The sequence below is a fragment of the Vogesella oryzagri genome (genome assembly GCF_040148885.1).
GTDB classification, from domain to species: domain Bacteria; phylum Pseudomonadota; class Gammaproteobacteria; order Burkholderiales; family Chromobacteriaceae; genus Vogesella; species Vogesella oryzagri.
In genome coordinates, this window is the sequence record NZ_JBEFLD010000004.1 from 52,001 (window position 1) to 109,671 (window position 57,671).

The 57,671-nt window shown below is 61.6% G+C and carries 48 protein-coding genes (2 of these 48 running past the window's edge); 39 read left to right on the forward strand and 9 right to left on the reverse strand.

Annotated elements, in window-relative coordinates:
- Nucleotides 1–1,493, forward strand: the 3' portion of a protein-coding gene (locus ABNW52_RS08040; protein ID WP_349586171.1) for an aminoacyl-histidine dipeptidase. It extends 4 nt beyond the left edge of the window; only the last 1,493 of its 1,497 coding nucleotides appear in the window; the start codon falls outside the window, past its left edge; it ends in the stop codon at nucleotides 1,491–1,493.
- Nucleotides 1,494–1,647: 154 nt separating this feature from the next.
- On the opposite strand, the gene ABNW52_RS08045 is transcribed toward ABNW52_RS08040, so the two are convergent.
- Nucleotides 1,648–2,421: a DUF5602 domain-containing protein gene (locus tag ABNW52_RS08045; RefSeq protein WP_349586173.1), complete on the reverse strand. Its 774-nt coding sequence runs from the start codon at nucleotides 2,419–2,421 to the stop codon at nucleotides 1,648–1,650.
- A 264-nt stretch (nucleotides 2,422–2,685) separates the two neighbouring features.
- Between ABNW52_RS08045 and sbcD the strand changes: the two genes are divergently transcribed.
- Nucleotides 2,686–3,906, forward strand: coding sequence for an exonuclease subunit SbcD (gene sbcD, locus ABNW52_RS08050; protein ID WP_349586175.1), 1,221 nt, complete (start codon nucleotides 2,686–2,688; stop codon nucleotides 3,904–3,906).
- On the forward strand, nucleotides 3,903–7,340 hold the full coding sequence (locus ABNW52_RS08055; RefSeq protein ID WP_349586177.1) for an AAA family ATPase: 3,438 nt from the start codon (nucleotides 3,903–3,905) through the stop codon (nucleotides 7,338–7,340). The genes sbcD and ABNW52_RS08055 overlap by 4 nt, the downstream gene beginning before the upstream one ends.
- Nucleotides 7,341–7,425: 85 nt before the next feature.
- Here ABNW52_RS08055 and ABNW52_RS08060 read toward each other — a convergent pair whose 3' ends face one another.
- From ABNW52_RS08060 to ABNW52_RS08075, 4 genes are all read right to left on the reverse strand, one after another.
- Nucleotides 7,426–8,301 (reverse strand): hypothetical protein, encoded by an 876-nt coding sequence (locus tag ABNW52_RS08060; protein WP_349586179.1) that lies wholly within the window; start codon nucleotides 8,299–8,301, stop codon nucleotides 7,426–7,428.
- A 70-nt stretch (nucleotides 8,302–8,371) separates the two neighbouring features.
- Complete coding sequence (locus ABNW52_RS08065) at nucleotides 8,372–9,430, reverse strand: RNA methyltransferase (RefSeq protein ID WP_349586181.1); 1,059 nt, start codon at nucleotides 9,428–9,430, stop codon at nucleotides 8,372–8,374.
- 18 nt (nucleotides 9,431–9,448) lie between these two features.
- Nucleotides 9,449–9,793: a hypothetical protein gene (locus tag ABNW52_RS08070; protein WP_349586183.1), complete on the reverse strand. Its 345-nt coding sequence runs from the start codon at nucleotides 9,791–9,793 to the stop codon at nucleotides 9,449–9,451.
- A 138-nt stretch (nucleotides 9,794–9,931) separates the two neighbouring features.
- Nucleotides 9,932–10,717 carry a DNA-binding protein gene (locus tag ABNW52_RS08075; protein WP_349586185.1) on the reverse strand — a complete coding sequence of 262 codons (786 nt, stop codon included), beginning with the start codon at nucleotides 10,715–10,717 and terminating at the stop codon, nucleotides 9,932–9,934.
- 432 nt (nucleotides 10,718–11,149) lie between these two features.
- Between ABNW52_RS08075 and ABNW52_RS08080 the strand changes: the two genes are divergently transcribed.
- Complete coding sequence (locus ABNW52_RS08080; protein ID WP_349586187.1) at nucleotides 11,150–11,785, forward strand: carbonic anhydrase; 636 nt, start codon at nucleotides 11,150–11,152, stop codon at nucleotides 11,783–11,785.
- A 232-nt stretch (nucleotides 11,786–12,017) separates the two neighbouring features.
- Here ABNW52_RS08080 and ABNW52_RS08085 read toward each other — a convergent pair whose 3' ends face one another.
- Entirely contained in the window at nucleotides 12,018–12,383 is a 366-nt protein-coding gene (locus tag ABNW52_RS08085; protein ID WP_349586188.1) for a hypothetical protein, read from the reverse strand.
- 645 nt (nucleotides 12,384–13,028) lie between these two features.
- Complete coding sequence (locus ABNW52_RS08090; RefSeq protein ID WP_349586190.1) at nucleotides 13,029–13,937, reverse strand: LysR family transcriptional regulator; 909 nt, start codon at nucleotides 13,935–13,937, stop codon at nucleotides 13,029–13,031.
- Nucleotides 13,938–14,267: 330 nt separating this feature from the next.
- Here ABNW52_RS08090 and ABNW52_RS08095 point away from each other — a divergent pair, with 330 nt between their 5' ends.
- The 27 genes from ABNW52_RS08095 to ABNW52_RS08225 all read left to right on the forward strand — a co-directional run bounded on the left by ABNW52_RS08095 (nucleotide 14,268) and on the right by ABNW52_RS08225 (nucleotide 42,467).
- Nucleotides 14,268–15,449 (forward strand): amidohydrolase family protein, encoded by a 1,182-nt coding sequence (locus ABNW52_RS08095; protein WP_349586192.1) that lies wholly within the window; start codon nucleotides 14,268–14,270, stop codon nucleotides 15,447–15,449.
- A complete protein-coding gene (locus ABNW52_RS08100) occupies nucleotides 15,442–16,458 on the forward strand; it encodes an SMP-30/gluconolactonase/LRE family protein (protein WP_349586194.1) in 1,017 nt (338 codons plus the stop codon). Before ABNW52_RS08095 ends, ABNW52_RS08100 begins: the two co-directional genes overlap by 8 nt.
- A 65-nt stretch (nucleotides 16,459–16,523) precedes the next feature.
- Nucleotides 16,524–18,164: a DUF1302 domain-containing protein gene (locus ABNW52_RS08105; RefSeq protein WP_349586196.1), complete on the forward strand. Its 1,641-nt coding sequence runs from the start codon at nucleotides 16,524–16,526 to the stop codon at nucleotides 18,162–18,164.
- Nucleotides 18,165–18,180: 16 nt separating this feature from the next.
- Nucleotides 18,181–19,548 (forward strand): DUF1329 domain-containing protein, encoded by a 1,368-nt coding sequence (locus tag ABNW52_RS08110; RefSeq protein ID WP_349586198.1) that lies wholly within the window; start codon nucleotides 18,181–18,183, stop codon nucleotides 19,546–19,548.
- 76 nt (nucleotides 19,549–19,624) lie between these two features.
- Entirely contained in the window at nucleotides 19,625–20,878 is a 1,254-nt protein-coding gene (locus tag ABNW52_RS08115; protein WP_349586200.1) for an MFS transporter, read from the forward strand.
- Between the two features lie 22 nt (nucleotides 20,879–20,900).
- Entirely contained in the window at nucleotides 20,901–22,766 is a 1,866-nt protein-coding gene (locus ABNW52_RS08120) for a phytoene desaturase family protein (protein WP_349586202.1), read from the forward strand.
- A gap of 3 nt (nucleotides 22,767–22,769) precedes the next feature.
- On the forward strand, nucleotides 22,770–23,195 hold the full coding sequence (locus ABNW52_RS08125; RefSeq protein WP_349586204.1) for a nuclear transport factor 2 family protein: 426 nt from the start codon (nucleotides 22,770–22,772) through the stop codon (nucleotides 23,193–23,195).
- A gap of 23 nt (nucleotides 23,196–23,218) precedes the next feature.
- Nucleotides 23,219–24,001, forward strand: coding sequence for an SDR family NAD(P)-dependent oxidoreductase (locus tag ABNW52_RS08130; RefSeq protein ID WP_349586206.1), 783 nt, complete (start codon nucleotides 23,219–23,221; stop codon nucleotides 23,999–24,001).
- Nucleotides 24,002–24,030: 29 nt separating this feature from the next.
- A complete protein-coding gene (locus tag ABNW52_RS08135) occupies nucleotides 24,031–25,188 on the forward strand; it encodes an alpha/beta hydrolase family protein (RefSeq protein WP_349586208.1) in 1,158 nt (385 codons plus the stop codon).
- Nucleotides 25,189–25,241: 53 nt separating this feature from the next.
- Nucleotides 25,242–26,192: a VOC family protein gene (locus ABNW52_RS08140; protein WP_349586210.1), complete on the forward strand. Its 951-nt coding sequence runs from the start codon at nucleotides 25,242–25,244 to the stop codon at nucleotides 26,190–26,192.
- The gene (locus ABNW52_RS08145; RefSeq protein WP_349586211.1) at nucleotides 26,185–26,547 is read left to right on the forward strand and encodes a Rieske (2Fe-2S) protein; all 363 of its coding nucleotides are present in this window, start codon (nucleotides 26,185–26,187) and stop codon (nucleotides 26,545–26,547) included. Before ABNW52_RS08140 ends, ABNW52_RS08145 begins: the two co-directional genes overlap by 8 nt.
- Nucleotides 26,548–26,558: 11 nt before the next feature.
- Nucleotides 26,559–27,692 carry an FAD-dependent oxidoreductase gene (locus ABNW52_RS08150; protein WP_349586213.1) on the forward strand — a complete coding sequence of 378 codons (1,134 nt, stop codon included), beginning with the start codon at nucleotides 26,559–26,561 and terminating at the stop codon, nucleotides 27,690–27,692.
- Nucleotides 27,693–27,851: 159 nt separating this feature from the next.
- A complete protein-coding gene (locus ABNW52_RS08155) occupies nucleotides 27,852–28,430 on the forward strand; it encodes a cupin domain-containing protein (protein ID WP_349586214.1) in 579 nt (192 codons plus the stop codon).
- A gap of 165 nt (nucleotides 28,431–28,595) precedes the next feature.
- Complete coding sequence (locus tag ABNW52_RS08160; RefSeq protein WP_349586216.1) at nucleotides 28,596–30,266, forward strand: methyl-accepting chemotaxis protein; 1,671 nt, start codon at nucleotides 28,596–28,598, stop codon at nucleotides 30,264–30,266.
- Between the two features lie 292 nt (nucleotides 30,267–30,558).
- A complete protein-coding gene (locus ABNW52_RS08165; protein WP_349586218.1) occupies nucleotides 30,559–31,305 on the forward strand; it encodes an SDR family NAD(P)-dependent oxidoreductase in 747 nt (248 codons plus the stop codon).
- A gap of 21 nt (nucleotides 31,306–31,326) precedes the next feature.
- Nucleotides 31,327–31,497, forward strand: a complete 171-nt coding sequence (locus ABNW52_RS08170) for an NAD(P)-dependent oxidoreductase (protein ID WP_349586220.1) — start codon at nucleotides 31,327–31,329, stop codon at nucleotides 31,495–31,497.
- Nucleotides 31,498–31,499: 2 nt separating this feature from the next.
- Nucleotides 31,500–32,585, forward strand: a complete 1,086-nt coding sequence (locus ABNW52_RS08175; protein ID WP_349586222.1) for a WD40/YVTN/BNR-like repeat-containing protein — start codon at nucleotides 31,500–31,502, stop codon at nucleotides 32,583–32,585.
- Between the two features lie 65 nt (nucleotides 32,586–32,650).
- Nucleotides 32,651–35,089, forward strand: coding sequence for an efflux RND transporter permease subunit (locus ABNW52_RS08180; RefSeq protein WP_349586224.1), 2,439 nt, complete (start codon nucleotides 32,651–32,653; stop codon nucleotides 35,087–35,089).
- A gap of 1 nt (nucleotide 35,090) precedes the next feature.
- Nucleotides 35,091–35,870 (forward strand): SDR family NAD(P)-dependent oxidoreductase, encoded by a 780-nt coding sequence (locus ABNW52_RS08185; RefSeq protein WP_349586226.1) that lies wholly within the window; start codon nucleotides 35,091–35,093, stop codon nucleotides 35,868–35,870.
- Between the two features lie 9 nt (nucleotides 35,871–35,879).
- Entirely contained in the window at nucleotides 35,880–36,410 is a 531-nt protein-coding gene (locus ABNW52_RS08190; RefSeq protein WP_349586228.1) for a carboxymuconolactone decarboxylase family protein, read from the forward strand.
- 60 nt (nucleotides 36,411–36,470) lie between these two features.
- Complete coding sequence (gene hisD, locus ABNW52_RS08195) at nucleotides 36,471–37,754, forward strand: histidinol dehydrogenase (protein WP_349586230.1); 1,284 nt, start codon at nucleotides 36,471–36,473, stop codon at nucleotides 37,752–37,754.
- Nucleotides 37,755–37,949: 195 nt separating this feature from the next.
- Nucleotides 37,950–38,705, forward strand: coding sequence for an SDR family NAD(P)-dependent oxidoreductase (locus ABNW52_RS08200; RefSeq protein WP_349586231.1), 756 nt, complete (start codon nucleotides 37,950–37,952; stop codon nucleotides 38,703–38,705).
- Nucleotides 38,706–38,713: 8 nt separating this feature from the next.
- Complete coding sequence (locus ABNW52_RS08205) at nucleotides 38,714–39,166, forward strand: VOC family protein (RefSeq protein ID WP_349586233.1); 453 nt, start codon at nucleotides 38,714–38,716, stop codon at nucleotides 39,164–39,166.
- Nucleotides 39,163–40,149 carry a fumarylacetoacetate hydrolase family protein gene (locus ABNW52_RS08210; RefSeq protein ID WP_349586235.1) on the forward strand — a complete coding sequence of 329 codons (987 nt, stop codon included), beginning with the start codon at nucleotides 39,163–39,165 and terminating at the stop codon, nucleotides 40,147–40,149. The genes ABNW52_RS08205 and ABNW52_RS08210 overlap by 4 nt, the downstream gene beginning before the upstream one ends.
- Nucleotides 40,146–41,108 (forward strand): NAD-dependent epimerase/dehydratase family protein, encoded by a 963-nt coding sequence (locus tag ABNW52_RS08215; RefSeq protein ID WP_349586237.1) that lies wholly within the window; start codon nucleotides 40,146–40,148, stop codon nucleotides 41,106–41,108. Before ABNW52_RS08210 ends, ABNW52_RS08215 begins: the two co-directional genes overlap by 4 nt.
- A complete protein-coding gene (locus ABNW52_RS08220) occupies nucleotides 41,105–41,428 on the forward strand; it encodes a DUF3861 domain-containing protein (protein ID WP_349586239.1) in 324 nt (107 codons plus the stop codon). The genes ABNW52_RS08215 and ABNW52_RS08220 overlap by 4 nt, the downstream gene beginning before the upstream one ends.
- Before the next feature lie 13 nt (nucleotides 41,429–41,441).
- Entirely contained in the window at nucleotides 41,442–42,467 is a 1,026-nt protein-coding gene (locus ABNW52_RS08225; protein ID WP_349586241.1) for a fumarylacetoacetate hydrolase family protein, read from the forward strand.
- Between the two features lie 299 nt (nucleotides 42,468–42,766).
- Here the strand turns inward: ABNW52_RS08225 and ABNW52_RS08230 are convergent, their stop codons facing one another.
- Nucleotides 42,767–43,711, reverse strand: a complete 945-nt coding sequence (locus tag ABNW52_RS08230; protein ID WP_349586243.1) for a LysR family transcriptional regulator — start codon at nucleotides 43,709–43,711, stop codon at nucleotides 42,767–42,769.
- A 174-nt stretch (nucleotides 43,712–43,885) separates the two neighbouring features.
- On the opposite strand from ABNW52_RS08230, the gene ABNW52_RS08235 reads away from it, so the two are divergent.
- The 6 genes from ABNW52_RS08235 (at nucleotide 43,886) to ABNW52_RS08260 (ending at nucleotide 49,926) form a co-directional block, all read left to right on the forward strand.
- Complete coding sequence (locus ABNW52_RS08235; RefSeq protein WP_349586245.1) at nucleotides 43,886–44,593, forward strand: pirin family protein; 708 nt, start codon at nucleotides 43,886–43,888, stop codon at nucleotides 44,591–44,593.
- A gap of 150 nt (nucleotides 44,594–44,743) precedes the next feature.
- The gene (locus ABNW52_RS08240) at nucleotides 44,744–45,433 is read left to right on the forward strand and encodes an isochorismatase family protein (protein ID WP_349586246.1); all 690 of its coding nucleotides are present in this window, start codon (nucleotides 44,744–44,746) and stop codon (nucleotides 45,431–45,433) included.
- Between the two features lie 68 nt (nucleotides 45,434–45,501).
- On the forward strand, nucleotides 45,502–45,762 hold the full coding sequence (locus ABNW52_RS08245; RefSeq protein ID WP_349586247.1) for a XapX domain-containing protein: 261 nt from the start codon (nucleotides 45,502–45,504) through the stop codon (nucleotides 45,760–45,762).
- A 188-nt stretch (nucleotides 45,763–45,950) separates the two neighbouring features.
- Nucleotides 45,951–47,846, forward strand: coding sequence for an amidohydrolase (locus ABNW52_RS08250; RefSeq protein WP_349586249.1), 1,896 nt, complete (start codon nucleotides 45,951–45,953; stop codon nucleotides 47,844–47,846).
- A gap of 23 nt (nucleotides 47,847–47,869) precedes the next feature.
- On the forward strand, nucleotides 47,870–48,313 hold the full coding sequence (locus tag ABNW52_RS08255) for a DoxX family protein (protein ID WP_349586250.1): 444 nt from the start codon (nucleotides 47,870–47,872) through the stop codon (nucleotides 48,311–48,313).
- The gene (locus ABNW52_RS08260) at nucleotides 48,310–49,926 is read left to right on the forward strand and encodes an MFS transporter (protein WP_349586252.1); all 1,617 of its coding nucleotides are present in this window, start codon (nucleotides 48,310–48,312) and stop codon (nucleotides 49,924–49,926) included. The genes ABNW52_RS08255 and ABNW52_RS08260 overlap by 4 nt, the downstream gene beginning before the upstream one ends.
- Nucleotides 49,927–50,072: 146 nt before the next feature.
- Here ABNW52_RS08260 and ABNW52_RS08265 read toward each other — a convergent pair whose 3' ends face one another.
- Nucleotides 50,073–51,740, reverse strand: a complete 1,668-nt coding sequence (locus ABNW52_RS08265; RefSeq protein WP_349586253.1) for an ABC-F family ATP-binding cassette domain-containing protein — start codon at nucleotides 51,738–51,740, stop codon at nucleotides 50,073–50,075.
- Nucleotides 51,741–52,346: 606 nt separating this feature from the next.
- On the opposite strand from ABNW52_RS08265, the gene ABNW52_RS08270 reads away from it, so the two are divergent.
- Nucleotides 52,347–53,429 (forward strand): helix-turn-helix transcriptional regulator, encoded by a 1,083-nt coding sequence (locus tag ABNW52_RS08270; protein WP_349586255.1) that lies wholly within the window; start codon nucleotides 52,347–52,349, stop codon nucleotides 53,427–53,429.
- A 474-nt stretch (nucleotides 53,430–53,903) separates the two neighbouring features.
- On the forward strand, nucleotides 53,904–57,671 hold part of the coding region annotated (locus tag ABNW52_RS08275) for a cadherin-like domain-containing protein (RefSeq protein WP_349586256.1) (this coding region is incomplete at its 3' end). The annotated region continues 2,806 nt past the right edge of the window; 3,768 of 6,574 annotated nt are visible.

A 57,671-nucleotide genomic window follows, 5' to 3' on the forward strand; every position in this document is an offset into this window, starting at 1 on the left:
AATACCCCATTGTCTGCAAACAGGAGCATTTTCTCGTGGTCAACATCGCCGCATTCGAGCCCAAGGTGGTTTGGGAACACTTCCAGACGCTGTGTGACATTCCGCATCCGTCCAAGCATGAGCAGGCGCTGCGAGATTACCTCAAGGGTTGGGCAGAACTGCGCGGGCTGGAAACCGTGGTCGATGCCGTGGGCAACCTAGTGATCCGCAAGCCGGCCACGCCGGGCATGGAGAACCGCGTGGGCGTGGTGCTGCAGGGCCATCTGGACATGGTGTGCCAAGCCAATACCGGCACTGTGCATGACTTCTTCAATGACCCGATCCGCCCGGTACTGCAGGACGGCTGGCTGGTGGCGGAAAACACCACGCTGGGCGCCGACAACGGCATCGGCGTGGCGCTGGGCCTGGCCGCATTGAGCGCCGACGACATCGCGCACGGCCCGCTGGAAGTGCTGCTGACGCTGGACGAAGAGGCCGGCATGGGCGGGGCACTGGGGCTGGAAGCCGGCCTGCTGCACGGCAAGATGCTGATCAATATCGATACCGAGGAGTGGGGCGAGTTCTACATGGGCTGCGCCGGCGGTATCGACGTCAATGCGCGCCTCGACTACGCGCAGGATGCGCTGCCGGCCGGCTATGAAGTGCGCCAGCTGGCGGTGTCCGGCCTGTGCGGCGGCCACTCCGGTGCCGATATCCACCTGGGCCGTGGCAATGCCAACAAGGTGCTGATCCGCCTGCTGCAAACGTTGGCCGCCAGCACCGATCTGCGCGTGGCATCGTTCAATGGCGGCACCGCTCGTAATGCACTGGCGCGCGAAGCCTTTGCCGTGGTGGCGTATCCGGCCGCGGATGCGGCCAACGTGGCGGCGCAGCTGGATGCCTACCAGGCGCTGATGCGCTTCGAACTGGCGGGGGTGGACGAGGGCATCACCCTGGGCGCCAGCCCGGCCAGCGCCACACAGGTGATGGCGCGCGCAGCGCAGCAGGCGGTATTTGCCGCGCTGCATGCCGCACCGCATGGCGTAAAGCGCATGAGCCAGCGCGTGCATGGCGTGGTGGAAACTTCCAACAACCTGGGCGTGATCAGCATTGCCGATGGCAAGGTGTTTACCAACCTGATGGTGCGCTCGCTGCTGGATAGCGGCTTCCGCAACCTGGCCAGCGAGATCGAAGCTCTGTTCCGTCTGGCCGGCTTTAGCGTGGAGACCGAAGGCGGCTACCCCGGCTGGGCGCCAAACCCGGCCTCGCCGCTGCTGGCGCTGTTCCAGCGCGTGTATCGCGAGCAGTTTGGTGCCGAGTCCGGCGTGCAGGTGATTCACGCCGGGCTGGAGTGCGGCATCATCGGCGCCAAATACCCGGACATGGACATGATGTCGTTCGGCCCCAATATCCGCGGCGCACACGCGCCGGGCGAGCGGGTGGAAGTCGCTTCGGTCGGCAAGGCCTGGCAGCTGCTGCAGGCGGTGCTGGCCGCCGTACCGGCGCGTGCTTGACGTTTAGCTCGCTGCCAACGGCCCGTCGCTTGCGGCGGGCCTTTTTGTTGGCGGCGCCCCGGGCGTTGTCAATGAGGACGGCTGGGTAGCAAGCGCAGCCGCGGTTAAGCGCCGCGGCCGGCATGCCGCACGCCAAATCTACCCGCTGCCACGGTCAGCGCAGATCCTGCAGTGCCACCTCGTAGCGCAGGTTGGCCGCATCGTATTTCACGCTGTAGCTGGCCGGATAGGCGCCGGCCTTGCTGTAGCTGGCCGGGCGCGCCAGCGGGGCGGAGAACGACGGCTTGGCTTGCAGAAACGACAGCGCCACCATCGGCTCGACGAAAGTCTGCTGCTGGTTGTGGTAGCCGTAGATGAAGGTGGCTGTAAACGGCTGCTGCTGGAACTCCGGCGCCGCGGTGTTGACCGCATGCACCCCCATCTGCGGCACGGCGGTGCCCGGTGGCACCACATAGCCGGCCGGCAGCAGCGCCGCTGCCGGCTGCTGGCTCGGGTCGCCGGATTCACCTTCGTTGCTGAACTTCACCTGCTGTTGCTCGGCCTGGCTGACCAGGTAAAAGTGGAAGTCAAAATGCGGCACATCGTACACCCCGGGTGGCGGATGGCCGTGCCCCTCCCAGTTGATCACCACGTGATCCACCACCGTTTTCGGCCCCGTGGCCGGCATTTCCAGTGTATAGGCCGGCGCCATCGCCTCGCCGCTGGCGGGCAGCCCGGCCAGCGCGCTTTCGCTGAACACAATACTGATGGATACCGGCTTGCCGTCGGCGTCGGTACGCACCACGGTATGCGCCTCACCCTGGCCTATGCGCACCGGCGCACCTTCGTAACTGGCCGCCATGTCCTGCGCTTGCGCCAGGCTGGTGCCCAAAGCCAGGGTGACTGCGGCGGCCATGGCCAACGGCATGTGGCCGCCAAGTGTTCGCATCGTCTTCATCTTGTGTGCCTCTTGCGGGTGGGTGAGCGGGTGCGTGGCTGGCAGCCGCACGGGTGTGCTTGCATCTTAGTGAACCGTTCCGGCTTTGCCAGCGCGGATAGGGCGGCGTTGGCGGCAAGGCCGGGCAAGTGCTTGATTGCCTAGCGGCCATGGCTCGCAAGCCGACAACGAGCGTTGCGGCCAACGTTGGCCGCGTATGCCTGCGGCACGGCGGAGTTGTTACAATCCAGCCCGTCGTCAAACCATGGCCTCCACATGCGCATCCTTCACACCTCTGACTGGCATCTTGGCCAGCATTTCATGGGCAAGACCCGCCAGGCAGAGCATCAGGCCTTCATCGACTGGCTGCTGCAGCAAGTGCAGCAGCATGCAGTGGACGCGGTGCTCATCGCCGGCGACATCTTCGATACCGGCGCGCCGCCCAGCTACGCGCGCGAGCTGTACAACCGGCTGGTGGTGGACCTGCGCACCGCCGGCGCCACGCTGCTGGTGCTGGGCGGCAATCACGATTCGGTAGCCACGCTGGCGGAAAGCCGGCCGCTGCTGTCCTGCCTGGGCACCAGCGTCATCCCGGCGGTGGAGGCCGACCTTGAGCAGCAGGTGCTGGTGTTGCCGCAGCGCGATGGCACGCCCGGCGCCATCGTCTGCGCCATCCCGTTCATCCGCCCGCGCGACGTGCTGCAAAGCCAGGCCGGACAGAGCGCGGCAGAAAAGCAGCTGTCACTGCAAGAAGCCATCCACCAACACTATCAGGCGCTGTACCGGCTGGCCTGCGCCCGCCGCGAGGCGCTGCGGTTGCCGCTGCCGATCATCGCCACCGGCCACCTCACCACCGTCGGCGCCAGCGCCAGCGAATCGGTGCGCGAGATATATGTCGGCGCGCTGGAGGCCTTCCCCACCAGCGCGTTTCCGCCGGCCGACTACATCGCGCTGGGGCATATCCACCGTCCGCAGCAGGTGGGCGGACTGGAGCACATCCGCTACAGCGGCTCGCCGATCCCGCTCAGCTTCGACGAAGCCGGCCAGCAAAAGCAGGTGCTGCTGGTGGACGTCGACGCCATCGGCCTGCTGGGGGTGACGCCGCTGCCGGTGCCGCGCTTCCAGCAGCTGGTGTCGGTGAAAGGCGATCTGAAGGCACTGGAAAGCCAGATTCAGGATGCCGCCGCGCTGGGCAGCGACGCGCAGCCGGTATGGCTCGAGGTGCTGGTGCAGGGCGACGACTACCTGTCCGATCTGCAGGCGCGGGTGCAGGACATGATCGCCGGGCTGCCGGTGGAGGTGCTGCGCATCCGCCGCGAGCGCGGCAATGCCGTGGCCACGCTGCAGGCCGCGGCGCGCGAGACGCTGGACGAGCTGACGCCGTTCGACGTGTTCGACAAGCGGCTGCAACAGGAAACGCTGGACGAAACGTTGGCCGCACAGCTGCAGGCGCGCTACCGCGACATTGTCGCCAGCCTGCAGGAGGGCACGGCATGAAGATCCTGACCCTGCGCCTGAAGAACCTCAACTCGCTGCAAGGCGAGTGGAAGATCGACTTCACCCAGCCGCCATTTCGCGACAACGGCCTGTTTGCCATCACCGGCCCCACCGGCGCCGGCAAATCCACGCTGCTGGACGCCATCTGCCTCGCGCTGTACCACGAAACGCCACGGCTAAAGACCATCTCCGCCAGCAGCAACGAGATCATGAGCCGCCACACCGCCGATTGCCTGGCCGAGGTGGAGTTCGAGGTGAAAGGCCAGCTGTACCGCGCGTTCTGGAGCCAGCGCCGCGCCCGTGACAAGGCCGACGGCCAGCTGCAGGCGCCGAAGGTGGAGCTGGCCGATGCGACCGGCACCATCCTCACCACCCACATCAACGACAAGCTGAAGCGCATCGAGGCGATTACCGGGCTGGATTTCGCGCGCTTTACCAAGTCGATGCTGCTGGCGCAGGGCGGCTTTGCCGCCTTCCTCAATGCCAGCGCCAACGAGCGCGCCGAGCTGCTGGAAGAACTGACCGGCAGCGACATCTACGGCCAGATTTCGCAGCGCGTGTTCGAACGGGCGCGCGACGCCAAGCAGGCGCTGGAGCAGTTGCAGGCGCGCGCCGACGGCGTGGAGCTGCTGCCGGCAGAGCAGCGGCAGACGATGCAAGAGCAGCTGGCGGATTTCGACTGCCAGCTGGCCGCGCAGCAGGCCGAACGGGCGCACAGCCAGCAGCTGCGGCAGTGGCGTCACGAGCTGACCCAGGCCGAGCAGGCCGAACAAGCCGCCGTGTCTGTCGAGCAGGCGGCGCAGCAGGCCATCGAGCAGGCGCGGCCAACTTTGCAGCGCCTGCAGCACAGCGCGCCGGCCGAGGCACTTCGCCCGCTGCAACAGGCGTGGCAGCAAGCGGCAGAACGCCTGCAGCACACCCGCAGCGCAACGGCACAAGTCCAGCAGCAGCTACAGGCCCGCCAGCAGCAGGCCACGGCCGCACACTGGCAGGCCACGCGCATTGCCGCCGGCCTGGCCGCCGGCGAGCAACAGCAGTGGCAGCAGCTGCAGACCGCGCAGCAGCAGTTGCAGCGCTGGCTGGCGCAGCACCAGCACTTTGCCGGGCTGGGCGAGCAGCTCAGTGGCTGGCATAGCGCCTATCAGCAGATCCGCCAGCGGCACGATACGCAGCGGCAGCAACAGGCACAGGCCGCCAGCCAGGCGGAGGCGCTGAGCGCGGTGGCCAGCCGGCTGGCACAGCAGCAACAGCAGATGCAGGCGGCGCAGCACGCACAGCAGCAGGCCAGCGCCGCCAGCGAACAAGCCGCCGCCGCGCTGGCGACGCTGTTGCACGGCCAATCGCTGCCGGCGCTGCGGGCAGAATGGCTGCACCGTCAGGAAGCGCTGCAACGCTGGCGACAGCTGCAGCAGCACGCCGCGCAGCTGCGGCAGCAGTCGGCGCAGCAAACGCAGCTGGAGCAGGCGCTGACCGCCGGCGACACACAGCTGGCGGCCCAGCACAGCGTGCTGGCCACGCTGCGCCACGACTACAAGCAGCTGAAAGAGCAGGTGGCCGACAAGCGCATGCTGCTGGCGCAGGAGCAGCGCATCCAGAGCCTGGACGCGCACCGCGCCGCGCTGCAGCCGGGCGAAGCCTGCCCGCTGTGCGGCTCGCAGCAGCATCCGGCGATACAGGCGTATCAGGCGCTGGACGTATCGGCCACTGCGTTGGCACTGCAGCAGAAGGAAGCCGCGCTGCAACAGCTGGAGGACAGCGGCAACCTGGCCAAGAACCGGCTGGCGGCGCTGACGGCGACGCGCGAGCAACAGCAGCAGACGCTGCACACGCTGCGCCAGGCGTGCCTGCAGGCAGTGGCCGACTGGCAGCAGCTGGCGCACGGCCTGCCACTGGACGACGGCGACTGGCAGCAGTCGGCGACGTTGCAGCAGCACGCGGCGGCGGCCGAGGCGCAGGAAGCCGGCCTGAAACACACCCTGCAGCAAGCCGAAGCCGCCGAGCAAACGTTGGCCGCAACCCGGCAACAGGAGGCCGCGCAGGCCGCACAGCTGCAACAGGCAGCCCAGCAGGGGGCGCTGTTGCAGCAGGAGCATACGCATCTGCAACAAGCCAACGCCGAGTTACAAGGCCAGCTGGCTACCAGCGGGCAAGCCATCGCCCAGGCCGAGCAGGCACTGGTCACCGCCATTGCCAGCGTCGGTTTCGGTACCGCCGGGCCTGCCTTGGATCACGAGATGGCACAGTGGCTGGCCGCGCGTCAGCACGACTGGCAGCACTGGCAGGCGCAACAGCAGGCGCAGCAGCAGCAACAGACCCAGCTGCTGCAACAGCAGGCGCGCAGCGAACAGGCCGCCAGTACCGCGCAGCTGTGGCAAGCGCGCTGGCTGGCGCTGGCGGTGGAGCACGAGCCAGCGGACGAAGACGTGGCGATCGACGCGCAGGCGCTGGCGCATTGCGCCGAGCAGGTGGATGCCCTGACGCGGCAGCTTGCCAGCCTGCAAGGGCAGCAGGCGCAGCTGGCGGCCGATCTGCAGGCACAACAGCAGCAGCACGCAGCTGCTGAACAAACATGGTTGGCCGCACTGGCCGCCAGCCCGTTTGCCGATCTGGCCGCCTTCCTGCAGGCGCTGTTGCCGGCAGAGGAGCGCCAGCAGCTGCAGGCGCAGCAGCAACAGCTGGAGCAGGCACTGCAACGCAGCCAGGCGGTGCGGCAAACCGCGGCGGCGGCGCGGCAGGCGCTGCAGCAACAGGCGCTTAGCCCGCTGTCGCTGGCCGAACTGGATGCCGCGCTGGCGGCGCTGGATGCGCAGCGTCAGGCGCTATCCGGCCAGCAGGGCGCGTTGCAGGCGTTGCTGCACGACGATGCGCAGCGCCGCGACAAGCAGCAGGCGCTGTGGCTGCAGATCGAACAGCACAGTGCCGATGTCGATATCTGGCAGCGGCTCAACAGCCTGATCGGCTCGAAAGAGGGCGACAAGTACCGCAAGTTTGCCCAGGGGCTGACGCTGGACCACCTGATGCACCTGGCCAACCGCCATCTGGCGCGCCTGCATGGCCGCTACCTGCTGCAGCGCAAGACCAGCGGCGAGCTGGAGCTGGAGATCGTCGATACCTGGCAGGGCGATGTGGCGCGCGATACCCGCACCCTGTCCGGCGGCGAAAGCTTCCTGGTGAGCCTGGCGCTGGCACTGGCGCTGTCCGATCTGGTGAGCCACAAGACCTCCATCGATTCGCTGTTCCTCGACGAAGGCTTTGGCACGCTGGATGGCGACACGCTGGAAGTGGCGCTGGACGCGCTGGATGCCATCAACTCGACCGGCAAATCCATCGGCGTCATCAGCCACGTGGCCGGCATGCAGGAGCGCATCGCGGTGCAGATCGCCATCCGCAAGGCCAGCGGGCTGGGGGCGTCGCGTATCGAGATCAGCGGCTGAAGTCGCTGCCCTGGCGGCCGGACATGAACAACACCGCCGGTATGCCGGGTGGTGTTGTTACAGGCGTAGCGGATGGCGTGGCGGCTTAGTTACCGGGCGGTTTGCCGTTGTCCGGCAACGGGTGATACCACCACGGCGAATCGGCCGGTAGCAGGTTGGCCGCATCGATCTGCGGATTCGTCAGTTCGATAATGCGCCGTTGCGCTAACTGGGCGCGTTGCAGTATCGGGTCAAAGTGGGCATGGAACAGCCGGTTGAAGCTGCCGTCGGCCTTGGCGCGGAGCAGGCCTTGCTGGATGTGCTCTGCCAGCTTTGGCTTGCGTGGCGTGACAAAAAAGTATTCGGCGGCCGGGTAATGCAGCACCACGAAACGGTCTATCGTCAGGCCAAGTTTCGGGTGGGCATCAATCTCGGCCTGGGCTTCGGTGATGCCGCGTGGGAAATAGTCGAAGCGTTTGCTGGCCAGCATCTTGAACAGGGATTCGTATTGGCCGGCAGTCATCACCGGTAGGCCGTTTGCCCGCAGAATGCCGACGTCGGGCCAGTCGTGCTCCTGGCCGGCGGTAAAGTAGCGCAAGTCCTGAATGCCTTGCACCCGGGCAAACAGTGCGGCTCTGTCCTGCCGCACGATGGCAATCCGCCAGCCCAGCAGGCCCTTGTCCACCGGAAAGCGCACCGGCAGCAGGCGGGCCTCGCGTTCGCGGGTGGTCATGCTCCACAACACATCCAGATCGCCGCCTGGGTCCAGCGCCCGGGCAATCGACCGGCCCTGCAGCATTTCCGGTAACACGGATTGCAGCTTATAGGGGTGCCCGCTCTTGCTCAGTGCCAATTGCAGCGCGGCGCGGAAGAATGTCTTGTTCGGGTCCGGGTAGTCCGGAAAGCGAACGATTTCCGCCGCCAGCGCGCTTGTTGCCCAGCAGGTGGTTAGCAGCAGAATCCAGTGGGCAAACTGTCGCATGAATATGCATCTCGATCAGGAGTCTGCTTCATCATATTGCGATAGAAACCTTACTGCCAGCGGGGGAAGGTTACGGTTTGGCTTGCTCGGTGCGGTTGCGGCGCAGCAGGCGGCTGTGGTCGATGACGTCGGCGGCGCGGGCGCGTAGTTGGCCGCAGCCGCCGTCGATGTCCTGGCCGGCGGAGTCGCGCACCTTGGTCAGCACGCCGTTATCGTGCAGATAGCGCTTGATCTGCTGGATGCGCTCGGTGGACGGGCGCTGGTAGTGGTCGCCGTCCACACTGTTGTACGGGATGATATTCAGCACGCCGTACTTGCCGCGCAGCAGCCGCACCGCGGCGTCCATTTCCTGTTGCGTGTCGTTGATGCCGGCCAGCAGCGTCCACTGGTACTGGATCGGGTAGCCGACGCGGCGCGCGTAGTCCTCGCCCAGCGCCACCAGCTCGGCCGGCTGGTAACGCGGCGCGCGCGGCAGCAATTGCGCGCGCAGCTCGGCATTGGTGCTGTGCAGCGACAGTGCCAGCGCCGGCTTTACCCGCTGCTGCGGCAGGCGCTCGAATACGCGCGGGTCGCCGACGGTGGAAAACACCAGGTTCTTGTGGCCGATATTGCCGTCGGTACCCAGCAGCTGAATGGCGTCCAGCACGTTGTCGATATTGTGCGCCGGCTCGCCCATGCCCATGAACACCACCTTCTTCACCGGGCGGATGCGCCGCGCCAGTGCCACCTGCGCCACGATCTCGGCGCTGCCCAACTGGCGCAGCAGCCCGCTTTTGCCGGTCATGCAGAAGGTACAGCCCACCGCACAGCCCACCTGGCTGGACACGCACAGCCCGTCGCGCGGCAGCAGCACGCTTTCCACCATCTGGCCGTCGTTAAGCCGAACCAGCAGCCGCAGCGAGCCATCCTCAGCTGGGTGCTGCGATTCGATGCGCGCCAGCGCATCCAGCTGTGCCACCAGCGGCGGCAGGCCGTTGCGTACCGACAGCGGGAAGTAGTGCTCGCCCTTCTGGTGGCGGGTGCCGGCATCCAGCGGCTGGCCTTTCAACCACGCACGGGTGATGCGGCCAACGTGGCAGGGGCGGGCGCCGATGGCGGCAAGGGCTTGGTGCAGTTCCTGGATACGCATGGGGAGCTTCTAAAACGGTTACGGCTGCTGTGCGGTGGTGGCGGCATCGCTATGGCAAGCCAGACCCTTGCCGGCAAAACCGCCGTACAACATTAGTTGTCCGGCCACCTTGCGCGACAGCGCGTAGGTGTCGGGCAAGCTGCGGTCGCCTTCATTCTTTGGCCACACCATCTGCCGCTTCTCGTCCATAAAGCCGTGGAAGCTGGCGCCGCCTCGGTTCAATTCCACCGTCTGCGACTGGCGGTTGTAGCGGAACTGGCTCTGGTCCGCGCAGCGGAAGCTGCCGCGTAACGGCTCGTCCGGCTGGCAGGCGGCCAGCAGCAGCGGCAACAGCAAAACAGAGAGGCGGGCAAGAGTACGCATCGGGCAAATCGTGGTGGGCGGAGTGGGGCGTCACTATAGCACAGGCCGCCAGGCTGGCCGCCGTGGCGGGCAGGGCGCAAGAGCAGCCGCAGCAAGGCGGATGCTGGCCTGCGGCCATGCCGCCAGCGTTTGCCGGCTTTACTGCGCGCGGCGCTCTGCCCGGCAGGCATCCAGCTCGGCCCGCAGCGCCGTTACCTCGGCCGCCAGGTTGTCGCGCGCGGTGGCCGCGCCGACCAGTTCCATCTCCGCCGCCAGCCGCGCATCGGACTGGGCCGCTGTCGCCGCCACATTACGCTCCAGCTGCAGCCGCAGCTCGGCCAGCTGCGCGTCCTTGCCATCAATCGCCAGCTGATCCTTGGCCTTGCCCACCAGTGCGTTGGAGGCAACATCGCGAGCATGCTGCAGCTCCACCGTCAGCCGCTCGATCTGCGTATCGCACTCCAGCAGCGTGGCCATGGCCTGGTCGCGGTCTTCCGTTACCTTGCCCAGTTGCCGCTGCAGGGCGGCGTGATCGGCTTCCAGCTGTTCGTGCCGCAGGCACAGCGCGGCCAGCTCATCATCAGCGCGGGTCAGATCGTTACGCAGCGCGCCGCTGGCGTCGTCCACCAGCTGTTGTGCCCAGCCGGTCAGTGCCGCGGCAAGCGGTGCCGGCACTGCCAGAGGCTGCGCCGCGGCCGGGCGAGGCTGGCTGGCGCGCCATGCGGCCAACTGCTGCTGCACCGCCGACAATGACACGTCGCCCAGCGCATCGCGCACCGCGCATGTCGTGACCGGCAAACCTTCCTCCGCCAGCAGACTGGCAGCGGCAGCCACATCGGCAAACGATGGAATCAGGCCCGGCTCGCCGGCCGGCAGGTTGGCCGCATCGGTAGTCGGTGCACTACCAGCCAGACTGTGGATGTCTTCGAATTTCTGGAAAAACATACGGTGTTCACTCGGTAAGTGGCTGCGCCATCCGCGTGCTGCCGCCCGCATGGCTGACACCGCCAAAGGAAAATAGCCGGCCTTGTCCGGCAAGTGCAGCAAGCAGCCGGCCTGCATTGCTAACCATGCGCAGCGCGTAGCAGCGGCAGGGGAGCAGGAGCAGCGGCCTGTGATGCCTAAGGCGACCGGAATGGTGGCGTTCTGAAATGGCGGCGGTGGTTTATTGCAGGCGGGCAGTGGGGGAGGCGGGTAGCAGGGGTGGAGCGAAGGGTGTTGCCGCCCCTATAGCCGCAGGGCACAGCTAAAGCAATGTGTGTTATTTTAGCGGCCACACCGGTTCCCGCGCGGACCCAAACCCTATTCGCATGGCTTATTTGATCGGCCATTTTCCCATGACCGGCCCATGGTTATTCGTGTTTGGAGGCTTTAGTAATGCAAAAGATTATTGACGGTTTTTTGAAGTTCCAGAAAGAGGTTTATCCGAGCAGAACGGATTTATTCAAAAAACTGGCTGGGCAGCAAAATCCAAATGTGCTGTTTGTTACGTGTTCCGATAGCCGGGTGGTGCCAGAACTGTTAACTCAGCAAGAGCCGGGGGATCTGTTTGTTATCCGCAATGCCGGCAATATCGTGCCGCCCTATGGCCCGGAGCCGGGCGGCGTATCTGCCACGGTGGAATATGCGGTATCGGTGCTCAAAATCAGCGACATCGTGATTTGTGGTCACTCCAATTGCGGCGCTATGGCCGCCATTTCCAGCTGCCAGTGCCTGGACCATCTGCCGGCCGTTTCGCACTGGCTGCGCTATTCCGATGCCGCCAAGGTGATTGTTTCCTCGCGGGAATACGCCACTCCGCAGGAAAAGGCCGATGCGCTAGTGCGCGAAAACGTGGTGGCGCAGCTGGCGAATATCCGCACCCATCCGGCAGTGGCGCTGGCCATTTCGCAGGGTAGGCTGAATCTGCATGGCTGGGTGTACAACATCGAAAACGGTGCCATCGAGGCGCTGGATGGCAACACCATGCAGTTTGTACCGCTTGAGAGTAATCAGCAGGCGAATGCGACCTAGACAATTGACGTAGCAAAAATGACAAGGGCCCTGCAGTGCAGGGCCCTTGTCATTTTTCAGATATTCTGATTGGTAATCACTAAGTAATTCAGTCAAGCCGCCACGATATGGCCTCATGAAATGCCCGTTGTAGCAAATGCACATACTTCATTAGGTAGTGTTGCCGGTGGCCAAGCGGTGACACGGTATTGCATCCATCCCAGATGGACGGTCTACATGTCGTGATGGCAGTCTAATCCCTGAGCCGGTGCATGGTGATAAGGTAGGCAGCAATGGCAATACCTACAAATGCACCACTACAGATGAAATTGGACTGGATGGTCGAGGTGTTGAGCAGGGAGGCTGCTAGCGCGAGGCTTAAACTGTAGGCGGTTATTTTCTCGAAAAAGAGGGTGGCCACAGCTTTGGCTTGTACTTCCTTGCACACTATCAAATGGAATAGAGGTAGAACCCCTGCCAGTGCCAAGATGGTAAAGCCAGCAGCTAGTCCGCGTATTGGCCAGGCAAGAAGCAGTGAGGCCGGGGCCACAAGCACACCAATGCACGAAAAGGAGACAAAAAGCTCTATCTTGACTTGTGAAACCTTACCGTTAACCATTGGCAAACCTTTCATTGAGATTGTTAGATTGCCATCTTAGCAGAGTTCGAATTGAAAATCTCTACATAAGCCAATTTCCCGGTAAGGCCTTGCTTTATATTTCCGGCAGTGTAGACCACACCATGAAAATGCCCTGTAATAACAGGGTATTTTACGTACAAAGCACGATTTTATTCTTTGGATGTCGGAGGTTTTAAGTGACGCCTGTAGAATTAAAATTTTCTATTTCTGTCAAAAAAATTGCCATGGTGGTCAATGGTTGAAAATTCTATTTCTTAAAATTCAATAGTTTGTGCAGATTGCATTGTGAAGCATTTGATGAATAAGGCAAACAAATATTAAAGTTCATGGTTGTTGCAGCTAACGGTTGAAATGATCAAGGGGATGTGTTGTTTGCTGATGCTGGAACGTATTGATCGCCATGCCGCTTGATGTTGACCAAGGCGCCGGTGTTTACTCGATTAGCAGCTGAAAGAACTATTAAAGCGTGAACGGCAGGTAGTAGAGTAAACCTGCCTTTCTTTCTGCCGCTCAAAGGTAACAGTTCGGCCAAAGCAGTCGGTTAGAGAGGCAGCATGCAATTGCCGGTTTACACTGAAATTCAGGCATGCGCTGATCAGTAGGGTACAGGTATGACGGCCTGGGTCAGTACATATCCGCAGCCGTATCCTGAATCATCTGCTTGACCCAGTGTGTGGCAGGGTCGATGTCCTTGTACTGGTGCCACTGCAGACTCCAGTCCATGGTCGGGATGGCGATAGGGGTTGGTAGTATGCGTATGGGTAGATGCTTGGCCCAAAAGTTGGCCAGCCGTCGGTGGATGGTGGCGATACGCGATGTGCCGATTACATACTGTGGTACGGCGGTAAAGGTGGGAACGGTAATTTCTGGTCGGCGATCAATGCCGTATTTTTCCAGTAGCCAGGTATCTACGCTGGGGCGACGCAGCGAGCCAAAGCTCACAATTACATGGCCAAGTTTCAGGTACTGGTCCGTGGTGATTTCTTCTTCGATCTGCTGATTGTCCCGGCAGCAGATGCAGACAAAATCCTCTGAAAAAATGCTGCAGCTGGGGTGCTTCTCTGCAATGGCATTGCTTGGCAGTAGCAGAAAATCGGCGTTGCCATTCTCCAGTTCTTCTATCGGTGCATCAGTCGGTGTGATCAGTTCAAAGGTGATGCCGGGTGCGATTTGGGCTGCTTGGCGGACAACTGCCGGCATCAGCACCATCGCGGTGTAGTCGGACATGATGAAAGTGAACTTGCGCTGGGACTGCGTCGGATCGAACTCGGGTCGTTGCTCAATGGTGGTCTGAACCTGCAGCAGGATGCTGCGCACCGGTTTGACCAGGCTTTCCCCCAGCGGGGTCAGTACCATCTTTCTTCCTACCTGCACCAGCAACTCATCATTGAAGAACTCCCGCAGCCTGGCCAGTGCGCCGCTGGTGGCCGACTGGCTGAGGAACACTTGTTGTCCGGCGCGAGTGATGTTCTGTTCGGTGAGTAGGGCATCAAGCACCACCAGTAAATTCAGGTCTAAGCGATTAAAGCGCATCTGGGGTCCAGTTCCGGTTTCGTTGTGACTTAAGTATCCGCGTTCTCGATACATGACATATTAACAAACGATTTAACGGATGTTGGGCGTCAATCTATCCTCTGTTCAAACACTGTGCATGAGCTGGCCGGAATGAGTGGCCGGGGCAGTGTGAAACGAACAACGGAACGGGATAGAGGGCGAGAACATGGCAATGAGTGTGGGCGCTAGCGCAGGCGTGACTGCCAGCGGTATGGATGCCGCAGCCAGCTACATGTGCCATTGCTACGTGGTGGGCATGTCCGCGGCCGCTGTGGTGGTGCCGGGCCATGCCGGGCAAGCGGGGTGGCTATGAATACCATCCAACTGCACAGCTGTGGTGCCGGTTGTTTGCCGGATTGTGCTGCAGTAGGCAAGGCACGGCAGGCCGTTGCTTCCCGTTCGTCGTCGGAGCTAACGGTGGATGTCCACTGTCACGCATTTGTTCCTGCTGTGGAATTGCTGGTGGCCGACCAACCGGCACGGCTGGCAGAAAAAAGCGCCTTTGATCGCAGCACGGGCCTGGCTTCGGTGCAACACAACCAACAGTACATGCTGCCGGCTGCAGCACCGCGGCTGACCAGCCTGAGCGCCCGCCTGGCGGATATGGATGCCATGGGCGTGGATATTCAGCTCATCAGCCCATCTCCATCGCAATACAACAACTGGGCCCCGCCGGCACTGGCCGAACAGCTGGTTACGCTGCAGAACGAAGCGATTGCCGGTCTGTGTGCCGAGCAGCCGGCCAGGCTGCTCGGGCTGGGGGCGGTATCGCTGCAGCATCCGCAGCTGGCGGTAAAACAGCTGGATGTGGCGGTGCGGCAGCTTGGTCTGCGTGGGGTCGAGATTTCCACCTGCATTGCCGGGCGTGAACTGTCCGACGAGACGTTTGCGCCGTTCTGGGCCCGGGCGGAGGCGCTGGGCTGCGTGGTGTTCATCCACCCGTTCGGCAGCAGCCTGGGGCCGCGGCTGCAGCAGCACTACCTCTCCAATCTGATTGGCCAGCCGCTGGAAACTACCATCGCGCTGTCGCACCTGATCTTCAGCGGCACGCTGGATCGCCACCCCGGCCTCAAGCTGTTGGCCGCACACGGCGGTGGCTACCTGCCGTTTTATCCCGGGCGCAGTGACCACGGCTACCGTCTGCGGCCAGAAGCGGCGGGTTGCGCCAAAGCGCCCAGCGAATATCTCGGGCAAATCTGGTTTGACTCACTGGTGTATCAGCCACAGGCACTGCGGGCGCTGATCGCGCAAGTGGGTATCTCCCAGGTCGTGATTGGTACGGACTACCCGTTCGATATGGGTAGCTATGACCTGCACCAGCTGCTGGCCGAACTCACCGAATTGACCGCCGAACAGCGCATTGCCCTGTTGCATGGCAATGCGGCACGCCTGCTGGGTATCCCGTTGCCGCTAAACGGTGATGCGGTCTCGTCTGCTGCCGTTCAGCCCAACACTTATCACTTTGGCAAAGGGGAGACTTTGCATGGCTAACAACCCACTTAAAGGCTGGCAGCTTGATCGTGCTGCCATTCGCACCCTTGGCGAGGGTCTGCAACGACCGGAATGTATTTTGGCGGAGCCGGATGGTTCGCTGTGGACTGCCGATGCCCGTGGCGGCGTGGTGCACATCACGGCGGATGGTCGCCAGACCCTGGTGGCACAACAGGCCGGCAAAGGGTTGGCTGCCAATGCCTCGGCTGCCGAGCGCATGCTGGGTGGCACCTTGCCAAACGGCCTGGCTTTCGACCGCGACGGCAATATCGTGATCGCCAACTTTGGCACCGATGCCATCGAGCTGATGAGCCGTGATGGCCGGTCGCGCCTGCTGTATGACCAGATCGATGGCCAACCGCTAGGCAAGGCCAACTTCGTGTTGTGCGATTCACATGGCCGTATCTGGTTCTCGGTCACCACCCGCCAGGTGCCCTGGACCCGCTCCATTAATGAAAAAACCGCCGATGGCTATGTCGGCGTGATCGACGACAACGGCATCCGCATTGTGGCGGATGGCTTTGTCGGCACCAACGAGATCCGCTTCGATGCCGCCGAAGAGTGGCTGTACGTGGTGGAAACCAATGCCCGGCGTATCTCGCGGGTGCGCATTGGCGATGACGGCGAGGAGCTGGCACGCGAAATCTATGGCCCCACCGATCTGGGGGGCTTCCCCGACGGTTTTGCCTTCGATGCCTACGGCAATCTGTGGATCACCCTGATTCTGACCGAACGCCTGATCGCGCTGACCCCGGAGGGCGAGGTGCTCACCTTGCTGGACGATGGCAACCCCGAGGCGCTGGCCATCTACGAGCAGCACTACCAGGCCGGCACCACCACCCCGGAACTGATGGGCGCATGCAAGGGCACGCTGGCGCCAATGATGGCGAGCCTGACCTTTGGCGGGCCGGACCTGCAAACCGTGTATTTGGGCAGTCTGGCTGGAGACCGGCTGCCCTTTTTCCGCGCTCCGGTAGCGGGGCAGCCTCTGGCGCACTGGAGGCAATAAGCAGCGCACGCAGTACCACTGGCACGCCTGCAAGGGCGGCACAACACAACACAGGAGGAGAGACAGTGGGAAATAGTCAAATCAGCAAGCACCGCCTTCCGGTGGGCAAACGTAGCCAGCTTCGCCCGCTGGTGTTTGCCATCGCCTGCGGCTTGGCCGCAGCAAGTGCCCAGGCTTTCGAGATCGCCACCGACAACGAAGACCTGAGCATTCGCTGGGACAACACCGTGAAATATTCTGCGGCATACCGTCTGCAGGATGCCGATTCGCGCCTCACCGCCGCGCCGTTCAGCGGCTTTGCCAACACCGATGACGGCGACCGCAACTTCCGCAATGCCGGGGTGATTTCCAATCGCCTGGATCTGCTGTCCGAGCTGGACGTGGTTTACAAGAAGAACTACGGCTTCCGTGTCAGCGGTGCCGCCTGGTATGACTCGGTCTACAACGGCAGCAACGATAACGATTCGGCGGCAACTTCCAACAACGTATCGGTGGCCAACAGCGAATTTACCGACGGTACTAGGAAACTGCATGGCCAGGATGCCGAACTGCTGGATGCTTTCCTGTTCGGCAAGGCAGATGTAGCGGGCATGCCGCTGACCGCCCGCTTGGGTCGTCACACCGTGCTGTGGGGCGAGAGCCTGTTCTTTGGTGGCAACGGTATTGCCAATGCCATGGCGCCGATCGATGTGGTGAAAGCCATGTCGGTGCCCAATACCAAGTTCCAGGAACTGATGCGCCCGGTGAACCAACTGTCGTCCCAGCTGCAGATCACCCCGGATGTGGCGCTGGGCATGTTCTACAAGCTGGAGTGGGACAAGACGCGGCTGCCGGGTGCTGGCAGCTATTTCTCCGGCATCGACATGCTGAGTGATGGCGCGGAGAGCATCTACGTGCCGGGGCTGGGTAAGCTCGATCGCACCAGCGACATCGAAGCCAAGGATTCCGGGCAGGGCGGGGTAAGCCTGCGCCTGCGCTCCGGCGACGTCGACTATGGCCTGTACGCCGCGCGCTACCACGAGACCGGGCCGCAAATCTACATCCTGCCGGTGGGCGGGCAATACCGCTGGGTGTATCCGGAAGGGGTACGCACCTTCGGCGCCAGTGCCTCCACCACCTTTGAAAACGTCAACATCGCGGCTGAAGTCTCGGTACGCCATAACACGCCGCTGGCCAGCGATGCCCAGATCGACGTTACCGGCACCGCCGACAACAGCGACAACGCGCTGTACGCCATCGGTAAATCGGCACATGCCCAGGTGAACTGGCTGGCCAGCCTAGGACCGTCGTGGATCGCACGCGAGGCGGACTTTCTCGGTGAAATCGCCTGGAACCGCATGACCTCCATCACCAAGAACGCCTCGGCGCTCAACCCCAACGCCACCCGCGATGCCACCAATATCCGCGTGGTGTATGAGCCGAAATACCGCCAGGTACTGCCGGGGCTGGATCTGTCGGTGCCGATCGGCATCGGCTACGGCCTGAGTGGCAATTCTGCGGTGGTGGCATCGTTCAATGGCGAGAAAGTGGGCGACCTCAGCATCGGGGTGAATGGCACCTATCTGGACGACTGGCGCTTCGGCCTGAGCTACACCCACTACTTCGGCCCGGTGGATAACGGCATCGACGCCAATGGCCACGGTTCCTATAAGCAGAACCTTGCCGACCGCGACTACATCGCGCTGTCGGTACGCCGCACATTCTAATAAAGAGGAGACACAGATGAGAGAAGTGACCTTGCTGCGTGCCACCGTGCTGGCCGCGATGATGTTGTCCGCCGGTGGCGCCTACGCCGCGGTGTCCGCGGGTGAAGCTGCCAAGCTGAAAGGCGAGCTGACCCCGTTCGGTGCCGAAAAAGCCGGTAACAAGGATGGCAGCATTCCGGCCTGGAGCGGCGGCAGTACCAAGCCGAGCGCCGGCTTTAAGAACGGTGGCCGTCGCCCTGACCCGTTTGCCGACGAGAAGCCGCTGTTTGTGATTACTGCCGACAATATGGCGCAGTACAACGACAAGCTGACCGATGGCCTCAAGGCCATGCTGAAGAAGTACCCAAAGACCTTCAAGGTGCCGGTGTACCAGACACACCGTACCGCTGCCGCGCCGCAGTGGGTGTATGAAAACACGCTGGACAACGCCACCCGCGCCAAGCTGGTTAATCACAAGCTGACCGGCGCATACGGCGGCATTCCGTTCCCGATTCCGAAGAGCGGCGAAGAAATCATGTGGAACCACCTGTCGCGCTGGCGCGGCAGCTCCTTCCACGTGGACGTGCGCGGCATGCAGACCACCGCTGATGGCAAGCACGTACCGACCGTGTTTGCCTCCGGCGACTTCCAGATGCCGTACTACTTCAAGGATGGTTCCCTCGACAAGTTCGAGAAAGATAACCAGGGCGTGATGTGGAGCATCCGGCTGCTGAACTACGGTCCGGCCATCCGTGCCGGCGAATCCATCGTTGGCCGTGAGAACATTGACCCGGACAAAGCGCAGGTGTGGGTGTACATGACCGGCCAGCGCCGGGTGCGCAAGTTGCCGAACGCCTGCTGCGATACGCCGACACCCGCCAGTGCCGGTATCTCGCTGTTTGACCAGACCGACGTGTTCAACGGTCGCACCGACCGCTTCAGCTGGAAAGTACTGGGCAAGAAGGAGATGTACATCCCGTACAACGCCAACCGCATGTTCCAGCGTCCGATCAGCAAGGTACTGCTGGACAACCACCTGAACCCGGAAGACCAGCGCTTTGAACTGCACCGCGTGTGGGTGGTAGAAGCCACGGTGGCACCGGGCAAGCGCCACCTGGCGTCCAAGCGCCGCTACTACGTGGATGAAGACACCTGGAATGCGGTGCTGGCCGACCACTGGGACGGTAATGGCCAGCTGTGGCAGATGGGCTTCTCGCTGCCGATCAGCATGCCGGACATCCCGGCTACCGTATCGCCGCAGAGCTTCGGCTTCTATGACCTGCTGTCCGGTGCCTGGTATGTCGATGGTCTGACCAACGACTCCAAAGAGCAGTACAAGGTGATGCCGGTGTATTCCGATACTACCTTCACGCCCGAAGCGATGGCCGGCGAGGGGGTTCGCTAAGCCCTAGTGTTACGTTGTTCCGGCGGCCTTCCGGCTGCCGGAGCACGCCGAACCGCCTTCTATCGGAGCCGTCATCATGACTTCTACACAACTGCACGCGCCGGTTGCCCGGCCGCTGCATGCCTACCTGCTGCTGCTGTGCGGCTGCATGTCGGTGCTGGCCGCGGTAGTGATCGCGCCCATCCTGCCCAAGATGCAGACCCATTTTGCCGGTGTCGAGCGCGTCGAGTTCCTGGTGCCGATGGTGCTGACCGCTCCCGGGCTGGTGATTGCCGCCTTGTCACTGTTCATCGGCGCGGTGGCCGACAAGGTTGGCCGCAAGCGGCTGCTGGTTGTCGCACTGGTGGCGTATGCCGCCTTTGGGGTCAGTCCGTTGTGGATCGACTCGTTGCACACCATCTTTGCCACCCGCATCGGGGTCGGCCTGGCCGAGGCGGTGATCATGACCTGCTGTACCGCGCTGATCGGCGACTATTTCCGCGGCGCACAGCGCGAACGCTATCTGGCATTGAACACCACGTTTGCCTCCACGTCGGCGGTGATCTTCATCGCCATTGGCGGTGCGCTGGGCGAGTTTGGCTGGCGGATACCGTTCGGGGTGTACGCCATCAGTCTGCTGCTGGCGCCGCTGACCCTGTTGCTGCTGTGGGAGCCGGCCAAACGCCGTGCGGCCAACGTTGTGCAGGCCCCGGAGGCGGATGAGCTGTCGTGGAGTGCCCGCCGGCAGCTGGGGATCTGCGGCGTGACGCTGGCCGGTGGTATCGCCTTTATGGCGGTGCAGGTACACATCGCCTATCTGCTGCAGAGTGTCGGCGTGGTATCCAGTGCCCAGGTGGGCCTGATCGCCTCACTGGCCCAGGTGGCGGTGGTGGTGGGTTCGCTGCTGTTCCGCAGCGTGCTGCGCCGCGGCCTGAGCACCGTGGCCCGCTTGGGACTGTCCTTCGGCATCGTTGCCGGCGGCTATCTGCTGGCCGGCAGCGCCTACAGTCCGGAGCAGGTAACGATTGGCGCGGTGTTGACCGGCATCGGCTGCGGCATCCTGATGCCGACGCTGCAGGTCTGGAACATGAACACCCTGCCGCAATCCCACCGCGCGCTGGGTACCGGTGCCTGGATGGCGGCGTTCTTTCTCGGCCAGTTCCTTACCCCGCTGGTGGTGGTCGGTCTGGCCGGCTACAGCGGCGGCATCGCCGCCGCCATCAAGGTAATGGGCGCCACGCTGGCCCCGGTGGCACTGCTGCTGTTGCTGCAGGCCTCCCGCCAGCGTCAGGCCGGTGCCTCGCTCATCCGTAAACACGATAAGAACATTCGCCCGCTCGGTAACGACTGAGGCGATCAGCAAGGAGATACACATGACGCAGCAATACGACATCGTCGCCATGGGCGCCGGCCACAACGGTCTGGTGGCGGCCGCCTACCTGGCCAAGGCCGGCAAGAAAGTGCTGGTGCTAGAACGCAAATCCTATCCGGGTGGTGGCGTGTCCACCCAGCAGCTGAACACCCCGGGTTACTGGCATGACGAGCACTCCAGTGTGCACATCATGATTCAGGGCAACCCGATGCTGCGCCAGGACGAGTTGGGGCTGCTGTCGCAGCATGGCCTCAACTACCACTATTCGCCGGTGCCGCATGCCACCATCTTTCCGGACCAGTCGGTGCTGTACACCTACAAGGATCTGGACAAGACCTGCGAGTGCTTTGCCAAAGAGTCGCCGAAAGACGCGGAAACCTACCGCCAGTTCGTGAAGATGAGCCAGCAATTCCTGGAAGTATTCATGCCTGGCCTGTACACCCCGCCGCCACCGCTGGGCGAGTTGTTCGCCATGCTCGACCGCACCGAGGAAGGGCGGACGATGCTGGACTACATGAACCGGGACTGCCTCGACCTGGTGAACCAGCTGTACGAGAACGACAAGATCAAGATTCACCTGCTGCGTCTGGTGAGCGAGAACCTGCAGGCCCCCAGTGAACTGGGCACCGGCATGGGCGTATTGCTGATGCCGGGCATCATCCACACCTACGGCGTGTCGCAGCCGATCGGCGGCAGCGGCAAGCTCACCGAGTCGCTGGTGCGCTGCATCGAAAGCCACGGCGGAGAAGTGCGCTGCAATGCCGAAGTGGCGCGCATCCTGACCAGTGACGGTCGTGCCAGCGGCGTGGTGCTGGCCGACGGCGAGCGCATCATGGCGCGCGACGCGGTAATCGGCGCATTGCACCCGCACGTGATCCGCCGCTTTGTCGAAGGCGTGCCGGAGCCGGTACTCAAACGTGCCGAGCGCGCCACGCTGGCACCGTTCTCCATCATGGTCAGCCACTACGACCTGAAGGAAAACGCCAAATTCTACGCCGGCGAGGATGTGGGCTACGCCACCATGCTGGAGTTCATGGCCACCGACAAACTGGACGAAATGCTGGCCGACTTCGACGACCTGAAGCGCGGTCTGATCACCGAGCGCCGCCTGTGCGCCGGCGGGGACGAAAGCATCGGCGACAAGACTCGCGTGCCGGCCGGTGCTGGCATGTTCCACGGCATCACCTTTGCGCCGTATCAGGTGAAAGACCCGCGCTGGGCCGACAAGCACTGGGACGAGTTCAAGGAAGAGATCGGCGACCTGTCGCTGGCGCATTACCGCAAGTTTGTGTCCAACCTAACCAGCGACAACATCATCGCCCGCAAGATAGTCAGTCCGGTGGACCTGGAGCGCAGCAGCCCCAACAGCATGATGCGCGGCGACCTGCACGGGGTGGCGCCGTACCTGTACCAAAGTGCCGGCCATCGTCCGACACCGGACCTGGGCCAGTTCACGGTACCGGGTGTGGAGCGCCTGTTCCTGGCCGGCCCGTTCCAGCATCCGGGTGGCGGCGTCTACGGCGCCGGCCGCGCCACCGCCATCAAGATGTTTGAAGCGCTGGGCATGGATTTCAACTCGGTGGCCAAAGGCGCACGCCAGGATGGCGCGGCACCGCTGCCGCCCGCCGCCAAGCCTGCGGCCAACGTGTCCAGCGGCCTGGTGCTGCGTGGGCCCAATGACGAAGAGCTGATGAATGTCGAATCGCTCAAGCGGGTGGGCGACGAGCTGGTGATCAAGGGCAAGAGCTTCGGCACCATGCCGATGGAGGCCCGTCTCGATGCCAGCTCTGCCCGTGCCGGTTTGAAGATGCTGGGCGTCAAGCAGCTGGCCTTCCTGGCTACCTTGCCATTCCGTAAGGGGTCCTGAGCCATGGACCGCAGCCATTTCGAGCAATACATCCGCCGTTTCAATGCCGAAGACGCCTCCGCGTTCGACGATTTTCTGGCGTCCGATGTCACGGTGCAGAACGGTCGCCTGCATTACAGCGGTGTGCAGGGCATGAAGGACCACTATGCCAAGATCTGGGGACAGATGAAGGAAACGCTGACTGTGCGCCGTTTCGTGTGCGACGGCAGCACCCTGGCGGTGTGGCTGGAAACCCACTTTGCCGTGCTGCAGGACGATCCCGCCAGTCTGTTCGGCAGCGTGCGTGCCGGCGAGAGCTTCGACTACAGCGGGCTGGTGATGTACCAGCTGGACGCTGCCGGGAAGTTCGCCGACATCAAAGTGGCGTACTTCGATTTTGTCCGTACCGATCTCAACGGGGTTCAGCATTCGCTGGGCATCGTGCACTGATGCGGCAGCGTGGGGGCGAGCGTATGCAAGCAGCAAGCAACGGACGGCTGGCCGGCAAGGTGGCCATCGTCACCGGCAGCGGCAGTGGCATCGGCCGTGGTTGTGCGTTGATGTTTGCCCGCGAGGGCGCGCGGGTAGTGGGTGCTGATATCGACACCGCCGCTGCGCAGGAAACGGTGCAGTTGGCCGCAGCTGAAGGGCTGTCCATCGATAGCGTGCAGCCGTGTGATTTGACCAACCCGGCACAGGTGCAGGCACTAGTCGATTTCACGGTGGCGCGCCACGGCGGGCTGGATGTGCTGGTGAATGCCGGCGCCTTCGGCGCGTTCAAGTGGATCGAGGACATGGATTTCCTCGCCGACTGGAAGCGCACGCTGAGCGGCGAGCTGGACGTGGTGTTCCTGCCGTGTCAGGCCGCCTGGCCGCAGCTGAAGGCGCGGGGCGGCGGCGCCATCATCAACTTTGCCTCGGCCAATGCGCACGGCGCTTTCAAGCCGTTGCCAGCGCTGGCGCACTGTGCCGGCAAGGGCGGGGTGCTGGCGATGACGCGGCAACTGGCGATGGAAGGCGGGCCGCATGGCATCCGCGCCAACACCATTTCGCCGGCGCTGATTGAAACCAGCGCCACTCGCATCCCGCTGAGCACCATCCCCGGCTTTCGCAATGCGGTGCTGGATAAAACCATGATCAAGCGGCTGGGACAGCCTGAAGATATTGGCTGGTGCGCCATTTTCTTGGCCTCGGATGAAGCCAGCTGGATTACCGGCGCGGATGTGCCCGTCGACGGCGGTTCCACCGCCTGGTAAGCCGGATTTCAAAATCAAGGAGCAATAGCGTGTTTCGATATTTTCCAACCAATTATGTCTGGAACCTGGGCATCGACCTGGCTATCGAGATGGGGGCCCGCATCGGCGAGATCGAGGAGATGTGTGCGCCGTTGATCGAGGCCTCCAAACAGCTGGATGCCGAAGGCGTGCGCGCGTTTCGCGAGAGCTGGGTGCGCATGGGCGACAAGCTGTGCAACCTGGCGGGCGACGATGAAGCTCGTGGCCGCATGATTTCTGCCGGCGACAAGCTGCAGCGCGCCTCGATCTATTACCTGACCGCCGAGCGCATGCTGGGGCATGGCGACCCGACGCGTACCGCGCTGTACGCCCGCTTCCAGCAGGTATTCAACCGTGGCATCGCGCTGTCGCATGCCAATTGCGAGCGGGTGGAAATTCCCTACGGCGACAGCCATATCGCAGGGCTGTATGTGCGCGCCGAAGGCGTGCAGGGGCGTCAGCCGGTGCTGGTGCAGGTCAACGGCCTGGATAGCACCAAGGAAATGAAATACTTCGTCGGCCTGCCGCGCTGGCTGGCGCAGCGTGGCGTGGCGTCGCTAATCATCGACCAGCCGGGCACCGGCGAGGCGCTGCGTCTGCAGGGACTGAAGGCGGTGTTCAATAGCGAGCAGTGGGCCAGCAAGGTGGTGGACTACCTGGAAACCCGTGACGACATCGACCCGCAGCGCATCGGGCTGGAAGGCGTGTCGCTGGGTGGCTACTACTGCCCGCGAGCGGTGGCGTTCGAGCCGCGCTTTGCCATGGGCGTGGTATGGGGTGCCAATCACGACTGGCGCGATGTGCAGAAAAAACGCCTGCAGCGCGAAGGCGATTTCCCAGTGCCGCACTACTGGGAGCACGTGCGCTGGGTGTGGGGCGGCGACAGCATCGAAGACTTCATGCAGATCGCCGAGAACGTGCACCTGGATGGCGTGCTCGACCGCATCAAGGTGCCGTTCCTGGTCACCCACGGCGAGAAGGATTCCCAGATTCCGCTGAAATGGGCACAGCGCACCTACGAGCAACTGGTGAACAGCCCCAAGCGCGAATTGAAGATCTTCACCGAGCGCGAAGGCGGCGTGCAGCACTCCAGCTTCGACAACAGCGCCAATGCCGGTGCCTATATCGCCGACTGGGTTGCCGAGAACCTGGGCGGGCGTACCGTCTGAGCAAGCAAACACCACCCACCACCTGATAACCACAAATAGAGAGAGACATCAGCATGAATATCGTTGGACTTGATGAGATCGTGTTCGGGGTGGACGACATCGCCGGTTGCACGCAGTTTCTTACCGACTACGGGCTGGCTCCGGTGGGCGCCGGCGAGCACGGTGGCCGCTTCGAAGCGCTGGACGGCACCGCGGTGGTGATCGCCCGCGCCGACGACAGCACGTTGCCGCCGGCGTTGCCCACCGGCTGCATGTTGCGCAAGACGGTGATGGGCGTGGCCGATGCGGCGACCCTGGCCGCCATTGCCGACGAGCTGGGACGTGACCGCGTGGTGAAGCAGCTGGCCAATGGCGCCATCGAGACGGTGGATGACTCCGGCTTCGTCATCGGCTTCCAGATCAGCGTGCGTAAAGACGTGATCACACCGGGCGAGCTGTCCAATGCCCCCGGTGCGGCGCTGCAGCGTGCGGTCAATCATCTGGGGGTGGATGTGGATGCGGTGATCCGCCCGCGCACCTTGTCGCACATTGTGTACTTCGTGCCGGACGTGAAAAAAGCCGAGGCATTCTATGTCGAGCGTCTGGGTTTTCGCTGTACCGACCGTTTTGCCGAACTTGGCCCCTTCATCCAGCCGGCCGGTACCCTGGATCACCACAGCCATTTCCTGATCGGCATGCCCGCGCATATGCAGGGGGTCGAGCACTTTACCTTCCACTTCGCCGGCCCCAGCGAAGTGATGCAGCACGGCAACCGTTTCCTGGAAAAAGGCTACCAGGCGTTCTGGGGGCCGGGTCGTCACATCCTGGGTTCCAACTGGTTCTGGTACTTCAACAGCCCGTTCGGCTGCCATATCGAGATGGATGCCGACATGGACCTGCATGACGATAGCTGGGAACCGCGTGTCACCAATGTGGGGGCCGACACCTCACAGGCCTTCCTGCTGCAGTACCGCAAGAAGTGGGCACCAGGCCCTGGCTGCCCGGAAAACGGCGCCTATGCCTGACGCCGCTCGCCGCATAGGTCTATGCCATCGTGACGAAATTGTCGACGGTAGTGCACGCGGTTTCGACCCGTTCGACAGCGGGCAGGATGCGCTGTTCGTCGTGGGTCACGGCGGCCAACCTTATGGCTATCGCAATGCCTGTCCGCATGTGGACGGCGCACCGATGGCCTGGCGGCGGGATGCCTATCTGAATAGCACTGGCACACGCATCGTGTGCTACGCCCATGGCGCACAGTTCCTGCCGGAGAGTGGGCGGTGTGTGCAGGGGCCGTGTCTTGGGCAGTATCTGCAGCCGGTGCCGCTGGAAGTGGATGGCAGCGGTGTGCTGTATGCCTGGATAACAAACAGAGAATAGAGGAGCAGGTCATGGCATTGGTAAACAAGGTTCTGGTGGTAGGCGGTGGCGTGGGTGGCATGTGCGTTGCCATCCAGCTACGCAAGCAGGGTGTGGCGGTTGAACTGGTGGAGCTGAATCCGGAGTGGGCACCGGATGGTGCCGGCATCACCATCAGCGGCCCGTCGCTGCGCGCGCTGCGCGAAGTGGGGGTGGTGGATGAGGTACTGCGTCGTGGTGGGCACTGGACGCATGTCGATATCTGCGCCGCGGACGGCAGTCTGCTGAACAGCGTGCCGCTGGCGCCGGCGCTGGGGGCGGAAGACATGCCGCCGGCCGGTGGCATCATGCGTCCGGTGCTGGCCGACATCCTGGCGACTGCGGTGCGCGAGGCCGGTGTGCGGGTTCGGCTGGGGCTGACCTTCGAGCATATCGAGCAGGATGACGACGGGGTCGATGTCCGCTTTAGCGATGGTAGCCAGGGGCGCTACGACCTGGTGATCGGTGCCGACGGTGTCAACTCCAAGCTGCGTCAGCTGGTGTTGCCAGACTTTCCCGGCCCCAAGTTTTCTGGTCAGGGTTCCTGGCGCGCGGTGGTGCCGCGTACCCGGCAGAACTCCACCATCTTTATGGGGGCCACCACCAAGGCCGGCTTGAACCCGGTCAGCCCGGACGAAAGCTATCTGTTTGTGCTGGATCGCCGCGAAGGCATGGAGTTCATCCCGCCGGAGCAGTGGCCGGCGATGCTGGCTGAACTGATCGCCGAGTTTGGCGGTGCAGTCGGCGACATCCGTCGTGGTTTCCTTGACGGTACGCTGACACATCACCGCATTGTCTACCGTCCGCTGGCCGGGCACATGATTCCGGCGCCATGGCACCGTGGCCGCCTGGTGCTGCTGGGCGATACCGTGCATGCCACCACGCCGCACCTGGCCTCCGGTGCCGGCATTGCCATCGAAGGCGCGCTGGTGCTGGCGGAGGAGCTTGGTCGCCGCCATTTCCTGGACGGTGCGCTCACCGCCTATGCCGGCCGTCACTACGACCGCGCCCGACTGGTGGTGACGGCGTCCGGCCGCATGGGGCAGATCGAGCGTGACGGAGGCTCGCTGGAAGAGCACCGCGCCGTGATGATGCAGGCGATGGAAGCCTTGCGCGCGCCGCTGTAACGCGCTTGTCCGCTGCTAGCGCCTTGCCGTGGCGCTGGCGGCGGCAGCCCCGGCCCGCATCCGCGGGTGGGGCGTTTCCCATCCTGTTGGCCGCATCCCTGTTGCCCCGGAATCCCGGTGGTAATGGGCCGGCTTGCGCCCTAAAAAAAGGGAAAGACCATGAATTTACCCCCTGTACGCCGCGTGATCACCGGCCACGCCGCCGATGGCCGCGCGGTGGTGACTGCCGATGGTGCACTGCCGACGGTAGTGCCGCTGGCGCACATTCCGGGCACGGTGTTTCACGAGATCTGGTCCACCGCTGCCAGTCCGGCAGCTATCGATAATGCTGCCGACCCCACCCTCGGCCCGTTGACCCTGTCGCCGCCGGCATCCGGCAGCCGTATCCGCATGGTGGATATCCCGCCGGACAGCGAGGCACTGCTGGCACACGGTGCGGCCAACATGCGACAGGCGTTTGCCAGCATCGGCGAGTCACAGGCCAGCACGGTGACGGCTGACTCGCCGCATCCGCTGATGCACCGTACCGAGACCGTGGACTACGGCGTGGTGCTGAGCGGGGAAATCACGTTGGTGCTGGACGATAGCGAGCTGGCGCTGAAAGCCGGCGATGTGGTGATCCAGCGCGGCACCAACCATGCCTGGGCCAATCGTTCCGGCCAGAGCTGCCGCATGCTGTTCGTACTACTGGCTGGCGATTACGAACCAGAGATCCGCCGCAGCCTGGCCGGGCGCTGAGCTAGCCATCTGCCAAGGCGCGGCCATGGCGGGTGATCGGTTTCTCCCTTGTCGGCAGTGCGGTATCGGCTGCCGGCTTTCTTACTCCGTGTGCTGCGTGCTGTGCTCCGCTCGGCCATTGGCCTTGCTCGCGCGTGGCCGGCACTCCAGTTGACAGGTTTTGCCATGAAACACCTTCGTACCCCGCTGCTGGCGCGCTGGTCCATCGGCACCAAGCTGTTACTCACCCCGGCGATTGTGACCGTGCTGCTGGTACTGGTGGCCGCCTGTGGCTACTACGGCCTGCAGACCCAGCAGGCGGCGCTGGAAAACATCTACCACACGCGCTTCAAGCGGCTGCAGGACACCGCACAGCAAGTGGGCACGGTACGTGGCATCAACGAAGACCTGGCCCTGTTGCTGAATGATTACCGCACGCTGGATCGCAGCGACAACAGTGTCGTGGCCGATATCCGTGCCCAGGCCAGCGGCCTGGCCGGTGATTTGCAGACGGTCAGCCGACAGCTGGATGCTGCTGCCAGCACCGTGGGGCTGACCCGGGAGGAACAGGCGGCGTATGCCGAGGTGCGCAGTGGTCTGGCGGGCTACCGTAACGAAGTGCAGGTCTTGCTTGCGGCCGTCGGGCAGGACGATGCCGCGCTGGAAGAAAACCGCGTCGGTATGGTCTGGCACTGGTTTAGCGGCGTACTGACCGCCGCCGGCAAGCTGAACCGGACCCAGGACCAGCTCAGCCGGGACGAGTATCGGCAGGCGCTGAAGGTTGGCCGCACTGCCAATACGCTGCTGGCGCTGGCGTGTGCCGGCGCGTTGCTGCTGACCCTGTTCAGTGCGCTGCTGATCCGCGCCCAGATTGTCGGTGCCATCAACGATATCCGTAGCGCGGCATTGCAGCTGCAGGCGGGCGACCTGACGCAGCGGGCCGCCACTGTCGGCCGCGATGAAGTGGCGCAGAGTGCGGCCGCCTTCAACCAGCTGATCGACGGGGTGCAGGCACTGGTGTGCAAAGTGCTGGCTGGGGCCGAGGGGGTGAACGATGCGGCCAACTCACTGGCCGCGGATGCCGGCCATGCCGAGCGCGGTGCAGCAGAGCAAACCCGCGCCACCGAAGCGGCGGCCCGGGCAATGGACGATATCTCTGCCGGGGTTCTGGCCATGGCAGAGGGCATGAACATGCTACGCAGCAATTCCTTGCAAAGCCTGAGGGACACGGAAGAAGGCGGTGCGGCGCTGCAATGGATGCACGATGAGGCCAACCAGGTGCAGGCCTCGTTCGGTGATCTACGGGGTGATGTGGAGGATTTTATTTCCCGCACCACCGCTATCGCCGATCTGACCGCCCAGGTAAAGGCCATTGCGGCGCAGACCAATCTGCTGGCGTTGAATGCCGCCATTGAAGCGGCGCGGGCCGGCGAGCAGGGACGGGGATTCGCGGTGGTGGCCGATGAGGTGCGCAAGCTGGCCGAGCAATCCAGCCGCGCGGCCGGTGACATCGAGGAAGTGGCGGCGGCGCTGGGGGCACGCTCCAGCGCGGTCGGGCTGTCCTTGCAAGGTGGTCACCAGTCGTTGGCCGCCTTGCTGGGGCAGTTGGCCAGGCTGCGGGCGGCGGTGCAGGCGTCCAGTGGCGTGGTGGTGTCGATGAACGGGGAGATCGATCGCATTGCCGCGGTGATCAACGCGCAAAGCCATGGCAGTGCCGATGTGGCACGTAACGTGGAAGACATTGCGCGCATGGTGGAGCAGAACAACCGGGTGGTGACCGAGGTGGCCGGCGCCGCGCGCAAGCTGGGTACCTTGGCGGGAGAGTTGACGTTATCGGTATCCGGCTTCCGGGTTTGAGTTTTCCGGTGTGCCCGCAATGGCACGCAGGCGTTGTGGTGAGTTGTACCTTGCTTTGGCGCTGCCGTTGACCGGCAGCGCATTTTTTTTGCCCTCTACTGGCGTGGCCGTCGGTGCCGCTCTGCTGCGTTTTATGTATCTGCAGCGCGGATTCAATTAATCCAAATAAACGATTTTTAAGATGCCTGTTGCTGCGGCTAAGGTAGCAAGACACCGAACGCACAGGGCGGTACAGCACTTGGCGCTCGCGCATGCCACCGCATGCGACACAAAGATCAAAGAGGAGACATTCATGGTGAATTCGCAGCAACCGGAACGTGTGGCGGTCATTACCGGTGCGGCCGGTGCCCTGGGCAGCCATTTTGCCCGCCGTCTGGCCGCCGATGGTTACCACATTGCCATTGCCGATGTGGTGCAGGCGGAGCAGACCGCCGCCGCAGTGCAGGCACAGGGACGCCAGGCCTACACCGAGGCCGTGGATCTGGCCGATGCCGACGCGGTACGCCGCTTTGCGGCCAACGTGCTGGAACACTTCGGCCGTTGCGATCTGATCGTCAACAACGCCGCCCACATGCCGCTGGTGCCATGGTCCGAGCTGACGCTGGACGAGTTTCGCCGCTTCGAGGCTGTCAATGTCGAGGCACCGCTGCTGCTGGCGCAGGCACTGACCCCGGGCATGGTCGAACGCGGCTGGGGGCGCATTGTGCAGATCGCATCCAGCACTATCGGCACCCCGATGCCCGGTTTTGCCGCCTACGTCACTACCAAGATGGCAGGCATTGGCCTTACCCGTGCGCTGGCGGCGGAATTCGGCGATCTGGGCATTACCGTCAATGCGGTTTGCCCCGGGCTGACCCGGACGCCGTCATCGGAAAAACATCTCCCCGCCGCCTTGTTCGAGGCCGTGCGCCAGTCGCAGCTGATCAAGCGTACGGAAGAGCCGCAGGATCTGTGCGGCATCGTCTCCTTCCTGGCATCGCGCGACGCTGACTTCATTACCGGTCAGACCTTCTATGTCGATGGCGGTATCAATTTCTGAGCGGGGCAGGAGGGAAGTCCGATGAATCTGGTCCTTTTTGGTACCACTGCTCGCTCCCGACTGAGCGGCGATGCGCGGCCGCAGGACGCCGCAGGCCACTGCCGGATACCGATGGTGGATTTTACCGTCGCCATGCGCCATGCGCTGGACTTGCCGCAGCACAGCCGCCGACGCTTTACCGTGGGGTATTGAACATGAATGTCTTGTTTCTACAAACCACCGCAGCCCGTGTCGTGGCGCTGGGGCTAACGCTTGGCGGTCTGCTTGCGGCCAACGTGCAGGCCGCGCCGGCTGCCGAGGCCGATCTGCGTGCTGCCGTGCAGGCGGCTCACCCGGAACGGGCGGTCCTGCAAGCAGTGGCCCGCGCCGGGCAGCGCCTGGTCGCCGTGGGCGAGCGTGGTCTGGCGCTGTATTCGGACGATCAGGGCAAAAACTGGCAGCAGGCGCAGGTGCCGGTCAGCGTCACCCTGACGGCGCTCCACTTTCCGACCGCCAGCCAGGGCTGGGCAGTGGGCCACTTTGGCACCGTGCTGCATTCGTCTGATGGCGGCAAGAGCTGGCAGCGGCAACTGGATGGTAAACGCGCCGCCGCCCTGGCGCTGGCCGACGTGGCGGCACGTGCCAAGGCGGCGCCGGCTGGTGATGCGACGCTGGCCAAAGCACTGGCCAACGCGCAGCGCCTGGTGGCGGATGGCCCGGACAAACCGTTTCTGGATGTGCATTTCTTTGATGCCCGCCGTGGGCTGATCGTCGGCGCTTACGGGCTGATTTTTGCCACCAGCGATGGGGGGCAGCATTGGCAATCACTGGCTGGGCAGCTGGACAACCCGCAGGCCCACCACCTGTACAGCATCGCTGTCGGTGGCGGCGCCATTTATCTGGCCGGCGAGCAGGGGCTGGCGTTTCGTGGCGAGATGAACGGCGGTTCGTTTCTGCGCCTGAGTACCCCGTATCAGGGCAGCTATTTCACCGCGCAGGCCGACGACAACGGCAACGTACTGCTGGCCGGGCTGCGCGGCAATGTCTACCGCTCTGGCGACCGTGGCAGCAGCTGGCAGTCGGTAGCACTGCCGGCACCGGTGTCGGTGGTGGCCAGCAGCCGCAGCAGCAAGGGCATGTTACTGCTGGCCAACCAGGCCGGTCAGCTGCTGGCATCCAGGGACATGGGGCAAACCATCCGCCCGCTGGCCACCCCGCCGTTGCCGCCACTCACCGGGGTATTGCAGCTGGACGATGGCCAGCTGGTTGTCACCAGCCTTCGTGGCGTGCTGCGGCCATAACCGTGGCGTAGCGATTCGGCCCGCTGGACTTGTGGGCCGCCCATAGCGATGTAACAGGGGCAATCATGAAGCATCCAAATCATTCCGACGACGCCGTGGTGTCGTCGCTGGCAGCGTTCGACGTCCGTTCCGGCAATGTGGTGGAACGGCTGCTGTTCAATAACCGGCTGCTGGTGATCGTGCTGTGCGCGATCGTCACCATGGTGCTGGGCGTTCAGGCGCTGGGGCTGCGCCTGAACGCCAGCTTCGAGAAAACCATTCCGGCCGGCCATCCGTATATCGCCAGCTATCTCCAGCACAAGGGCGAGCTGTTCGGGCTGGGCAACGCGGTGCGCATTGCGGTGGCTAATCCGCATGGCAGCATATACGACGCCAAGTATCTGGAGACCGTGCGCAAGATCAACGACCAGGTATTCCTGATTCCCGGCGTCGATCGCCGCAGCATGAAATCGCTGTGGACGCCGAATACCCGCTGGGTGGGGGTGACCGAAGAGGGCATGGAGGGTGGTCCGGTGATTCCGGATGGCTACGATGGCAGTGCCGACAGCCTGCAGAAGCTGCAGGCCAACGTGGCCCGCTCCGGCGAGATCGGCCAGATCGTGGCGCTGGATGGCAAGTCCAGCGTGATCTATGTGCCGCTGCTGGACAAACTGCCCAATGGCCAGGAGATCAACTACGCCGCCATTTCCGGCCAGCTGGAACAGATTCGTGCCAGCTACGCGCAACAGGGTGTCGCCATCCACATTACCGGCTTTGCCAAGATCGTCGGCGACCTGATCGACGGCCTGCGCGAAGTGCTGCAGTTTTTCGCCATCGCCATCGTGATCGCCACGCTGATGGTGTACTGGTTCAACCGCTGTGTGCGCAGCACCGCGCTGGTGGTGGCCAGCTCGCTGATTGCGGTGGTGTGGCAGTTGGGGCTGATCGCCACCCTGGGCTATGACCTGGACCCGTATTCGATGCTGGTGCCGTTCCTGGTGTTTGCCATCGGCATGAGTCACGGCGCGCAGAAAATGAATGGCATTCTGCAGGACATCGGTCGTGGCACCCATAAATACATCGCCGCGCGCTTTACCTTCCGCCGTCTGTTCCTGGCCGGTCTCACCGCCTTGCTGGCGGATGCGGTGGGCTTTGCGGTGCTGCTGATGATCGACATCCGCGTAATTCAAGAGCTGGCCATCGCGGCCAGCCTGGGCGTGGCGGTGCTGATTTTCACCAACCTGATCCTGCTCCCCATCCTGCTGTCCTATACCGGCGTTGGTGCCGCCGCCGCGGCGCGTAGCGTCAAGGCCGAGCTGGCCGAACGTCAGTCCGGCGTGCGTCACCCGCTGTGGGCGTTTCTCGATCGCTTCACCCGCCGCCGCGGCGCGGTGGTGGCCATCGTGGTGGCGCTGCTACTGGCCGTGGCCGGGGTGCTGGGCAGCCGCCAGCTGAAGATCGGCGACCTTGATCCGGGCGCGCCGGAGCTGCGTGCCGACTCGCGCTACAACCAGGATGTGGCCTTCATTAACCATAACTTCGGCGCCAGCAGCGATGTGTTTGCGGTGATGGTGGAAACCCCGGGCAACGGCGGCTGCGCCAACTACAACGTGGTGCAGAAAGTGGATGCGCTGGAATGGCAGCTGCGCCAGCTGCCGGGAGTGGAGTCCACTAACTCGCTGGCGACGCTCAACCGCTTTGTGCTCACCGGGCTGAACGAGGGCAACCCGAAATGGTTCGAGCTGATCAAGAACCAGGAGATGCTCAATTTCATCACCGCCGGTGCGCCGCGCGGCCTGTACAACGACTCCTGCGATCTGCTGACCCTGTACGTGTACCTGCGGGATCACAAGGCCGACACCCTCAGCCGTGTGGTGCAGCATGTGGAGGCCTTTGCGGCGGCCAATAACAGCAAGGATGTGCACTTCCGCCTGGCCGCCGGTTCGGCCGGTATCGATGCCGCCACCAACATCGTGGTGAAGGATGCCTGGCACCAGATGCTGCTGCTGGTTTACGGCGCGGTAACCGTGCTGTGCTTCATTACCTTCCGCTCCTGGCGCGCGGTGTTGATCGCCATCCTGCCGCTGATGCTCACCTCGGTGCTGGCCGAAGCCTTGATGGTGGTGCTGGGCATGGGGGTGAAAGTGGCGACCCTGCCGGTGATCGCGCTGGGGGTGGGGATCGGCGTCGACTACGCGCTGTACATCCTGTCGGTGACGCTGGCGAGGATGCGTGCCGGCCAGAGTCTGTCCGATGCCTATCACGGTGCACTGGCCTTTACCGGCAAGGTGGTGCTGCTTACCGGTGCCACGTTGGCCGCAGGGGTGGCGACCTGGGTGCTGTCGTCGATCAAGTTCCAGGCCGACATGGGCATCCTGCTGGCGTTCATGTTCCTGTGGAATATGGTAGGGGCGATGGTGCTGCTGCCGGCATTGGCGCACTTCCTGTTGCCGCGCAGCAGCAAGACCTCGGCGCAATCCAGCGATGACGCCGCGCTGCTGGCCAGCGAAGAGAAGGTGGCCTGACATGCCGGTGCACTCCTTATTCGATCTGTCCGGCAAGGTGGCGCTGCTCACCGGCGCCAGCCGCGGCATGGGTTACGCCATGGCCACAGCACTGGGCCAGGCCGGTGCCCGAGTGGTGATTTCGGGATTGGAGTCTGGCGAATGCCTGGCGGCAGAGGCCGCACTGCGGGCCGATGGCATTGAGGCGCGTGCCGTGGTGTGCGATGTCGGCGACCGCCAGCAGGTGAGCGCACTGTTTGCCGCCGCCTGCCAGCACTACGGCCGGGTAGACATCCTGGTGTGCAACGCTGGTATCGGCCATCCCCCCGGACCGTTGGCCGCAGTGAGCGACGCCGACTGGGAGCAGGTGCTGCGCATCAATCTGCAAAGTCAGCTCTGGCTGACCAGCCTGGCCATTCCGCCAATGGCGGCACGTGGCGAGGGTGCGGTAATCCTCACCGCCAGCCTGTCCAGCGTGCGCGGCAACAAGGGCATTGGCCTGTATGGCCTGTCCAAGGCCGGTGTTGCCCAGCTGGCGCGCAACCTGGCGGTGGAGTGGGGGCCGAGCAATGTCCGGATCAACGCCATCTCGCCCGGCGTGATCCGTACCCGTTTTGCCGGGCCGATGCTGGACGACGAGGCGGTGATGGCGCGGCGTATTGCCCAGACACCGCTACGTCGGGTCGGCGAAGTCGAAGAGGTGGCCGGTATGGTGCTGCTGCTGGCCTCGCCGGCCGGCGGTTTCATCACCGGTCAGAACCTGATTATCGATGGTGGCACCACCATCAGCGACGGTAACTGAGGAGCCGAGATGGCCCGTATCCCTTTCAAGCAAGAAGACACCGCTCCGGCCGAGATGGTGGCGGCGATCCGCGCCCGCCGTGGCGGCCGGTTGTTGAACATCGACCGCATGCTGTTGCACAGCCAGCCGTTTGTCAGTGGCTGGAACGGTTTCCTGCGCGCGGTGCGCAACGAGGTGGCGCTGCCGTACCGGCTGCGCGAACTGGCGATGTGTGCGGTATCGGCACAGATCAACTGCCGCTACGAATTGCACCATCACCACGCCGAATGGCTGAAGGCCGGCGGCAGTGAGCAGCAGTTCGCGGCCCTGAGCGACCTGCACGGCGCCATCAACAACAGTGCGCTGTTTGATGCCGCCGAACGCGCCGTCTTGCGCCTGGCAGTGGAAATGACGCGCGACAGCAGTGCCAGCGCCGCCGCGGTGGCTGCCGCCCGCGCGGTGCTGCCGGACGAGGCGCAACTGGTGGAGCTGGTGGGGGTGATTGCGTCCTACAACATGGTTGGCCGCTTCATCAACACGCTGGATATAGAGCTGGAATAACACGTTTGAGGCAGGCCGCCCGGCGGCTGCCATCACCCGATGACGACAAAGGAGAGCAGCATGATTCAGTACCTCAAGCGCGGCAAACCGGCCGCAGCCAAAGCCGATATCAATGCCCAGGTACGGGCCACGGTAGAGGGCATCCTGGCCGATATCGAGACACGCGGCGATGCCGCCGTGCGCGATTACAGCGCCAAGTTCGACAAGTGGTCGCCGGAAAGCTTCCGTCTGTCGCAGGCAGAAATCGATGCCTGCATCGCCCAGCTGAGCGAGAAAACGTTGGCCGACATCCGGTTCGCGCAGACCCAGATCCGCCGTTTTGCCACTATCCAGCGTGAGTCGATGAAGGATGTGGAAGTGGAAACCCTGCCCGGCGTGATTCTGGGGCACCGCAATATTCCGATGAACTCGGTGGGCTGCTACATCCCGGGCGGCAAATATCCGCTGATCGCCTCGGCGCACATGAGCGTGCTCACCGCCAAGGTGGCCGGCGTTAAGCGTGTGATTGCCTGCGCGCCGCCGTTTGACGGCAAGCCGTGCCCGGAGATCGTGGCCGCCATGCATCTGGCCGGCGCCGATGAAATCTATTGCCTGGGTGGGGTGCAGGCGGTGGCGGCGATGGCAATCGGCACCGACAGCATCGCCGGGGTGGACATGATCGTCGGCCCGGGCAATGCCTATGTGGCGGAAGCCAAGCGCCAGCTGTTCGGCCGTGTCGGCATCGACCTGTTTGCCGGCCCCACCGAAACCATGGTGATCTGCGACGACACCGTGGACGCCGAGCTGGTGGCGGTGGACCTGCTTGGGCAGGCCGAGCATGGCCCGACGTCGCCGGCTTATTGCATCACCACCAGCGCCAAGATCGCCGCTGAGCTACCGGCGGCCATTGAGCAGGTGCTGGCCCGGCTGGATACCGCGCCGGTGGCCAGCGTGTCATGGCGCGATTATGGCGAAATCATCCTGTGCGACAGCGATGAAGAAGCGCTGCAGGAAGCCGAGCGGCTGTGCTCCGAACACGTGCAGGTGATGACGCGTGACCCGGACTGGTATCTGCAGCGCATGACCCGCTATGGCGCGCTGTTCCTGGGGCATCGCACCAACGTGTCCTACGGCGACAAGGTTATCGGTACCAACCACACGCTGCCGACGCAAGGCGCCGGCCGTTATACCGGCGGGCTGTGGGTGGGCAAGTTCATCAAGACCCACACTTACCAGCGCGTGCTGACCGACGAGGCCAGCGTGCTGGTGGGCGAGTATTGCTCGCGGCTGTGCGGCTACGAGCACATGAGTGGTCACAAGGAGCAGGCGGATATCCGCGTGCGCCGCTTCAAGCAACCGGCCTGAGCACGGCACGGCCATGTGTGAAGCATGTTCAGCCGGCGGTAATGCCTGCGTCCTGCCTGGGGTGTTGCTCCATGCCGGCTGTGGCCATTGCTTGCCAAGCTGAGCTGGCCGATAGGCTGCCAAGGTTGGCCGCAGGCCTGTGGCCAACCTTGGCAGGAGAGCAAGCCGCCGGCAGGGCGGGGAGGAGTAAAGCTGATGACGCAGTCCCTGAAAGGAAGAGTGGCGCTGGTAACTGGTGGCGCCGGGGGCATTGGTGAAGCCATTTGCCGTGGCCTGGCTGCGGCCGGGGCCACGGTGTTGGTGGGCTACAACCGCTCGGCGGACACGGCAGCCACGCTGGCGGCTACGCTGCCTGCTGCCGAGCCGGCGCATGCAGCGGTGGCTGCGCCGGTGACCGACAGCCAAGCGCTGCAGGCGCTGGCCGGGCAGATCGCCGAACACTATGGCCGCTGTGACCTGCTGGTCAATTGTGCCGGTACCACGCGCTTTGTGCCGCATGCCGACCTGGCTGGGCTGGACGATGCGCTGATCGACGACATCCTGGCCACCAATGTCCGCGGTCCGTTTGCCGCCGTGCGCGCCCTGCAGCCACTGCTGGCGCAGCATGGCAGCGGGCTGGTGGTGAACATCTCGTCTATTGCCGCCGTCAGTGCCATGGGCAGCAATGTCATGTACTGCGCGTCCAAGGCGGCGGTAGACAATATGACCAAATCGCTGGCGCGCGCACTGGCACCGGCTATCCGCGTGGTGTCGGTATCGCCGGGGCTGGCGGATACCGAATTCGTGAAAAGCATGGATCAGGCCTGGCGCGACGAGCAGGCTGGCCGCACCCCGCTGCAGCGACTGGCGGAGCCGGAAGAAGTGGCGGCCGCCGTGGTGGCCGTGGCCACCCAGTTAACCTTTACCACCGGTGCCGTGATTCCCGTCGATGGCGGCCGGCAACTGAGTTGAGTGCAAGCATGAGTCACTATCCCGATATCAAACCGCACCACGCCGGTATCAGCGTGCCGGACCTGGATGCTTCCATCGACTGGTATGGCCGCATGTTCGGCTTCGAGCTGGAAAGCCGGGTGTTCATCGACATCATTCCGGCAGATGTGGCCTTCATGCGCCGCGGTAATTTCCGCATCGAGCTGTTCCAGCTGCAAGGCGCCGCGCCACTGCCTGCAGATCGCCGCGAGCCGAACCGCGACTTGCTGACGCATGGCAACAAGCATGTCTGCTACGCCGTGCCAGATGTGGTGGCGACCGTGGCGGCGCTGCGGGAAAAAGGGGCCGACATCGTATTCCAGAAGACCGTACAGGGCACCGCGATGGCCTTTTTGCGTGACAACGCCGGCAACCTGATCGAGCTGATCGAGGCACCGGAGCTGTGGGCCGGTGACCATTATTTCGAGGACAACAGAACATGAAACTGGCAACGCTGAAAGATGGTAGTCGCGATGGCCGCCTGCTGGTGGTGTCGCGTGATCTGCGTTACGCAGTGCCCGCACAGGCGGCAGGCACTATGCAGCAGGCGATCGAGAACTGGATGGCCGTCGAGCCACTGCTGCAGGCCGAATACCATGCGCTCAACGCCGGAGAGGCCGCCGCTGCCTTCGGGTTCGACCCCAAAGCGGTGGCCGCACCGCTGCCGCGAGCCTACCAGTTTGTCGATGCGTCGGCGTTTCTCAACCACGGCAAGATCATGGAGCAGGCCTACAACCTGTCGGTCAAGAAAACGGCGGGCATTCCCATCCTGGTACAGCGTCAGGGCGATGACTTTCTCGGCCCTTGCGACGATTACCCGTTCCCCACCGCAGCCGACAACTGCGACTTCGAAGGTGAAGTCGCCGCCATTCTCGACGATGTGCCGATGGGGGTTGCCACCGCTGACGCGGAAACGCATATCAAGCTGTTTGTGCTGCTGAACGATGTGTCGATGCGGGCGCACCTATTCCGAGAACTGTCGATGGGCTTTGGCTTCATCAATGCCAAGCCGGCGACCGTCTTCGGCCCGGTGGCGGTGACGCCGGACGAGCTGGGTGATGCCTGGCGGGATGGTCGGGTGCAGCTGGACATGCGCGTGAGCCGTAACGGCGAGTGGTTCGGCCAGCCCAATGGTCGTGAAATGGATTTCAGTTTTGGCCAGCTGATCAGCCATCTGGCGTACAACCGTAATCTGGGCGCCGGTACAGTGCTGGCGACCGGCACTTTTTCTAGCCCGCATTACCGCGAAGTGGGTTCCGCCTGCCTGGCCGAGCGACGGGCGGTGGAGATGATCGATCACGGTGAGTCGCGTACCCCGTTCATGCAGTTTGGCGAGGTGCTGCGCTTCGAGATGCTGGGTAATGATGGCCAGTCGGTGTTTGGTGCCATCGAGCATCGCATGGTGGCGACGGAGGTGGTGGCATGAACGTGCTGGTAACTGGGGGTAACGGCTTTGTTGGCCGCGAGCTGGTGCGGCGGCTGCTGGCGGCGGAGCGGGTACTGCCGGGGCAGCCGCCGCTTACACGGCTGACGGTACTGGACATGAGCGTGGATGGGCTGCCCGATGACGCCCGGTTGCAGGTGGTGACCGGCAGCATTGCCGATCCGTCGGCACTGGAGGCGGCACTGCGTGATGCGCCACAACTGGTGTTCCATCTGGCCAGCCTGCCAGGTGGCGCGGCGGAGCGGAATTACGAGCTGGGGCTGCAAGTGAATCTGCAGGCCACGCTGGCCTTATTTGAGCGCCTGCGTGAGCAGGGCAACTGCCCACGGCTGGTGTTTACCAGCACCATCGCCGTGTATGGCTCGCCGTTGCCGGCGTTAGTGGATGACGCGTCACCGATGCGCCCCGGCTTGTCCTATGGTGCGCACAAGCTGATGGGCGAAATCCTGCTGAACGATTACAGCCGCCGCGGTTGGCTGGATGGCTGCAGTGTGCGCTTACCCGGTATTGTCGCCCGTCCACCGGCACCATCCGGGCTGCTTTCCGCCTTCATGAGCGATGTGTTCTGGAAGTTGGCCGCAGGCGAACCATTTGCTTGCCCGGTATCTGCGCAGGCAGTGGCGTGGTGGATGTCGGTAGGCTGTTGTGTCGATAACCTGCTGCACGCGGCGCGCCTGGCGCCGGATCTGCTGCAACAGCGGCGTGAATTCACGCTGCCGGTGCTGCGGCTCAGCATGGCGCAACTGGTCGATGGGCTAGCCGAGGTTTACGGCGCGGACCGTCGCGCGCTGGTAAGCTACCGGCCAGACCAACAACTAGAAGCGGCATTTGGCTGCTATCCGCCACTTGATGCCCGGGCGGCCGAGTCAATCGGTTTTGCCCACGATGGCGATATCAAGCGGCTGATACGCAATGCCACTGCAGCAGGGACCACAGCATGAAGCGAGAACACCGCTACCGGGTGACGCTTGAGCACCTGTCATCGCCGAAAGCCGATGCGGCACTGCATCCGCCCCTGAGCTTCGAGACCGGCAACCATGATGATGTGTTCAGCATCATTGAACGTTCGCGCGCCAAGGGCGTGTTCGATGCCGATACCGCCGCATCGCTGGCATTGGGACTGAAGCTGTTTTCCGAGGTGATGCTCAAACATCGTGATCATCCAGTGTTTGCCGAGCTACATGAACCGATGCGGGCCTTTATCGGGCGCTTCAAGGCGCTGGGCCGCGAGGTGGATGGTTCGGGCGGTGCCATATCCTGACGGGGGCGGAGGCATGAACAATACAACGCCACCCTATGCGCTGGGCACCTTCTCCATCGCCGGCGCCACTCCCTTTGCCGGTCTGATTCTGGGGCAACGTCGGGTCATTTCCCTGCGGGCGCTGCAGCCGCAGTGTCGTAAGCTGGGTCATGACCTGCTGCTAGGTGCAACGCTGCTGGACGTGTTTGATGCCTGGGACAAAAATCAGGCAGCGATCAGCCATGCGGCCAACTACCTGTTGCAGCATGGCGAGGGCGGGCTGCCGTTTGTCGATGTGGCGTTGCTGCGGGTGCATGCCCCGCTGGAGCAGCCGCGGCAGTTTTTCTGCTCCGGGGCCAACTACCGCAAGCACGTTATCGATCTGATTATCGATCAGGCGCGTGATCCGGCCACGCAGGGCCTGAGCGCCGCCGCGGCTCGTGCCTATGCCGAGCAACTGATGGACGATAGGGCTGCCCATGGTGAACCCTATATCTTTACCAAGGCCTGGTCGTCCATCACCGGGCCGTTCGATGACATTCCGCTGCCAGCCAATGTGTCGCAGCCGGATTGGGAGCTGGAGCTGGCGGTGGTGATCGGCAAGGAGGCCTTTCATGTCGCCGCCGCCGATGCCTACGACTACATCGCCGGCTACACCATAGTCAACGACATCACCAATCGTGAACTGGTGCATCGCCAGGACTTGAAAGCCATCGGTTCTGACTGGTTGATGTCCAAGAGCCTGCCGGGCTATACCCCGATGGGGCCTTATATCGTGCCGGCCGAGCTCGTGAGTGATCCTCAGAATATCCGGATATTGCTCAGTGTGAATGGGCAGGTCATGCAGGACGAAACCACTGCCGACATGATCTTCGGTATTCCACGTCTGATCGAATACCTCTCGAGCCGGATTCGCTTGTTTCCGGGAGATATCTTGATTACCGGCTCACCGGCGGGCAACGGCTCGCATCACAACCGTTTTCTGCAAGCGGGTGATGTGCTGGAAGGCATGTTATCTGGCATCGGTATAATGAGAAACCACTGCATTGCTGCCGTTTGACTCTACCGAAAAGAGTCAGTCAGATTCGGATGTCGCCTGTAGGCGTCTGAGCAAAAAAGGGGCCAATGGCCCTTTTTTTTTGTGTGGTGGTTGCATAGACGGGGTCGTTGTGCTCTTGTGAGCAGGCCCTTTTCGGCCGAAGCGGACAGTGAGCCCGTCTAAGAAATGTGACCGGTCCTGTTTGCTGTCTGGTCATTGTCTTTTCCCATAGAGCAGGATTGCCTACAGGAGCCGGGGGAGTCCTGCTGTTTGGCAAGCGAGTGTCCTTAGGGCAGCCATCCCCCCAATTTATGCTGGATCTATAGCTGGTGCTTTTCTACTTGTGGAAGCGCTTGCGCCCAAGACTCACTGGTGAGGCGTTCGGCCAAATAATTGATCAGGGCCTGTACGCGCGCCGGTCGATTTCGCCCCGGCGGGGTCACGATGTGCAACGAGATTGGTTCCACTTGCCAATCGTCCATCACCGTTTCTATCACCCCCGACTGTAAGCCCTGCCAGGCAAGGAATTCCGGCTGCAATGCCAGGCCCAGCCCGGCCCGCAAGGTGGGCTCCAGTGCTTCAGCATTATTGGACTGCAAATAGGCGGGCACGGCTTGAGTAAACTCGCCATGCGTCTCGTGGCGGAATCGCCAGCTCATGCCGCCGCGCGCATAGGTGTATTGCAACACGCGATGATTTACCAGGTCACGTGGGTGTTTGGGGCGCCCGAAACGCTCGAAATAGGCCGGAGCCCCCACCAGCAAAACCCGCACATTGCATAAGCGTCGGGCCAGCAGGCTAGAGTCCTCCATGCCGGAGATGCGCACCCCCAAATCAAACCGGTTAGCAACAAGATCAAGCAGCTCGTCGTTGAACTGAACATCCAATGTTACATCGGGATGGGTGGCCATGAAGTCGGGCAGCATCGGCGCCAGCCGTGCGATACCAAACGACATCGGGGCCGTCACCCGGATCGGTCCACGCAAGCTGCTCGATTGCTCGGCGACCTCCTCCTCCACCGCTTCGCCATTCTCCAGAATGCGCGCGGCTCGCTCTAGCGCGGCATAGCCGCTCTCGGTCAGCGACATCTGCCGGGAGGTACGATGAAGCAGCACGGTTTTCATGCGGGTTTCCAGCCGTGAGATCGCTTTGGATACCGAGGCCTGAGACAAGGAAAACTCGGCGGCAGCCTTGGCAAAGGAGCCGGTTTCCGCCACTTTGGCAAAGATGGCCCACGCTTCCAGATCCGGTAGTTTTTTCATCATTTTTCAGACGTATTTTTATCTCACTCGTCGATGATAGGCAGGCGCTCCATTCGACACAAGAAGGCCAGGCAACGGGGCGATGATGGAAAGTATGGATTTCTTTTTCTTACATTCTTAATCGGCGATAGCTCATCTAGACTGGTCTAACAACACTGTATGCCTCAGGAGAGCGACATGATCGAACGTCGACCTTTCGACAGCCTGGGTGGTGCGCAGCACGGCTGGCTTGATGCCAAGCATCACTTCTCTTTCGCTGAATACCATGATTCCGCTCGCGTGCATTGGGGTGCGCTGCGGGTCTGGAACGACGACACCATCCAACCCGGTGCCGGCTTCCCGCCGCATTCGCACGCGGACATGGAAATCATTACTTATGTGCGTGAAGGCGCCATTACTCACCAGGATAACCTGGGCAACAAAGGCCGAACCGTGGCCGGAGATGTGCAGGTGATGAGCGCGGGCAGCGGCATCTACCATTCGGAATATAACCAGGAGCCGGGTATCACCCGCATTTTCCAGATTTGGATATTCCCCAACCGGCGCGGCGCGCCACCGTCCTGGGGCAGCAAACCATTTCCCAAGAGCGATCGCTCAGGCAAGTTCGTGACGCTGGCCAGCGGTATAGACGGGGATGAGGACGCGCTACCGATCCGCACCGATGCCCGTGTGCTGGGTGCCACGCTCAAGGCAGGGGAAACCGCCGAGTATCGCTTTTCCGACAAGGACCGCCATGGCTATCTGGTACCGGCTAGCGGCAAGGTCGAGATCAACGGCATCACCTTGGTGGCGCGCGATGGCGCGGCCATTAAAGGTGAAGCGGCCATCCGCATCACGGCCCTTGAGGATGCCGAACTGGTCCTTGTGGATGTAGCCGCCAATTAATCTGTATTGGGTGCGAGGCATTTCTGCGGCATGCCTCGCACCAAGTCCGCTATCGGCGCTAACGCACCGTGGCTCGGATTGAAGTTGTGCGACGACTGCATTTCATGCCGCTACTCGACACCTGTTTCGATTCTGAAGGAGATACCCACCATGTCCGCATACCTCGAAGTTCTGACACCACAGAATAGCCAGCTTATTTTCATCGACCAGCAGCCGCAAATGGCCTTCGGCGTGCAGTCAATCGACCGCCAGGTCCTGAAGAATAATGTCGTGGCCCTGGCCAAGGCGGCGAAAGCGTTCAACATCCCGACGACCATTACCACCGTCGAGACCAACGGTTTCTCCGGCAACACCTATCCCGAGCTACTGGCCGTTTTTCCCGAGAACAAGCTGCTTGAGCGCTCCTCGATGAACTCCTGGGACGACCAGAATGTGCGCGATGCGCTATCCGTTGGCGCGGCACAAGGGCGCAAGAAGGTTGTCGTGTCCGGACTCTGGACGGAGGTGTGCAATCTGACTTTTGCACTCTCCTGCCTCAAAGACACGGACTACACCATTTACATGGTCGCCGACGCCTCCGGCGGCACCTCCGTTGATGCGCACAAATACGCGATGGATCGCATGGTGCAGGCGGGCGTCGTGCCGGTGACCTGGCAGCAGGTCTTGCTCGAATGGCAGCGCGACTGGGCACGCAAGGAAACCTACGAAGACGTGATGGCAATCGTAAAAGAGCACTCTGGTGCCTATGGTATGGGCGTCGACTATGCCTACACCATGGTTCACAAGGCTCCCGAGCGCGTCCAGCACGGTGAACGCATCGGTCCCAACCCGGCCAAGTAAGCGAACCACCGGGTGGCGTTTGCCGCCCGGTGTGACAGCGCGACACTCTTCGTGAATCGAGGTGAACCATGAAAGCCTATCTGATTTCATTGGCGGTCGGCCTGCTGGTGGGCGTCATTTACAGCCTGCTGGATGTGCGCTCTCCGGCACCGCCGGTCATTGCCATACTGGGTCTGCTGGGGATGCTCGCTGGAGAGCAGATCATTCCGGTTGGCAAGCAACTGCTCCGTGGCACCTCGTTTGTTACCGCCTGCGACAAGACACATGCCACGGACCATGTCTTCGGCCAATTGCCCGGACGGCAAGCTGACCAGGAAAAGCAAACGTGAGCAGGGTTGCGGCTGTGCGTGCCGCCGTCCATCTGCCAGGCCGTGAGGTTGGCCGGACGGGGGCCGTCCACGCCGCAGTCTGGTGTCAAACGTAGACGCACCATCCGGAACAGCCCGCGGCCTCGTTGCTGGAAGGTGAGCCTGGGTGTAGCGCAACTGCCGGTGTCAAAAGTAAAGGAGCACACAGCATGGCCAATTCTGTTCCCGATATCATTTTTCATAACGCCCAGATCACGACCTTGGATCGCAGCAATCCTGGGGCCAGCGCCGTGGCGATCAAAGATGGCAGATTCCTGGCGGTGGGTTCGGATCAGGAGATCCTGGCCCTGTCTGGCACCGGCACCCGGGTCGTCAATCTCAAACACAAGCGCGTGCTCCCCGGTCTGTTCGACAACCACACCCATGTAGTACGTGGCGGCCTCAACTACAACCTGGAGCTGCGTTGGGACGGCGTGCGCTCGCTGGCCGACGCAATGGACATGCTGCGCCGCCAGGTGGCCATCACGCCCGCACCGCAGTGGGTACGCGTGATCGGTGGCTTCACCGAGCACCAGTTTGCTGAAAAGCGCTTGCCGACTATCGCGGAAATCAACGCGGTCGCGCCCGACACGCCAGTGTTTCTGCTGCATTTGTATGACCGTGCGCTGCTCAATGGCGCCGCGCTACGGGCTGTAGGTTACACCAAGGAGACCCCCGAACCACCAGGTGGCGAGATCACCCGTGACGCTGCTGGCAACCCCACTGGCCTGTTGCTGGCTAAGCCCAACGCGATGATCCTCTACGCCACGCTGGCTAAGGGGCCGAAGCTGCCGTTCGACTACCAGCTTAACTCCACCCGTCACTTCATGCGTGAACTCAACCGGCTGGGGGTGACCGGCGTAATCGATGCCGGCGGTGGCTTCCAGAACTACCCGGACGACTACGCGGTGATCCAGAAGCTGGCCGACGAGGGCCAGATGACGGTGCGTCTGGCCTACAACCTGTTCACGCAGAAGCCCACGGAGGAAAAGGAAGACTTCCTCAAGTGGACTTCCTCGGTTCAATACAAGCAGGGCAGCGATTACTTCCGCCACAACGGCGCGGGCGAAATGCTGGTGTTCTCGGCCGCCGACTTCGAGGACTTCCGTCAGCCTCGGCCGGACATGCCGCCCCAGATGGAAGGCGAGTTGGAAGAAGTGGTACGCATTCTTGTGCAGAACAAGTGGCCATGGCGGCTACACGCCACCTACGACGAGACCATCTCCCGCGCGCTGGACGTGTTCGAGAAGGTCAATCAAGAGACCCCGCTGCAAGGGCTGAACTGGTTCTTCGACCACGCCGAGACCATCTCCGACAAGTCGATCGACCGTATCGCGGCACTGGGCGGCGGCATCGCCGTGCAGCACCGCATGGCCTATCAGGGCGAGTACTTCGTCGAGCGCTACGGCGCCAAGGCGGCCGAGGCTACGCCCCCGGTAGCCCGCATGCTGGAAAAGGGCGTGAAGGTCTCGGCCGGCACCGACGCCACGCGCGTCGCCTCCTATAACCCCTGGGTATCGCTGGCCTGGATGGTCACGGGCAAGACCGTCGGCGGGTTGCGCCTGTATCCGCAGCACAACTGTCTGGACCGCGAGACGGCACTGCGGATGTGGACGGAGAACGTCGCCTGGTTCTCCAACGAGGAGGGCAAACGCGGCCGCATCGAGCCAGGGCAGCTCGCCGACCTGATCGTGCCGAGCAAGGACTACTTCGCGGTTTCCGAAGACGAAATCTCCTTCCTCACCTCTGAATTGACCGTGGTGGGCGGTCGAGTTGTCTACGGCGATGGCGACTTCGCTGATCTCGATGACAACCCGCTGCCACCAGCCATGCCGGACTGGTCACCAACTCGCAGCTTCAAGGGCTATGGCGCATGGGGCGAGCCGGAGGGCGCAGGCAAGCATTCACTGCACCCGGCACGCTATCAGGCGATCACCGCCTGTGGCTGCACCAGCGCCTGCGGTCTGCACGGCCATGACCATGCCCGTGCCTGGGCATCGAAGGCGCCAGTGTCGGATCTTCAGGGCTTCTTTGGTGCCTTGGGGTGTTCGTGCTGGGCTGTGTGATAAGCGAGTAGGAGATTACCTCCGTGCCAACATACACCTCGTTTGATCGCAAGCTGGCCGCGATAGTGCGACCGGTGCTGGGCAGCAGTGCGATGCGCTTGATTGCTTACCTTGGGCTGTGCGCGGCCTACCTGCAAGGCGGGCTGGTTAAGCTTACGGACTTTCCGGGGGCGGTCAGCGAGATGGTCCATTTCGGGCTGTCACCAGCGCCGCTGTTCGCAGTGCTGGTGATCGTGCTCGAACTGGGCGCCTCCGTGATGATCATGACAAGTTGGCTGCGTTGGCTAGGCGCGCTGGGGCTGGCTGGCTTTACCCTGCTGGCTACCGGTATCGCACTGCGCTTTTGGGAACTGCCAGCGGGGCAGGAGCGCTTCATGACCGCTAATGCGTTTTTCGAGCACCTCGGGCTGGTCGGTGGCTTCCTGCTTGTCGTCTGGCTGGACTTGAAAGAACAGGAGCCATCATGACGCAAGCAACACAGCCCGTTGCCGCGTCTGCCAGCAGCTTTGCGCCACTGCGGCAGACGCTTTTTGCTGTACTGTGGGTGGCCACCATCATCGGCAATACGGGTAGCTTCATCCGCGACGTAGCCAGTGCGTGGCTGATGACGGACCTGTCATCATCCCCAACGGCCGTGGCGTTGGTGCAGGCTGCAGCGACGCTGCCGGTATTTCTGCTGGCCATTCCCGCCGGGGTGCTGGCAGACATCCTCGACAGACGCAAATTCCTGATTGCCATCCAGTTACTGTTGGGCGGCGTCAGTATCGGCCTGATGCTGCTCTCGGCATCGGGACTGCAATCGGTGGCCTCTCTGATCGCCCTGACCTTTCTCGGTGGCGTTGGCGCGGCGCTGATGGGGCCGACTTGGCAGGCCATCGTGCCCGAACTGGTGGAAAAGAAAGACCTCAAGAGCGCGGTTGCGCTCAACTCGCTAGGTATCAACATTGCCCGCGCCGTCGGCCCTGCCTTGGGTGGTCTGATCTTGGCCAGTCTGGGGGCGGCGTTCACCTATGGCATCGATGTCATCAGCTACGTGTTTGTTATTGTCGCCCTGCTGTGGTGGCGTCGGCCAAGCGCCGCGCAAGATGTGCTGGCCGAACGTTTTGTCGGCGCCTTTCGTGCCGGGCTACGCTATGCCCGCGCCAGCCGCGAGCTGCATGTTGTGCTGGTGCGCGCCTTCTTTTTCTTTGCCATGGCCAGCTCGGTCTGGACGCTGTTACCGCTGGTGGCGCGTCGCCTGCTAAACGGTGACGCCGGCTTCTACGGCATCCTGCTTGGCGCCGTTGGGCTAGGTGCGATCGGCGGCGCCATCATCATGCCGAAACTGCGTGAACACCTGAGTGCTGATGACCTGCTGCTGCTGGCCGCGCTGGTCACCGCATCGGTCATGGTATTCCTGTCCTTTGCACCGCCACAGTGGGCCGCCGTTGCCTCCCTGCTGGTACTGGGAGCGGCATGGATCACGGCGTTAACCACACTCAATGGCGTGGCGCAGGCGATTCTGCCGAATTGGGTGCGCGGCCGCTCGCTGGCGGTTTACCTCACCGTGTTCAATGGTGCGATGACGGCCGGTAGCCTGACTTGGGGCGCGGTGGCAGAGCTGATCGGAGTGCCATTCACGCTGTTGGCCGGCGCCGCCGGACTGGGAGTGATCGGAGTTGTGGCTCATCGGCTCAAGTTGCCCAAGGGTGAGCTTGACCTGATGCCATCCAACCACTGGCCCGAGCCACTGACCGCGGCACCAGTCGAGCACGATCGCGGCCCCGTGTTGATCCTGATTGAATACCGGATAGCGCCGGAGAACCGCAGCGCCTTCTTGCAGGCGCTCTCCCGATTGTCATCAGAACGTCGGCGCGATGGGGCCTACGCATGGGGCATCTGTGAGGATGCGGCCGACCCGGGCCAAATACTCGAATGGTTCCAGGTCGAATCTTGGGCCGAACACCTGCGGCAGCATCATCGGGTTTCCAGAGCGGACGCCGACATCCAGGCGGAAGTCCGGCGCTTTCACGTGGGTGACGGCATGCCGGTAGTGCGGCATTTTCTAGCGTTCAACCGTCTAAATGAAGAACAGGACTGAACATGGGGGCGATGGGTTGAGAATCGTCTATGTGAATCGCTCCTCCTTTTCTAGACGTCTCGAATGTCCACTTGGACTGCCCCGGCTCCTGTAGGCAATCCTGCCCTATGATTGGCCGCAAGGTGGTAACGCGCAGACGGGCCGGCTTAACGCTTGCCGGCCGCCTCTTCTCGCCGGCGCTTGGCCTCTTCCAGCAGGTAGACCTGGTAATCGTCCAGATCGCCCGCGAAATCGCTGACCCCGCCGCGCGACACCATCCAGAACTCGTCGCACACCGCGCGCAGCAAGGCGCGGTCGTGGCTGACCAGCATCACCGAGCCTTCGAACTCGTTCAGCGCCACGCTCAGCGCTTCGCGGGTGGCGAGGTCCAGGTGGTTGGTCGGTTCATCCAGCAGCAGCAGGTTCGGCCGCTGCCACACGATCATGCACAGCACCAGCCGCGCCTTTTCGCCGCCGCTCATGCTGCCGACCGCCTGCTTCACCATGTCGCCGCTGAAGTTGAAGGTGCCGAGGAAATTGCGCAGCCCCTGCTCGCGGCAGTCGTTGGCCGATGGCCGCATCGCCGCCGGGGTGTCGCGCGCCAGGCGGAACATGTGCTGCAGCGGATCGTCCTCCGGCCGCAGCACGTCCAGCTCCTGCTGTGAGAAGTAGCCGATATTGAGCCCCTTGCCGCGAATGATCTCGCCACCGACCGCCTGCAGCGCCTCGGCCACGGTTTTCACCAGCGTCGACTTGCCCTGGCCGTTGGCACCGAGAATGCCGATACGCTGCCCTGCCAGCACGGTGCGGTTCACGTTGCGCACGATCACCGTCGGCGGCGTGTCTTCCGGCGCGCCCTCTGGCGCCGGATAGCCGAACACCGCGCCGGTCATCGACAGCATCGAGTTCGGCAGGCTCTGCGGCTCCTTGAATTCGAACTGGAACTCGGCATCGGCCAGCACCGGCGCGATCTTCTCCATCCGCTCCAGCGCCTTGACACGGCTCTGCGCCTGCTTCGCCTTGCTGGCCTTGGCCTTGAAGCGATCGATGAACTTCTGCAGGTGCGCCATCTTTTCCTGCTGCTTGGCCTGCGCCGCCTGCTGCAGGACCAGCTGTTCGGCACGCATGTCCTCGAACTTGCTGTAATTGCCGCCGTAGCGTACCAGCTTGGCATTGTCGACGTGCAGCGTCACGTTGGTGACGGCATCGAGGAATTCGCGGTCATGGCTGATCACCACCATGGTACCGGCGTACTGCTTCAACCACGCTTCCAGCCATACCAGCGCGTCCAGATCCAGGTGGTTGGTCGGCTCGTCCAGCAGCAGCAGGTCGGACGGACACATCAGCGCGCGAGCCAGTTGCAGCCGCATGCGCCAGCCGCCGGAAAAGCTGTTCACCGGCTGCTGCAGCTCGGCGACGCTGAAACCCAAGCCGAGAATCAGCGCCTGCGCCCGTGCTGGCGCGTCGTGGGCGCCGGCATCGTTGAGCGCGGTATAGGCGTGCGCCATGCGCATATAGTCTTCGCCGGCCTCGGCCTCGGCCACCTCCTGCTGCGCGGCGAGCAGGGTGGTATCGCCTTCGATCACAAACTCGGTCGCCGTCTGCGCTGTTTCCGGCATGTCCTGCGCCACCTGCGACATGCGCCACTGTGACGGGATCGACACATCGCCGCCGTCTTCGTGCAGCGAGCCGTTCAGCACCGCGAACAGCGAGGATTTGCCGGCGCCGTTGCGGCCGACCAGGCCGACTTTCTCGCCGGGATTGAGCGTCACCGACGCGTTGTCGAGCAGGACTTTGGTACCGCGGCGCAAGGCCACGTTTTTCAGAATGATCATGGGAAGCGCCGTGCGGCGGCAGGAAACAGGTTACGCCGCGACCGGCGACAAGGCGGGAAGACGACAGAAAATGCGGCCAACGTTGGCCGCATCAGGACAAGGGTGCTGCCTCGGCAGCGTGGCGCCGCCCTATGTTGCAAAGCAATAAAAACGGTGCGGCGCAGATGGTACCACGCCCCTACGCGCTCCAAAGGGGAAGAAAGCTGACGTTCGGTGCCGGCAACAGAGAAATGGCCGGTATGTAAATCTGAGCAGACGTTCAGGACAAATGGGGTAACAGACCGCTTTGGCCGAACTGCTGCCGACCAGGCGGCATCATCGTCCGTTGGTCGGCCATAGCAGTCCTTCGCATACTAGATATTTTTTGGCTGCTTTCATATTGAAAGCAGCCAAAAAATATCTAGTAAACGACTGGTGATTTATTTGTTTTTTGCGACATTGGAAAGTCAAATTATCTAAGGTGCAAAAATTAAATCAATTATTTTGATTTAATTGAATTGGCGGGATTTCATTTTCACGAAAACTATTTTGATGGTTATATGGGCTTGACATTATTTGTTTATATGCTAAAAAGTTAAAACAAACTTAGGTGCTGCGGAGTTGTAAATGCGTACTATAAAAGTAAATTACATTATCGAAAAAATGCTTTTAGCAGTTGCTGGAGAATTGCCGTGGAGCTTTGTTCTTGCTGATCTCTGCGTAATAATGCAGGCAGATATGTCGTTAATGACATGTTGGAATACTGAAACATTTTTGCCGGAATGGTCAATAAACTACAACCTGCCAGACAGTATTGCTATTGGCTACCAGGGGTATTATTCTGCTTTGGATCCTTTATTGCCAATCGGGGTAAGGTCTCCAGAGTTGAAGTGGCTGGCGACAAATAAAGTTGTAAGTAATAAATTTGTGGAGAGAAGTGAGTATTTTCAAGACTTTCTAATCCCATCTGGTATTTTATATGTGGCAGGATGTAATTTGTATAAATCAGATTCAGCCTGTGTTAGCATAACCTTTGAAAGAGAGAAAGCCAGAGATCCATTCAACGAAGAAGATTTTGCTAAGATGGGTGTAGTTGTAAAAAATCTATCGCTTGCAATAAAAGCTTACTGTAAGACTTTAAATTCTCAAGCTGAGAGAGATATTCTTCACTCTTATCTTGACCTTAGGGGTCGTGCTTTTTATGTTATGGATAAGAACAGGAAGATTAGGCATATAAGTTGCGGCGATGATTTTGATCAAACTTTTAATGGCAATGTAAAAATAAAAGATGGCTTTTTGTTCATGGCAACAGTTCAGCAGAATTATTCACTAGACAAGGCAATAGAGGTTGCCATGACTTGTGGCTTAGAAACTAGTTTTTCCTCACTTGGAGTGATGGGTAGTAAATTAAATGTGAATGTTTCCGTGTTGAACTCCAATGGTTTTCAAAGCTGCTTATTGATTTCATTTTCGAATGATTGCAACAAGGAAATTCAAAATAAAGATAGGGTTAATGATTTTTTTTCAAAGCAAAAATTGTCGGTGGCAGAGAGAAAAGTTGCACTGGCAATCGTCGACGGATTGACGGTGCGTGATTATTGTGTGCAGACTTCGTTAAGTGCCGCAACGGTCAGAACACAACTAAAGAATATCTTCAGGAAAACTGGTTGTAGCAGGCAGGCAGATTTAATAAGATTGGCAAATCAGTAGCTCAGTTACTAATGATTGGTTTGTGTAAATTGGAAATTTTTCTTGCCAAGTAAAATGGAAGCATAAGCAAATTGCACTCTTCTACGTGCCAAAAAAACAATAGGTAGGTCAGTAGCCGCCTCTCCGGTAGCAGGGGATGCTACTCATCCAGCTCAACTAAAGCCAAGCGCCAGAACTCTCTCTTCACTAGGTACCTGCATTCCAGTCAATCTGTTCGGGTTCCGCCACATTCAGTCCTGTCTTTCAGTCGAATGCCTCTTTGACCTAGTGTTGCGTCAAGCCGCTGGAACGGTGGCACGCCTGCGCCTAGTCGGGCTAGGCTACTAGGTGACTCCTTTTCTGTGCCTCCTCTGGGAACTATCACATCGTCAGATGTGCTTACTTTTTTTTGTTCATCCATATGGATGATGTCCCACTCTCCCTGGTTTACTACGTTGCTAGTGCTCAGCAACCTGATCAGCGTAGGAGCACATCATGGCTACGATCAATGGCAACTCACAAAACAACACCCTTCAGGGAACATCCAAGAACGACACCATCACCGGTTTTGCCGGAGATGATTTTCTTTATGGGGTCGGAGGAAACGATACCCTTGATGGGGGCAGCGGGGATGATCTGCTGTTCGGAGGCGCTGGTAACGATACTTACATTTTTGGTGCTGGCTACGGCAATGACGTGATTGATAACTCAGGCGGTGCCACCAATGATACCGACACCATTAAGTTGCTTGGGTTGAATGCCGTTGATATTCGAGTCTATCGAGTTGGTAATGACCTTGTTCTGAATGTGCTAGCGGATGGTTCAACGCTGACAGTACGCCAGTATTTTGCGGATGCAGACCATAAAATTGACAGTATTGTATTTGCTAATAAATCAACTTGGAATAGCAGCGATATTCTTGCCAACCTTTACTACCCAGAGGTCACGGCGACTACTGGCAATGACACGATTTTGGGAAATCCAACCGACGACGCGCTGCAAGGACTTGAGGGGGACGACACGCTGTACGGTAACGGTGGCAATGACTTACTTGATGGTGGCTCCGGTGCGGACTATATGGAAGGTGGTTTCGGTAACGACATTTACGTTGTCGAAAATACAGGTGATATAGTGGTGGAGGCCAGTGGTGCAGGAATCGACACAGTACGTACTTCAATCAATTACACCCTAACTAGTAATATCGAAAACCTGGAGTTGACTGGTAGCGCCAATCTAACAGGTACAGGTAATGCACTAGACAACAGCCTCAGTGGCAATAGCGGAAATAACGTGCTGGATGGTGGTGCTGGCAAGGACACGATGAGCGGTGGTGATGGTGACGATACTTATATCGTTGACAATACGGCTGATGTTGTTGTTGAGGGAGGTAATGCCGGTGTCGATACTGTCCGCGCTTCAGTCAGTCAAACATTGGCAATTAATGTCGAAAACCTAGAATTAACTGGGGGAAGTAATATTTCTGGTGCCGGAAATGCATTAGATAACCGCATTTATGGTAATGCTGGCAATAATGTATTAGATGGCGGAGCAGGTAACGACTGGCTCAAAGGGGGGGCGGGAAACGATACCTATCGCTATGGACAGAATTATGGTTATGACGTGATAGACAATTCTGGTGGGGCAACAAAGGATATAGATGCGTTGCAATTGGTCGGCCTCAATCCGGGCGATGTACAGTTTGTGAAAAGCGGCACGGATCTGGTCATGAAGGTGCTAGCGACTGCGCGGACCTTGACACTCCAGGGGTTTTATCTTGGAACGGATCACGAAATTGACCGGGTTGTGTTCAGTAATGGCACTGTTTGGAACAGCACAACGCTAAAGGCATCAGTCAACACCCCCCCGATCTCTACCAATGCCAGTGTGACCACATTGGAAGATACGGCTGTTGTACTTGGTGTGAGTCATTTTGGTAGTTATGCCGATGCGGAAAATAGTCCGTTAGCTGCCATACAAATCACGGCAGTGCCTACTGTGGGTAGTCTGCAATACTTCAGTGGAAGTAACTGGGGCGCGGTGACGGTGAACCAGATCATCAGCAGGGCTGACCTGGATGCGGGAAAGTTACAATTCGTTCCAAATATTGATGCGAACGGCGCTGGATATGCCAGTATCAGCTTTAAAGTCAGTGATGGCTTGGATTTCTCTCTCAGTGCCAACACACTATCAATCAATGTCACCCCGGTAAATGATGCTCCTACGGTGATGGGCCCGGTCACACTAGCAGATGGCACAGAGGACGTGCCGGTGATCTTGACGTCTGGACAGTTGTTGGCCAATGCCCACGACGTGGATAACGGGGATGTACTGCACGTGCAAAGCGTCAGCGTAGATCCAGTCTATGGCGTGGTGACCGATAACGGTGACGATAGCTGGATCTTCACCCCGGTCGCCAACCGCAACGGTGCTGTGAGTTTTGCAGTGGTGATTTCGGACGGCACGGCGACGATTGCCACCAGCGCTGAACTCAACCTCGCCCCGGTCAACGATGCGCCGACGGGCAGTGCGACAGGTGAATTGGCCGCTGGTAGTGAAGACACGCCCTATGTGATTTATAGCAACGGCCTTCTGCAGGGCCTTGGTGACGTTGATGGAGATCTGCTGTCGGTGTCCAATCTGGTTGCTAGCCACGGCAGTCTAAGCGACAACGGTGATGGGAGCTGGGTTTTTACGCCGGAGGAGAACTACAGCGGAACAGTCGAGCTGACCTATGATGTTATTGACAATCACGGCGGAAGTATTTCCGCGAGCCAGGCATTTGAAGTAGTGGCAATTCCTGACGCGCCCATCTTGTCTGTTCCTGAATGGCACCCGACGGCGAACGGCGGACTGGTTACGCTGACTTTCACAGGGGTGTTATCGCAAACATACGATTTTGAGAACATCATTGGGATTCCATATGGTACCAAGTATGTTGCAACTGTGACATACGCATTGGGACTTTCAGACAGTAACTCCATTGCAGAGGTAGGGGACTACTGGAATACTCAGTCCGGCATGGGGTTCAGGGTCGAGTTTGAAAGTGGTCACGTTTTTGTCAGCGATCCAGTGAGCCCTAGTTTCTTGGTGGAAGTGGTTAATGGATATTATGGCCAGGATAATATTGTATTCCGTAGTTATAGTAATGTGTTTTACTCGTTGGATGGTCAAGTGCTGGATCTTGAGCAGTCACACATTTCCATTCAATTGGATGACAGCACAAGTAATGCGCTGAGCAATACAGAGATACCGACAGCCTTAGATCTCTCTGATTGGAGCTTTTCTTGGGGGCTGGATCTCTCAGGGTGGGGCCTCGGGTTTGGGCGGGACTTTCTTTATCGCAGCACACTTGATACCGCCGAGTCACTTATTTCAGGTGATGGAGCAAATGTTAGAGTGCTTGAAGGTCATCCTGCAGAATTGGGGATCGTATCTTACTTGGTGGATGTGGACGGATCGGAAACCCTAACCGTAAAGGTTGAGGGAGTACCTTCTGGATTTACGTTGTCGGCGGGTCATACGGATGATTCTGGAAGCTGGGTGCTCAATCTGGATGATCTACCAGGGTTAACTATATCTGCGCCAGAGAATTACGTTGGGACGTTGACGCTGAATGTGGTTGCGATTGCAACGGAAAATTCTAGCGGCAATTCCGCTAGCACAGCACACGTTTTAAGCTTGGAGTTCGTGGCTGTAAACGATGCGCCGACCGTGAGCGGCCCGGTCAGCCTGCCAGCTGGTAGCGAAGACGTCGCCTACCCGCTCAGTGCAGCGCAACTGTTGGCCAACGCCAGCGACGTCGATGCGGGCGATACGCTAAGCGTGCAGAGCATCAGCGTCGATCCGGCAGATGGTGCGCTGGAGGATAATGGCGATGGCAGCTGGACCTTCACCCCGGTTGCCAATCGCAACGGTGCTGTCAGCTTTGCGGTGGTGATCAGCGACGGCACGGCCACAATCAACACTGCGGCCACCCTGAACCTTGCCGCAGTGAACGACGCCCCCACCGGCAACCCAACGACGGCACTGTCCGCCGGCAGTGAGGACACCCCCTACATTTTCGCTGCTGCGGCGCTGCTGGCCGGCTTCAGCGACGTTGATGGCGATACGTTGTCCGTCACAAACCTCAGTGCCAATCACGGCACGCTGGCTGACAATGGCGACGACAGCTGGACCTTCACTCCGGATGCCAACTACAACGGCGCGGTCACGCTCCGCTACGAGGTAATCGATGGCAACGGTGGCTCGCTTGCCGCTACGCTG

Coding starts and splice junctions, on each gene's coding strand:
- ABNW52_RS08045 (WP_349586173.1), bottom strand. CDS start 2,421: ATGCGAACACTTGGCGGCCACATGCCGTTGGCCATGGCCGCCGCAGTC.
- sbcD (WP_349586175.1), top strand. CDS start 2,686: ATGCGCATCCTTCACACCTCTGACTGGCATCTTGGCCAGCATTTCATG.
- ABNW52_RS08055 (WP_349586177.1), top strand. CDS start 3,903: ATGAAGATCCTGACCCTGCGCCTGAAGAACCTCAACTCGCTGCAAGGC.
- ABNW52_RS08060 (WP_349586179.1), bottom strand. CDS start 8,301: ATGCGACAGTTTGCCCACTGGATTCTGCTGCTAACCACCTGCTGGGCA.
- ABNW52_RS08065 (WP_349586181.1), bottom strand. CDS start 9,430: ATGCGTATCCAGGAACTGCACCAAGCCCTTGCCGCCATCGGCGCCCGC.
- ABNW52_RS08070 (WP_349586183.1), bottom strand. CDS start 9,793: ATGCGTACTCTTGCCCGCCTCTCTGTTTTGCTGTTGCCGCTGCTGCTG.
- ABNW52_RS08075 (WP_349586185.1), bottom strand. CDS start 10,717: ATGTTTTTCCAGAAATTCGAAGACATCCACAGTCTGGCTGGTAGTGCA.
- ABNW52_RS08080 (WP_349586187.1), top strand. CDS start 11,150: ATGCAAAAGATTATTGACGGTTTTTTGAAGTTCCAGAAAGAGGTTTAT.
- ABNW52_RS08085 (WP_349586188.1), bottom strand. CDS start 12,383: ATGGTTAACGGTAAGGTTTCACAAGTCAAGATAGAGCTTTTTGTCTCC.
- ABNW52_RS08090 (WP_349586190.1), bottom strand. CDS start 13,937: ATGCGCTTTAATCGCTTAGACCTGAATTTACTGGTGGTGCTTGATGCC.
- ABNW52_RS08095 (WP_349586192.1), top strand. CDS start 14,268: ATGAATACCATCCAACTGCACAGCTGTGGTGCCGGTTGTTTGCCGGAT.
- ABNW52_RS08100 (WP_349586194.1), top strand. CDS start 15,442: ATGGCTAACAACCCACTTAAAGGCTGGCAGCTTGATCGTGCTGCCATT.
- ABNW52_RS08110 (WP_349586198.1), top strand. CDS start 18,181: ATGAGAGAAGTGACCTTGCTGCGTGCCACCGTGCTGGCCGCGATGATG.
- ABNW52_RS08115 (WP_349586200.1), top strand. CDS start 19,625: ATGACTTCTACACAACTGCACGCGCCGGTTGCCCGGCCGCTGCATGCC.
- ABNW52_RS08120 (WP_349586202.1), top strand. CDS start 20,901: ATGACGCAGCAATACGACATCGTCGCCATGGGCGCCGGCCACAACGGT.
- ABNW52_RS08125 (WP_349586204.1), top strand. CDS start 22,770: ATGGACCGCAGCCATTTCGAGCAATACATCCGCCGTTTCAATGCCGAA.
- ABNW52_RS08130 (WP_349586206.1), top strand. CDS start 23,219: ATGCAAGCAGCAAGCAACGGACGGCTGGCCGGCAAGGTGGCCATCGTC.
- ABNW52_RS08140 (WP_349586210.1), top strand. CDS start 25,242: ATGAATATCGTTGGACTTGATGAGATCGTGTTCGGGGTGGACGACATC.
- ABNW52_RS08145 (WP_349586211.1), top strand. CDS start 26,185: ATGCCTGACGCCGCTCGCCGCATAGGTCTATGCCATCGTGACGAAATT.
- ABNW52_RS08150 (WP_349586213.1), top strand. CDS start 26,559: ATGGCATTGGTAAACAAGGTTCTGGTGGTAGGCGGTGGCGTGGGTGGC.
- ABNW52_RS08155 (WP_349586214.1), top strand. CDS start 27,852: ATGAATTTACCCCCTGTACGCCGCGTGATCACCGGCCACGCCGCCGAT.
- ABNW52_RS08160 (WP_349586216.1), top strand. CDS start 28,596: ATGAAACACCTTCGTACCCCGCTGCTGGCGCGCTGGTCCATCGGCACC.
- ABNW52_RS08165 (WP_349586218.1), top strand. CDS start 30,559: ATGGTGAATTCGCAGCAACCGGAACGTGTGGCGGTCATTACCGGTGCG.
- ABNW52_RS08170 (WP_349586220.1), top strand. CDS start 31,327: ATGAATCTGGTCCTTTTTGGTACCACTGCTCGCTCCCGACTGAGCGGC.
- ABNW52_RS08175 (WP_349586222.1), top strand. CDS start 31,500: ATGAATGTCTTGTTTCTACAAACCACCGCAGCCCGTGTCGTGGCGCTG.
- ABNW52_RS08180 (WP_349586224.1), top strand. CDS start 32,651: ATGAAGCATCCAAATCATTCCGACGACGCCGTGGTGTCGTCGCTGGCA.
- ABNW52_RS08185 (WP_349586226.1), top strand. CDS start 35,091: ATGCCGGTGCACTCCTTATTCGATCTGTCCGGCAAGGTGGCGCTGCTC.
- ABNW52_RS08190 (WP_349586228.1), top strand. CDS start 35,880: ATGGCCCGTATCCCTTTCAAGCAAGAAGACACCGCTCCGGCCGAGATG.
- hisD (WP_349586230.1), top strand. CDS start 36,471: ATGATTCAGTACCTCAAGCGCGGCAAACCGGCCGCAGCCAAAGCCGAT.
- ABNW52_RS08200 (WP_349586231.1), top strand. CDS start 37,950: ATGACGCAGTCCCTGAAAGGAAGAGTGGCGCTGGTAACTGGTGGCGCC.
- ABNW52_RS08205 (WP_349586233.1), top strand. CDS start 38,714: ATGAGTCACTATCCCGATATCAAACCGCACCACGCCGGTATCAGCGTG.
- ABNW52_RS08210 (WP_349586235.1), top strand. CDS start 39,163: ATGAAACTGGCAACGCTGAAAGATGGTAGTCGCGATGGCCGCCTGCTG.
- ABNW52_RS08215 (WP_349586237.1), top strand. CDS start 40,146: ATGAACGTGCTGGTAACTGGGGGTAACGGCTTTGTTGGCCGCGAGCTG.
- ABNW52_RS08220 (WP_349586239.1), top strand. CDS start 41,105: ATGAAGCGAGAACACCGCTACCGGGTGACGCTTGAGCACCTGTCATCG.
- ABNW52_RS08225 (WP_349586241.1), top strand. CDS start 41,442: ATGAACAATACAACGCCACCCTATGCGCTGGGCACCTTCTCCATCGCC.
- ABNW52_RS08230 (WP_349586243.1), bottom strand. CDS start 43,711: ATGATGAAAAAACTACCGGATCTGGAAGCGTGGGCCATCTTTGCCAAA.
- ABNW52_RS08235 (WP_349586245.1), top strand. CDS start 43,886: ATGATCGAACGTCGACCTTTCGACAGCCTGGGTGGTGCGCAGCACGGC.
- ABNW52_RS08240 (WP_349586246.1), top strand. CDS start 44,744: ATGTCCGCATACCTCGAAGTTCTGACACCACAGAATAGCCAGCTTATT.
- ABNW52_RS08245 (WP_349586247.1), top strand. CDS start 45,502: ATGAAAGCCTATCTGATTTCATTGGCGGTCGGCCTGCTGGTGGGCGTC.
- ABNW52_RS08250 (WP_349586249.1), top strand. CDS start 45,951: ATGGCCAATTCTGTTCCCGATATCATTTTTCATAACGCCCAGATCACG.
- ABNW52_RS08260 (WP_349586252.1), top strand. CDS start 48,310: ATGACGCAAGCAACACAGCCCGTTGCCGCGTCTGCCAGCAGCTTTGCG.
- ABNW52_RS08265 (WP_349586253.1), bottom strand. CDS start 51,740: ATGATCATTCTGAAAAACGTGGCCTTGCGCCGCGGTACCAAAGTCCTG.
- ABNW52_RS08270 (WP_349586255.1), top strand. CDS start 52,347: ATGCGTACTATAAAAGTAAATTACATTATCGAAAAAATGCTTTTAGCA.